This is a genomic window from Pseudomonas sp. CFBP 8758 (genome assembly GCF_014841725.1).
GTDB classification, from domain to species: Bacteria; Pseudomonadota; Gammaproteobacteria; order Pseudomonadales; family Pseudomonadaceae; genus Aquipseudomonas; species Aquipseudomonas baltica.
Genome location: NZ_JACYUK010000005.1, coordinates 172,310 through 228,594 on the forward strand (window position 1 = coordinate 172,310; position 56,285 = coordinate 228,594).

The 56,285-nt window shown below is 62.7% G+C and carries 54 protein-coding genes and 1 other RNA gene (2 of these 55 running past the window's edge); 20 read left to right on the forward strand and 35 right to left on the reverse strand.

The window, feature by feature from the left end:
• The 7 genes from IFT75_RS12545 to IFT75_RS12575 all read right to left on the reverse strand — a co-directional run.
• Window positions 1–421 carry the start of an ABC transporter permease subunit gene (locus tag IFT75_RS12545; protein ID WP_122479867.1) on the reverse strand. Its footprint begins 464 nt before the window's first position, so 421 of the gene's 885 nt are visible here — the first part of the coding sequence; the start codon lies at window positions 419–421; its stop codon lies beyond the left edge, outside the window.
• Window positions 418–1,299 carry an ABC transporter permease subunit gene (locus tag IFT75_RS12550; RefSeq protein ID WP_185794802.1) on the reverse strand — a complete coding sequence of 294 codons (882 nt, stop codon included), beginning with the start codon at window positions 1,297–1,299 and terminating at the stop codon, window positions 418–420. Before IFT75_RS12550 ends, IFT75_RS12545 begins: the two co-directional genes overlap by 4 nt.
• Window positions 1,300–1,334: 35 nt before the next feature.
• Complete coding sequence (gene potA, locus IFT75_RS12555; RefSeq protein WP_122479869.1) at window positions 1,335–2,477, reverse strand: polyamine ABC transporter ATP-binding protein; 1,143 nt, start codon at window positions 2,475–2,477, stop codon at window positions 1,335–1,337.
• 56 nt (window positions 2,478–2,533) lie between these two features.
• The gene (locus tag IFT75_RS12560; protein WP_122479870.1) at window positions 2,534–3,628 is read right to left on the reverse strand and encodes a polyamine ABC transporter substrate-binding protein; all 1,095 of its coding nucleotides are present in this window, start codon (window positions 3,626–3,628) and stop codon (window positions 2,534–2,536) included.
• Window positions 3,629–3,821: 193 nt separating this feature from the next.
• Window positions 3,822–4,919 carry a polyamine ABC transporter substrate-binding protein gene (locus IFT75_RS12565; protein ID WP_192055041.1) on the reverse strand — a complete coding sequence of 366 codons (1,098 nt, stop codon included), beginning with the start codon at window positions 4,917–4,919 and terminating at the stop codon, window positions 3,822–3,824.
• A 212-nt stretch (window positions 4,920–5,131) separates the two neighbouring features.
• Window positions 5,132–6,496, reverse strand: coding sequence for an aspartate aminotransferase family protein (locus IFT75_RS12570; RefSeq protein WP_192055043.1), 1,365 nt, complete (start codon window positions 6,494–6,496; stop codon window positions 5,132–5,134).
• A 16-nt stretch (window positions 6,497–6,512) separates the two neighbouring features.
• Window positions 6,513–7,871: a glutamine synthetase family protein gene (locus tag IFT75_RS12575; RefSeq protein ID WP_122479873.1), complete on the reverse strand. Its 1,359-nt coding sequence runs from the start codon at window positions 7,869–7,871 to the stop codon at window positions 6,513–6,515.
• Window positions 7,872–8,426: 555 nt separating this feature from the next.
• Between IFT75_RS12575 and IFT75_RS12580 the strand changes: the two genes are divergently transcribed.
• Complete coding sequence (locus IFT75_RS12580; RefSeq protein ID WP_122479874.1) at window positions 8,427–9,803, forward strand: glutamine synthetase family protein; 1,377 nt, start codon at window positions 8,427–8,429, stop codon at window positions 9,801–9,803.
• A 289-nt stretch (window positions 9,804–10,092) separates the two neighbouring features.
• On the opposite strand, the gene ssuB is transcribed toward IFT75_RS12580, so the two are convergent.
• The 7 genes from ssuB to IFT75_RS12615 form a co-directional block, all read right to left on the reverse strand.
• Complete coding sequence (gene ssuB / locus IFT75_RS12585; RefSeq protein WP_192055044.1) at window positions 10,093–10,905, reverse strand: aliphatic sulfonates ABC transporter ATP-binding protein; 813 nt, start codon at window positions 10,903–10,905, stop codon at window positions 10,093–10,095.
• Entirely contained in the window at window positions 10,902–11,690 is a 789-nt protein-coding gene (ssuC, locus tag IFT75_RS12590) for an aliphatic sulfonate ABC transporter permease SsuC (protein ID WP_192055046.1), read from the reverse strand. The genes ssuB and ssuC overlap by 4 nt, the downstream gene beginning before the upstream one ends.
• A gap of 9 nt (window positions 11,691–11,699) precedes the next feature.
• Window positions 11,700–12,845: an FMNH2-dependent alkanesulfonate monooxygenase gene (ssuD, locus tag IFT75_RS12595; RefSeq protein ID WP_185794713.1), complete on the reverse strand. Its 1,146-nt coding sequence runs from the start codon at window positions 12,843–12,845 to the stop codon at window positions 11,700–11,702.
• 76 nt (window positions 12,846–12,921) lie between these two features.
• A complete protein-coding gene (locus tag IFT75_RS12600; protein WP_192055048.1) occupies window positions 12,922–13,887 on the reverse strand; it encodes a sulfonate ABC transporter substrate-binding protein in 966 nt (321 codons plus the stop codon).
• 105 nt (window positions 13,888–13,992) lie between these two features.
• Entirely contained in the window at window positions 13,993–14,586 is a 594-nt protein-coding gene (gene ssuE / locus IFT75_RS12605) for an NADPH-dependent FMN reductase (RefSeq protein ID WP_192055050.1), read from the reverse strand.
• A 295-nt stretch (window positions 14,587–14,881) separates the two neighbouring features.
• Window positions 14,882–15,520 (reverse strand): peroxiredoxin, encoded by a 639-nt coding sequence (locus tag IFT75_RS12610; RefSeq protein ID WP_192055052.1) that lies wholly within the window; start codon window positions 15,518–15,520, stop codon window positions 14,882–14,884.
• A 153-nt stretch (window positions 15,521–15,673) separates the two neighbouring features.
• Window positions 15,674–17,014 (reverse strand): OprD family porin, encoded by a 1,341-nt coding sequence (locus tag IFT75_RS12615; protein ID WP_122479881.1) that lies wholly within the window; start codon window positions 17,012–17,014, stop codon window positions 15,674–15,676.
• A gap of 416 nt (window positions 17,015–17,430) precedes the next feature.
• On the opposite strand from IFT75_RS12615, the gene tauA reads away from it, so the two are divergent.
• From tauA to tauD, 4 genes are read left to right on the forward strand one after another with little or no spacing between them, the layout of a single operon-like run.
• On the forward strand, window positions 17,431–18,411 hold the full coding sequence (gene tauA / locus IFT75_RS12620; protein WP_122796192.1) for a taurine ABC transporter substrate-binding protein: 981 nt from the start codon (window positions 17,431–17,433) through the stop codon (window positions 18,409–18,411).
• Window positions 18,412–18,439: 28 nt separating this feature from the next.
• Window positions 18,440–19,246, forward strand: coding sequence for a taurine ABC transporter ATP-binding subunit (tauB, locus tag IFT75_RS12625; RefSeq protein ID WP_192055054.1), 807 nt, complete (start codon window positions 18,440–18,442; stop codon window positions 19,244–19,246).
• Window positions 19,243–20,073, forward strand: a complete 831-nt coding sequence (tauC, locus tag IFT75_RS12630) for a taurine ABC transporter permease TauC (RefSeq protein WP_192055056.1) — start codon at window positions 19,243–19,245, stop codon at window positions 20,071–20,073. The genes tauB and tauC overlap by 4 nt, the downstream gene beginning before the upstream one ends.
• Before the next feature lie 31 nt (window positions 20,074–20,104).
• Window positions 20,105–20,938, forward strand: coding sequence for a taurine dioxygenase (tauD, locus tag IFT75_RS12635; RefSeq protein ID WP_192055058.1), 834 nt, complete (start codon window positions 20,105–20,107; stop codon window positions 20,936–20,938).
• Window positions 20,939–20,975: 37 nt separating this feature from the next.
• Here tauD and gcvH read toward each other — a convergent pair whose 3' ends face one another.
• From gcvH to IFT75_RS12675, 8 genes are all read right to left on the reverse strand, one after another.
• The gene (gene gcvH / locus IFT75_RS12640) at window positions 20,976–21,359 is read right to left on the reverse strand and encodes a glycine cleavage system protein GcvH (protein ID WP_122479886.1); all 384 of its coding nucleotides are present in this window, start codon (window positions 21,357–21,359) and stop codon (window positions 20,976–20,978) included.
• A gap of 44 nt (window positions 21,360–21,403) precedes the next feature.
• On the reverse strand, window positions 21,404–22,486 hold the full coding sequence (gcvT, locus tag IFT75_RS12645; protein ID WP_122479887.1) for a glycine cleavage system aminomethyltransferase GcvT: 1,083 nt from the start codon (window positions 22,484–22,486) through the stop codon (window positions 21,404–21,406).
• 154 nt (window positions 22,487–22,640) lie between these two features.
• Window positions 22,641–24,266: an ABC transporter permease gene (locus IFT75_RS12650; protein WP_192050078.1), complete on the reverse strand. Its 1,626-nt coding sequence runs from the start codon at window positions 24,264–24,266 to the stop codon at window positions 22,641–22,643.
• Window positions 24,267–24,472: 206 nt separating this feature from the next.
• The gene (locus tag IFT75_RS12655) at window positions 24,473–25,474 is read right to left on the reverse strand and encodes an extracellular solute-binding protein (protein ID WP_185794704.1); all 1,002 of its coding nucleotides are present in this window, start codon (window positions 25,472–25,474) and stop codon (window positions 24,473–24,475) included.
• Window positions 25,475–25,592: 118 nt separating this feature from the next.
• Window positions 25,593–26,810: a 2-octaprenyl-3-methyl-6-methoxy-1,4-benzoquinol hydroxylase gene (locus tag IFT75_RS12660; protein ID WP_192055243.1), complete on the reverse strand. Its 1,218-nt coding sequence runs from the start codon at window positions 26,808–26,810 to the stop codon at window positions 25,593–25,595.
• A 23-nt stretch (window positions 26,811–26,833) separates the two neighbouring features.
• Window positions 26,834–28,030, reverse strand: coding sequence for a 2-octaprenyl-6-methoxyphenyl hydroxylase (ubiH, locus tag IFT75_RS12665; protein WP_192055060.1), 1,197 nt, complete (start codon window positions 28,028–28,030; stop codon window positions 26,834–26,836).
• Window positions 28,027–29,358 carry a Xaa-Pro aminopeptidase gene (gene pepP, locus IFT75_RS12670; protein WP_185794702.1) on the reverse strand — a complete coding sequence of 444 codons (1,332 nt, stop codon included), beginning with the start codon at window positions 29,356–29,358 and terminating at the stop codon, window positions 28,027–28,029. Before pepP ends, ubiH begins: the two co-directional genes overlap by 4 nt.
• Window positions 29,359–29,377: 19 nt before the next feature.
• A complete protein-coding gene (locus tag IFT75_RS12675; RefSeq protein WP_122479893.1) occupies window positions 29,378–29,935 on the reverse strand; it encodes a YecA/YgfB family protein in 558 nt (185 codons plus the stop codon).
• Window positions 29,936–30,098: 163 nt separating this feature from the next.
• Here IFT75_RS12675 and IFT75_RS12680 point away from each other — a divergent pair, with 163 nt between their 5' ends.
• From IFT75_RS12680 to IFT75_RS12695, 4 genes are all read left to right on the forward strand, one after another.
• Window positions 30,099–30,308, forward strand: coding sequence for a TIGR02449 family protein (locus IFT75_RS12680; protein WP_122479894.1), 210 nt, complete (start codon window positions 30,099–30,101; stop codon window positions 30,306–30,308).
• Window positions 30,305–30,622, forward strand: a complete 318-nt coding sequence (locus tag IFT75_RS12685; protein ID WP_185794700.1) for a cell division protein ZapA — start codon at window positions 30,305–30,307, stop codon at window positions 30,620–30,622. Before IFT75_RS12680 ends, IFT75_RS12685 begins: the two co-directional genes overlap by 4 nt.
• A 30-nt stretch (window positions 30,623–30,652) precedes the next feature.
• Window positions 30,653–30,830: non-coding RNA, 6S RNA (gene ssrS, locus IFT75_RS12690), on the forward strand.
• Window positions 30,831–30,931: 101 nt separating this feature from the next.
• Entirely contained in the window at window positions 30,932–31,534 is a 603-nt protein-coding gene (locus IFT75_RS12695) for a 5-formyltetrahydrofolate cyclo-ligase (RefSeq protein WP_192055062.1), read from the forward strand.
• Window positions 31,535–31,593: 59 nt separating this feature from the next.
• On the opposite strand, the gene IFT75_RS12700 is transcribed toward IFT75_RS12695, so the two are convergent.
• Window positions 31,594–31,932 (reverse strand): hypothetical protein, encoded by a 339-nt coding sequence (locus IFT75_RS12700; protein ID WP_192055258.1) that lies wholly within the window; start codon window positions 31,930–31,932, stop codon window positions 31,594–31,596.
• A 25-nt stretch (window positions 31,933–31,957) separates the two neighbouring features.
• Between IFT75_RS12700 and IFT75_RS12705 the strand changes: the two genes are divergently transcribed.
• Window positions 31,958–32,407, forward strand: coding sequence for an EVE domain-containing protein (locus tag IFT75_RS12705; protein WP_185794698.1), 450 nt, complete (start codon window positions 31,958–31,960; stop codon window positions 32,405–32,407).
• Between the two features lie 117 nt (window positions 32,408–32,524).
• On the opposite strand, the gene IFT75_RS12710 is transcribed toward IFT75_RS12705, so the two are convergent.
• A complete protein-coding gene (locus tag IFT75_RS12710) occupies window positions 32,525–33,865 on the reverse strand; it encodes a Fic family protein (protein ID WP_185794697.1) in 1,341 nt (446 codons plus the stop codon).
• An 80-nt stretch (window positions 33,866–33,945) separates the two neighbouring features.
• On the reverse strand, window positions 33,946–34,362 hold the full coding sequence (locus tag IFT75_RS12715; protein ID WP_192055064.1) for a flagellar basal body-associated protein FliL: 417 nt from the start codon (window positions 34,360–34,362) through the stop codon (window positions 33,946–33,948).
• Window positions 34,363–34,610: 248 nt separating this feature from the next.
• Here IFT75_RS12715 and glpT point away from each other — a divergent pair, with 248 nt between their 5' ends.
• Complete coding sequence (gene glpT / locus IFT75_RS12720; RefSeq protein WP_122479901.1) at window positions 34,611–35,957, forward strand: glycerol-3-phosphate transporter; 1,347 nt, start codon at window positions 34,611–34,613, stop codon at window positions 35,955–35,957.
• Between the two features lie 19 nt (window positions 35,958–35,976).
• On the opposite strand, the gene IFT75_RS12725 is transcribed toward glpT, so the two are convergent.
• The 6 genes from IFT75_RS12725 to trxA all read right to left on the reverse strand — a co-directional run bounded on the left by IFT75_RS12725 (window position 35,977) and on the right by trxA (window position 43,307).
• Window positions 35,977–36,651, reverse strand: a complete 675-nt coding sequence (locus IFT75_RS12725; protein ID WP_122479902.1) for a gamma-glutamylcyclotransferase — start codon at window positions 36,649–36,651, stop codon at window positions 35,977–35,979.
• 260 nt (window positions 36,652–36,911) lie between these two features.
• Window positions 36,912–37,883 carry a CDP-6-deoxy-delta-3,4-glucoseen reductase gene (locus IFT75_RS12730; protein ID WP_192055066.1) on the reverse strand — a complete coding sequence of 324 codons (972 nt, stop codon included), beginning with the start codon at window positions 37,881–37,883 and terminating at the stop codon, window positions 36,912–36,914.
• Complete coding sequence (gene ubiD, locus IFT75_RS12735) at window positions 37,883–39,349, reverse strand: 4-hydroxy-3-polyprenylbenzoate decarboxylase (RefSeq protein WP_122479904.1); 1,467 nt, start codon at window positions 39,347–39,349, stop codon at window positions 37,883–37,885. The genes IFT75_RS12730 and ubiD overlap by 1 nt, the downstream gene beginning before the upstream one ends.
• Before the next feature lie 72 nt (window positions 39,350–39,421).
• Complete coding sequence (locus IFT75_RS12740) at window positions 39,422–41,386, reverse strand: acyltransferase family protein (RefSeq protein ID WP_192055068.1); 1,965 nt, start codon at window positions 41,384–41,386, stop codon at window positions 39,422–39,424.
• 99 nt (window positions 41,387–41,485) lie between these two features.
• The gene (gene rho, locus IFT75_RS12745; RefSeq protein ID WP_043192255.1) at window positions 41,486–42,745 is read right to left on the reverse strand and encodes a transcription termination factor Rho; all 1,260 of its coding nucleotides are present in this window, start codon (window positions 42,743–42,745) and stop codon (window positions 41,486–41,488) included.
• A 232-nt stretch (window positions 42,746–42,977) separates the two neighbouring features.
• Window positions 42,978–43,307, reverse strand: a complete 330-nt coding sequence (trxA, locus tag IFT75_RS12750; protein ID WP_043192254.1) for a thioredoxin TrxA — start codon at window positions 43,305–43,307, stop codon at window positions 42,978–42,980.
• Window positions 43,308–43,625: 318 nt separating this feature from the next.
• On the opposite strand from trxA, the gene IFT75_RS12755 reads away from it, so the two are divergent.
• From IFT75_RS12755 to ppx, 5 genes are all read left to right on the forward strand, one after another.
• Window positions 43,626–44,408, forward strand: coding sequence for a transporter substrate-binding domain-containing protein (locus tag IFT75_RS12755; RefSeq protein WP_192055070.1), 783 nt, complete (start codon window positions 43,626–43,628; stop codon window positions 44,406–44,408).
• Window positions 44,409–44,424: 16 nt separating this feature from the next.
• Window positions 44,425–45,090, forward strand: coding sequence for an amino acid ABC transporter permease (locus IFT75_RS12760; protein ID WP_192055072.1), 666 nt, complete (start codon window positions 44,425–44,427; stop codon window positions 45,088–45,090).
• Window positions 45,087–45,737, forward strand: coding sequence for an amino acid ABC transporter permease (locus tag IFT75_RS12765; RefSeq protein ID WP_185794800.1), 651 nt, complete (start codon window positions 45,087–45,089; stop codon window positions 45,735–45,737). The genes IFT75_RS12760 and IFT75_RS12765 overlap by 4 nt, the downstream gene beginning before the upstream one ends.
• A complete protein-coding gene (locus IFT75_RS12770; RefSeq protein ID WP_043192250.1) occupies window positions 45,724–46,455 on the forward strand; it encodes an amino acid ABC transporter ATP-binding protein in 732 nt (243 codons plus the stop codon). The genes IFT75_RS12765 and IFT75_RS12770 overlap by 14 nt, the downstream gene beginning before the upstream one ends.
• Window positions 46,456–46,569: 114 nt before the next feature.
• Window positions 46,570–48,072 carry an exopolyphosphatase gene (gene ppx / locus IFT75_RS12775; protein ID WP_122480128.1) on the forward strand — a complete coding sequence of 501 codons (1,503 nt, stop codon included), beginning with the start codon at window positions 46,570–46,572 and terminating at the stop codon, window positions 48,070–48,072.
• A gap of 235 nt (window positions 48,073–48,307) precedes the next feature.
• Here the strand turns inward: ppx and ppk1 are convergent, their stop codons facing one another.
• On the reverse strand, window positions 48,308–50,533 hold the full coding sequence (ppk1, locus tag IFT75_RS12780; protein WP_192055074.1) for a polyphosphate kinase 1: 2,226 nt from the start codon (window positions 50,531–50,533) through the stop codon (window positions 48,308–48,310).
• A 270-nt stretch (window positions 50,534–50,803) separates the two neighbouring features.
• Between ppk1 and IFT75_RS12785 the strand changes: the two genes are divergently transcribed.
• Window positions 50,804–51,418, forward strand: coding sequence for a DedA family protein (locus IFT75_RS12785; RefSeq protein ID WP_122479910.1), 615 nt, complete (start codon window positions 50,804–50,806; stop codon window positions 51,416–51,418).
• Between the two features lie 90 nt (window positions 51,419–51,508).
• Window positions 51,509–52,168 (forward strand): isoprenoid biosynthesis glyoxalase ElbB, encoded by a 660-nt coding sequence (gene elbB, locus IFT75_RS12790; RefSeq protein WP_122799748.1) that lies wholly within the window; start codon window positions 51,509–51,511, stop codon window positions 52,166–52,168.
• Window positions 52,169–52,177: 9 nt separating this feature from the next.
• Here the strand turns inward: elbB and IFT75_RS12795 are convergent, their stop codons facing one another.
• Together IFT75_RS12795 and IFT75_RS12800 are read right to left on the reverse strand one after the other, a co-directional pair.
• The gene (locus tag IFT75_RS12795) at window positions 52,178–52,810 is read right to left on the reverse strand and encodes a LysE family transporter (protein WP_185794693.1); all 633 of its coding nucleotides are present in this window, start codon (window positions 52,808–52,810) and stop codon (window positions 52,178–52,180) included.
• 97 nt (window positions 52,811–52,907) lie between these two features.
• Window positions 52,908–54,818, reverse strand: coding sequence for an ATP-binding cassette domain-containing protein (locus IFT75_RS12800; protein WP_192055075.1), 1,911 nt, complete (start codon window positions 54,816–54,818; stop codon window positions 52,908–52,910).
• A gap of 50 nt (window positions 54,819–54,868) precedes the next feature.
• Here IFT75_RS12800 and IFT75_RS12805 point away from each other — a divergent pair, with 50 nt between their 5' ends.
• Window positions 54,869–55,369, forward strand: coding sequence for a TIGR02444 family protein (locus IFT75_RS12805; RefSeq protein WP_192055077.1), 501 nt, complete (start codon window positions 54,869–54,871; stop codon window positions 55,367–55,369).
• On the opposite strand, the gene IFT75_RS12810 is transcribed toward IFT75_RS12805, so the two are convergent.
• On the reverse strand, window positions 55,330–56,124 hold the full coding sequence (locus IFT75_RS12810; RefSeq protein WP_192055079.1) for an AlgP family protein: 795 nt from the start codon (window positions 56,122–56,124) through the stop codon (window positions 55,330–55,332). The genes IFT75_RS12805 and IFT75_RS12810 overlap by 40 nt on opposite strands.
• Window positions 56,125–56,272: 148 nt before the next feature.
• On the opposite strand from IFT75_RS12810, the gene IFT75_RS12815 reads away from it, so the two are divergent.
• Window positions 56,273–56,285, forward strand: partial view of an FKBP-type peptidyl-prolyl cis-trans isomerase gene (locus tag IFT75_RS12815; protein ID WP_192055081.1) — the 5' portion only. 671 nt of this gene lie beyond the right edge of the window; only the first 13 of its 684 coding nucleotides appear in the window; its start codon is at window positions 56,273–56,275; its stop codon lies beyond the right edge, outside the window.

Consider the following 56,285-nt stretch of genomic DNA (forward strand, 5'->3'; position numbering starts at 1 on the left):
CGATCCAGATCGTGGCGATGCCACGCTCCTGCGGCCAGCCGATCACCTGGGCCATGGCCACGAACAGCAGCAGCAAGGACAGACCGGTAATCACCTCGGGCATCACCAGCGGCGCCGTCACCAGGCCGCCGAACATGGTGCGCCCCTTGAAGCGACTGATGCGTGTCAGCACGAACGCCGCCATGGTCCCCAGGGCCACGGCCGTCACTGCCGTGTAGCAGGCGATTTCCAGCGAGCGCATCACCGCGCCCATCAGCTGGGAGTTGTCCAGCAGGCCGACGTACCACTGCACCGACCAGCCGCCCCAGACCGTCACCAGGCGCGAGGCGTTGAAGGAATAGATGACCAGGATCAGCATCGGCGCATAGATGAACACCAGACCCAGCACCAGGATCAGTTTGGAGAACCCGAAACGCTTCATGCCTTGCCCTCCAGTTCTTTGGCCTGGCTGCGATTGAACAGCACGATAGGCACGATCAGAATCGCCAGCATCAACACAGCCAATGCCGAGGCAACGGGCCAGTCACGGTTGTTGAAGAATTCCTGCCACAACACGCGGCCGATCATCAGGGTTTCCGGGCCACCCAGCAGCTCGGGAATCACGAACTCGCCGACCACCGGAATGAATACCAGCATGCAGCCGGCGATGATGCCGTTCTTCGACAGCGGCACGGTGATCTTCCAGAAACTGTTGAAGGTGCTCGAGCCCAGGTCGGAAGCAGCCTCCAGCAAGCTGTTGTCATGCTTCACCAGATTGGCGAACAGCGGCAGGATCATGAATGGCAGGTACGCATAGACCACGCCGATGTACACCGCCAGGTTGGTGTTGAGAATCTGCAGCGGCTGGTCGATCAGCCCCAGCCACATCAGGAAGGCATTGAGCAGGCCGTTGTTGCTCAGGATGCCCATCCAGGCATACACGCGGATCAGGATCGCCGTCCAGGTCGGCATCATGATCAGCAGCAGGAGCACGGTCTGCAGGTCCTTGCGTGCCTTGCTGATGGCATAGGCCATGGGATAGCCGAGCAGCAGGCAGATCAGGGTGCTGAAGAAGGCCATCTTCAACGAGCCCAGATAGGCCGAGATGTACAGATCGTCTTCGGTGAGCAGCGCGTAGTTGGCGAAATTGAGGATCAACTCGAACTTCTGTTCGGCGTAGCTCCAGATTTCGGTGTACGGCGGAATGGCCACGTCGGCTTCGGCGAAGCTGATCTTGAGAACGATGAAAAACGGCAGCATGAAGAACAGGAACAGCCACAGGAACGGTACGCCGATGACCATCTGGCGACCGTTGGGGATGATCCTCTTGAGCTTGCGTTTGATCTTGCGCAGCTTCATGAGCGCAGTACCACGCCGCTGTCGTCTTCCCACCAGACGAACACTTCGTCGTCCCAGGTCGGCCGGGCGCCACGGCGCTCGGCGTTGGCCACGAACGACTGCACCAGCTTGCCGCACGGCAACTGCACGTGGAACACCGAATGGCCGCCCAGGTAGGCGATGTCATGGACCTTGCCGCGCGACCAGTTGTGTTCGCTGTCGGGCTGCTGGGTGGTCACCAACATCTTTTCCGGGCGAATGGCATAGGTCACGTTCTTGTCTTCGGCAGCGGTACTTACACCGTGACCGACATAGATGCTGCGCTCCAACTCCGGGCTGCTTATCAGTGCGTAGCCTTCCATGTCCTCGACCACCTGGCCTTCGAACAGGTTGACGTTGCCGATGAACTCGCACACCAGGCGGCTGGTGGGGGTTTCGTAGATGTCGATCGGGCTGCCGATCTGCGCGATCCAGCCCAGGTGCATGATGGCGATGCGCTGGGCCATGGTCATGGCCTCTTCCTGGTCGTGGGTCACCATCACGCAGGTCACGCCGACCCGCTCGATGATCTCCACCAGTTCCAGTTGCATCTGCGAGCGCAGCTTCTTGTCCAGCGCGCCCATCGGCTCGTCGAGCAGCAACAGCTTGGGCTTTTTCGCCAGCGAGCGTGCCAGCGCAACGCGCTGACGCTGGCCACCGGACAACTGGTGCGGCTTGCGCTTGCCGTACTGGGTCATCTGCACCAGCTTGAGCATTTCCGCCACGCGTGCGTCGATTTCGGCCGCCGGCAGTTTGTCCTGCTTGAGCCCGAAGGCGATGTTCTGCGCCACGGTCATGTGCGGAAACAATGCATAGGACTGGAACATCATATTGATCGGCCGCTCGTAGGGCGGCATATCGGTGATGTCCACACCGTCGAGGAAAATACGCCCCTCGGTCGGCCGTTCGAAGCCAGCCAGCATGCGCAGCAGGGTGGACTTGCCGGAACCGGACCCGCCCAGCAAGGCGAAGATCTCACCCTGGTTGATTTCCAGCGACACGTCGTCCACGGCCACCGTTTCGTCGAATTTCTTCGTTACCTTTTCGATCCGGACCAGCACCTTTTTCGGTTGCTGGCTGCCTTCGAGGGCTTTTTTGTAGGCGCTGGAGGCAACAGCCATTCACGAAACTCCCAAACTTGAGTGGGGGCGGCTCTGGATCGGGCCGCCCCGAGTAGTTATTTGCCCGACTTGACCTTGGTCCAGCTGCGGGTCATCAAACGCTGCACCTTGGGCGGCAGCTCGACGTTGACGTAGAGCTTGTCCTGGATGGCCTGTGGCGGGTAGACCGCCTCGTCGTTGCGCACGTCCTGATCCATCAGCTCGCCGGACTTGAGATTGGGGTTGGCATAGCCGACATAGTCGCTTACCTTGGCAATCACTTCAGGCTTCAACAGGTAGTCGATGAACGCCAGGCCCTGCTTCGCATCCGGCGCATCGGCGGGGATGGCCAGCATGTCGAACCACAGGTTGCCGCCTTCCTTGGGAATCGAGTAGGCCAGCTTGATGCCCTTGCCGGCTTCCTCGGCCCGTGCCTTGGCCTGGAATATGTCGCCGGAATAACCCACGGCCACACAGATGTTGCCATTGGCCAGGTCGCTGATGTATTTGGAAGAATGGAAGTAGGTCACGTACGGACGGACCTTGAGCAGCTTGGCCTCGGCTTGCTTGTAGAGCTTCTCGTCGGTGGTGTTGGGGTCCAGGCCCATGTAGTTGAGCACGGCCGGAAACATCTCGTCGGGCGAGTCAAGGAAGGCGACGCCGCACTTGGACAGTTTCTTGATGTTTTCGGGCTCGAACACCATGGCCCAGGAGTCGATCTTGTCGACGCCCAGCACAGCCTTGATCTTTTCCACGTTGTAACCGATGCCGTTGGTACCCCACAGATAGGGGACGGCGTACTGGTTACCCGGATCGTTCTTTTCCAGGCGCTTGAGCAGCACCGGATCAAGGTTGGAATAGTTGGTCAGCTGGGCCTTGTCCAGTTTCTGGAAAGCCCCGGCCTTGATCTGTTTGCCCAGGAAGTGGTTGGACGGCACCACCACGTCGTAGCCGGTATGGCCGGCCAGCAACTTGCCTTCCAGGGTTTCATTGGAGTCGAAGACGTCGTAGATCGGCTTGATCCCGGTGGCGGCTTCGAAATCCGCCAGGGTGCTCTCGCCGATGTAGTCGGACCAGTTGTAGATGTGTACGGTGCCTGCCGCTTGAGCATTGAGCGCCAGGGTCAGACCCGCACCGATCAGCATGGCCTTGCGAAACAAAGAGTGTGACAAGTGGAGGTCCTCTCAAGCGTTTGTTCTATAAGACAAACCGGCGCGCAACTTACAGCCCATGCGCGCGCGCCGCAATTGCTGATTCACCTGGCCCGAGCTCGCGGTGCGCCATTCGCGGCCACGGGCCGCTCCTACGGGGTATGTGTGGGAGCGGTCATCGGCCGCGAAAGGCGCATCGCAATACCAGCCCGGCTTACTTGCCCGACTTAATCTTGGTCCAGCTGCGCGTCATGATGCGCTGCGTCGCCGCCGGCAGGTCGGCAATGGCATACAGCTTGGCCTGCACATCGGCCGGCGGGTAGATGCCCGGATCGCCGCTGATGGCTTTATCCACCAATGCTGTTGCAGCCTGGTTACCGTTGGGGAACTGCACGCTGTTGGTGATCTCGGCCATGACTTCCGGTTTCATCAGGAAGGTCATGAACTTGTAGGCGCCATCGACGTTCTCGGCATCCTTGGGGATGGCGACCATGTCGAAGAAGCTGCCAGCGCCTTCCTTGGGAATGTTGTAGCTGACCTTGACCTTGCCACCCGCTTCTTCGGCGCGCGACTTGGCCTGGTAGATGTCACCCGAATACCCCACGGCCACGCAGATGTTGCCGTTGGCCAGGTCGGAGATGTACTTGGAGGAATGGAAGTAACCGATCGATGGACGCACCTTGAGGAACAGCGCCTCGGCTTCGGCAAGCTGCTTCTTGTCCTGCGAGTCCGTCGGGTAGCCCAGGTAATGCAGGGCGATCGGCAGCATCTCGGTGGGCGAATCGAGGAAGCTGATGCCGCACGACTTCAGCTTGGCCGCGTTTTCCGGCTTGAACAGCAGGTCCCAGCTGTTGGTCGGTGCATCGGCGCCCAGCGCAGCCTTGACCTTGTCGGCGTTGAAGCCGATGCCGATCGAGCCCCACATGTACGGGAAGGCATGCTTGTTGTCCGGGTCGCTCACCGACACCGCCTTGAGCAGCGATTCGTTGAGGTTTTTCCAGTTCGGCAGTTTCGAGCGGTCCAGTTCCTGGTAAACACCGGCCTTGATCTGCTTGGCCAGGAAGTTGTTGGAAGGCACGACAATATCGTAGCCGGACTTGCCGGCCAGCAGTTTGGCTTCCAGGGTTTCGTTGCTGTCGAATACGTCGTAGACGACCTTGATCCCCGACTCCGCCTCGAATTGCTTGATCGTGTCCGGCGCGATGTAGTCCGACCAGTTGTACACGTGCAGAACCTTGTCGTCTGCCTGCGCAGCACTGGCCATCGCCCCCATCAGGGCCACGGCGAGGAGGGTCTTGCCAAATATCTTCATGCGTTGTGCTCCTAAATGTTCTTGGTCTTAACCTGATGCCAATATTGATCGAGTGCCGTGTTTTGATGATCCGTAGGAGCGGTCATTGGCCGCGAAGAAACCACTGCGGTATCAGTCGAGACCGCGTCGCAGCTTTCGCGGCCGGTGACCGCTCCTACGGAACGCCGTCGCATTTTGCGTACCGATGCTCCCGACGGGAGCAAGCCTAGCATCTAGCCCCCGAGTGCTTCGAGTGTCAGGTCCAGGCAAAGCCGTGCCTTGCTCACCAGCTCGTCGATCTCGGCGTGGCTGATGACCAGCGGCGGTGCAATGATCATGGTGTCACCGACGGCCCGCATGATCAGCCCGTTGTCGAAGCAGAACTGCCGACAGATCATACCGGCGCCCCGCCCTTCGTGACGGCTGCGAGTCGCCTTGTCCTTGACCAGCTCGATGGCGCCGAGCATGCCCAGGCCACGGACTTCACCCACCAGCGGATGGTCCTGCAGTTCGCGCAGACGCTTTTGCAAATACGGTGCCGCATCGGTCCGGACCGTGTCAACGATGTGCTCGTCGCGCAGGATGCGCAGGTTTTCCAGCGCCACCGCCGCCGCGACCGGATGCCCGGAATAGGTGAAGCCGTGGTTGAAGTCGCCACCCTGGTTGATCACCTGCACCACCTCATCGCGCACGATCACGCCGCCCATGGGGATGTAGCCGCTCGTGAGGCCCTTGGCGATGGTCATCAGGTCGGGCGCCAGATCATAGTAGTCGCTGCCGAACCAGTGGCCGGTACGGCCGAAGCCGCAGATGACTTCATCGGCCACGAACAGGATGTCGTAGCGCGCCAGCACTTCCTTGACCTTCGGCCAGTAGGTCTCGGGCGGAATGATCACACCGCCGGCGCCCTGGATCGGCTCGGCGATGAACGCCGCGACGTTGTCTTCGCCCACTTCCAGGATCTTCTTTTCCAACTGCTCGGCGGCCCAGATGCCGAACTCGTCCGGGGTCATGTCACCACCCTCGCCGAACCAGTAAGGCTGGGCAATGTGCACGATGCCCGGGATCGGCAGATCGCCCTGCTCGTGCATGCCCGCCATGCCGCCCAGGCTGGCGCCGGCCACGGTGGAGCCGTGGTAGCCATTGATGCGGCTGATGATCACCTTTTTCTCGGGCTTGCCCTTGAGCGCCCAGTAATGGCGCACCAGGCGCAGCACGGTGTCGTTGCCCTCGGAACCGGAGCCGGTGAAGAACACATGGTTCATGCCCTCGGGCGCCAGGTCGGCGATGGCCTTGGCCAGCTCGAGAGCGGGCGGGTGGGCGGTCTGGAAGAACAGGTTGTAGTACGGCAGTTCGCGCATCTGCTTGCTGGCTGCCTGCACCAGCTCCTCGCGACCGTAGCCGATCGCCACGCACCACAGGCCGGCCATGCCGTCGAGGATCTTGTGCCCTTCGCTGTCCCACAGGTACACGCCGTCGGCCTTGGTGATGATCCGCGGACCCTTCTGCGCCAGCTGCGTGTAGTCGCTGAACGGCGCCAGGTGGTGGGCGCTGCTCAAGTCTTGCCAATGCTGGGTCTGGGGGTTGTTGTTGCTCATCTGTCGCTCCTTTTTCTCACACCGCGAACAGCAGGAACTCACGTTCCCACGAGCTGATCACGCGTTTGAAGTTTTCGTGTTCGGCGCGCTTGACCGCAACATAGCCAACGACGAATTTCTTGCCCAGGTACTTCTCCACCGTCTTGCAGTTTTCCATGCGCTCCAGCGCATCCTCGATGGTCAACGGCAGCCGCAGGTTGCGTCGCTCGTAGCCGCGTCCCTGCACCGGCGCACTCGGGTTCAGGCCCTCGACCATGCCGATATAGCCGCACAACAGGCTGGCGGCGATGGCCAGGTACGGGTTGGCATCGGCGCCCGGCAAGCGGTTCTCGACCCGCCGGTTCTGCGGCGTGGCGTCGGGCACGCGCAGGCCAACGGTGCGGTTTTCCTCGCCCCACTCGACGTTGACCGGCGCCGAAGTGTCGGGCAGGAAACGACGGAACGAATTGACGTTGGGCGCGAACAGCGGCAGCAGTTCGGGAATGAATTTCTGCAGGCCGCCGACGTGGTGCAGGAACAGCTGGCTCATCGAGCCGTCTTCGTTGGCGAAGATGTTCTTGCCGGTGGCCGAATCGACGATGCTCTGGTGCAAGTGCATGGCACTGCCCGGCTCGCCCGTCATCGGCTTGGCCATGAAGGTGGCGGCGACGTTGTGCTTGAGCGCGGCCTCGCGCATGGTGCGTTTGAACACCAGGATCTGGTCGGCCAGGTGCAGGGCATTGCCGTGCCGGAAGTTGATTTCCATCTGCGCCGTGCCGTCTTCGTGGATCAGGGTGTCGAGGTCAAGGTTCTGCGCCTCGCACCAGTCGTAGACGTCTTCGAACAACGGATCGAACTCGTTCGCCGCTTCGATGGAAAACGATTGCCGACCGGTTTCCGGGCGTCCCGAGCGGCCGATCGGCGGCTGCAGCGGGAAGTCCGGGTCTTCGCAGCGCTTGGTCAGGTAGAACTCCATCTCCGGCGCCACGATCGGCTGCCAGCCTCGGTCCGCATACAGCTTCAAGACCTTCTTGAGCACGTTGCGCGGCGACAGCTCGATGGGGTTGCCCTGCTTGTCGTACGTGTCGTGGATGACCTGCGCCGTGGGCTCTATGGCCCAGGGAACGAGAAACACCGCGTTCTCGTCGGGGCGGCAGATCATGTCGATGTCGGCAGGGTCGAGCAACTCGTAGTAGATGTCGTCTTCTACATAGTCGCCAGTCACGGTTTGCAATAGAACACTTTCCGGCAAGCGCATGCCTTTTTCGGCGATGAACTTGTTGGTCGGGGAAATCTTGCCGCGGGTGATCCCGGTGAGGTCGGCGATCAGGCATTCGACTTCGGTGATCTTGTGATCTTTCAACCAATCGGTGAGCTGGTCGAGGTTGGGACTCATAAATACCTCAGGAGGCCATTGACCTGGCTCGCGGCGAGCCGGGCACGAGTTGACGCGTGGGCGTCGTTGGGAAAGCGGTCAAGCGAGGGCTGCACACTGCCCACCCGGCCTCTCGATACCCGGCCGGAACGTGAAGCTCAGGGTAGCGGTTTCGGGGCTCAGGCAGTACAGAAGGGACAAAAAAACAGAGACGCAACGCCGTGGCCTGTCAATTATTCTGGTCGCCGGCAACCGGTGGCTGCAGCGAGCTCCATCAGATAATGGCAGGCGTGCCATGACTCACCCTCGGTATTATTGAAATGGCGGGTTGAAAACGAGCTTAGCCTTGTTCATTTTTTTCCACAACTATCAGGCGGCAAACTTCCGCAGACACTTTTCAGCCAGTTGCAAGGCACCGTAATTGCCAGGCGCATGCGCCCCGATATGCAGCAAAAGAGGCTCACCAGCGCTCTTTCAGGGCAAAACCCGGCTCGCTTGACTTAGTGTTGGCTTTCGGATTGACTGAAACCTGTTCGACCCAATGATTGATATTTTTAACAACAAAGGTGTTGCATCATGTCGGTACCCCCGCGTGCCGTTCAGCTTAACGAAGCGAACGCATTCCTTAAGGAACATCCTGAGGTTCTGTACGTCGACCTTCTGATTGCAGATATGAATGGTGTGGTGCGTGGCAAGCGCATCGAGCGCACCAGCCTCCACAAGGTTTACGAGAAAGGCATCAACCTGCCCGCCTCGCTGTTTGCCCTGGACATCAACGGCTCTACCGTGGAAAGCACCGGTCTTGGCCTGGACATCGGCGATGCCGATCGTATCTGCTACCCCATTCCCGACACCCTGTGCAACGAGCCTTGGCAGAAGCGCCCTACCGCGCAGTTGCTGATGACCATGCACGAACTCGAAGGCGAGCCGTTCTTCGCCGACCCGCGTGAAGTGCTGCGCCAGGTCGTCGAGAAGTTCGACGCCATGGGCCTGACCATCTGCGCCGCCTTCGAGCTGGAGTTCTACCTGATCGACCAGGAAAACGTGAACGGTCGACCGCAGCCGCCGCGCTCGCCGATCTCCGGCAAGCGTCCGCATTCGACCCAGGTGTATCTGATCGACGACCTGGACGAGTACGTGGACTGCCTGCAGGATATCCTCGAAGGGGCGAAGGAACAGGGCATCCCGGCCGACGCCATCGTCAAGGAAAGTGCGCCGGCGCAGTTCGAGGTCAACCTGCACCACGTCCCGGATGCCATGAAGGCCTGCGACTATGCAGTGCTGCTCAAGCGCCTGATCAAGAACATCGCCTACGACCACGAGATGGACACCACGTTCATGGCCAAGCCCTATCCGGGCCAGGCGGGCAACGGGCTGCACGTGCACATTTCGATCCTGGACAAGGACGGCAAGAACATCTTCACCAGTGAGGATCCCGAGCAGAACGCCGCATTGCGTCACGCGATCGGCGGTGTGCTCGAGACCCTGCCCGCGTCGATGGCGTTCCTGTGCCCGAACGTCAATTCGTACCGCCGCTTCGGTGCTCAGTTCTATGTGCCCAACTCCCCGTGCTGGGGCCTGGACAATCGGACCGTGGCGCTGCGCGTGCCCACCGGGACGCCGGATGCCGTGCGCCTGGAACACCGCGTCGCCGGTGCCGATGCCAACCCGTACCTGCTGATGGCTGCGGTTCTGGCCGGCGTGCACCATGGCCTGACCAACCAGGTCGAGCCCAACGAGCCGGTGACAGGCAACTCCTACGAGCAGAACGAGCAGAGCCTGCCGACCAACCTGCGCGATGCCCTGCGCCTGCTGGACGACAGCGAGGTGTTGGCCAAATACATCGATCCGAAATACATCGATATCTTCGTGGCCTGCAAGGAAAGCGAGTTGGAAGAATTCGAGCACTCCATCTCGGACCTCGAGTACAACTGGTACCTGCACACCGTGTAACGGCCGGGCGCCGCGGTATGCCTGCCATGCCGCGGTGTTCACGAACGCATTTGCTGGGCTGCGGTGCAGCAGGTATGCCGCGTCGTCCCCGGACGCGGCTCGCGCCGCTGCTACAGGGGTTCCTCGTGTCTTCTGGACTGCGTGCGGCAGGTACACTGCATCGCACCCGCACGCGGCTTGCGCCGCTGCTACGGGGGATCACCGTTTCGTCTAGGTATGCAGTCCCTGTAGCAGCGGCGCGAGCCGCGTCGGCGGTACGTGCGGATTAACCTGACGTACCGCGTCCGGATCAGCGTGCCCAGCGCAACTGGGTCGGCAATGGCGACGGCGGCTCGGGCTCCGGTGGATTGCCCGGCAGCGCCAATACTCGATTGAGCACTTCGCTTTCCAGCGCCGCCAGGCGATGGGAACCGCGAGCGCGCGGACGTGGCAACTCGATAGCCAGGTCCAGACCAATGCGCCCCTCCTCGATCAGAATCACCCGGTCGGCAATCGCCACCGCCTCGGCCACATCGTGGGTTACCAGCAACACGGTGAAACCGTGCTTGCGCCACAGGCTCTCGATCAACTGCTGCATCTCGATGCGCGTGAGCGCATCCAGCGCCCCCAAGGGCTCGTCCAGCAGCAACAGCCGCGGCTTGTGAATCAGGGCCCGCGCCAGCGCCACGCGCTGCTTCTGCCCGCCGGACAACCCCGCCGGCCACTCATCGGCGCGCTCGGCCAGGCCCACCGCTTCGAGCGCCTGCAAGGCCTGCTCGCGCCAATTGCCGGACAGCCCCAGGCCGACGTTGTCGATCACTCGCTTCCATGGCAGCAGGCGGGCTTCCTGGAACATCAGCCGGGTGTCGTTGCGCGCATCGCTGAGCGGACCGGAACCTGCCAGCAGTTGTCCGCTGGTGGGTTGGTCGAGTGCTGCCAGCAGCCGCAGCAAGGTGCTCTTGCCGCACCCGCTGCGGCCGACGATGGCCACGAACTGCCCGGCCGGAATGTTCAGGTCGATCTCGCGCAATACCTCGCGCTCGCCAAAGGTCTTGCGCAGCTGGCGAACCGCCAGTGGAATCCCGCGCCGCAGGTTCTGCGGCTGTTCCTTGAAAACGGTCATGCTGCACCTCCCTTGGTTTGATAGGCCGGATGCCAGCGCAGCCACACTCGCTCCAGCCCACGCGCCGCCAAATCGGCCAGCTTGCCGAGAATCGCATAGAGCACGATGGCCAGCACCACCACGTCGGTCTGCAGGAATTCGCGCGCGTTCATGGCCAGGTAACCGATGCCGGAGCTGGCGGAAATGGTTTCCGCGACGATCAGCGTCAGCCACATCAGGCCGAGGGCGAAACGCACACCGACCAGAATGGAAGGCAACGCCCCGGGCAGAATCACCTGCCAGAACAAACGAAATCCGGACAGGCCATAGCTGCGTGCCATTTCCACCAACGCAGGGTCGGCGTTCTTGATGCCGTGGTAGGTGTTCAGGTAGATCGGGAACAATGTGCCCAGTGCGACCAGAAAGATCTTCGCCGACTCATCGATGCCGAACCACAGAATCACCAGCGGAATCAGCGCCAGGTGCGGGACGTTGCGGATCATCTGCACCGAGGTGTCGAGCAGGCGCTCGCCCCAGCGCGACAGGCCGCTGATCAGCCCCAGTACCAGACCGATGCCGCCACCGATGGCGAAGCCGATGCCCGCGCGCCAGCCGCTGATGGCCAGGTGCGTCCAGATCTCCCCGGACTTGAACAGCGCGACGCCTGCCGCGAGCACCGCGCTTGGCGCTGGCAGGATCCGCGTCGACAGCCAGCCGACGCTGACCGCCAGCTGCCAGATCAACAGCAGGCCCACCGGCAGCGCCCAGGGCGCCAGCCGGTGGATGATTTTGCTCGTTGTACTCATGGCAGTTTCTCAGCGCTGGGCGGCCTTGGGCAAAATGTCGTTGGCCACCATCTCACCGAACGGGCTGACGTAGTTGGCGCCGGTCGGCGCTTCCGGGCGCTGCACGTCCAGGTGCGGGAACAACAGCTCGGCCACGCGGTACGACTCTTCCAGGTGCGGGTAGCCGGAGAAGATGAACGTGTCGATGCCCAGTGCGGCGTACTCCTTGACCCGCTCGGCCACCGTCGGGCCGTCACCGACCAGCGCGGTTCCGGCGCCGCCGCGGACCAGGCCGACGCCGGCCCACAGGTTGGGGCTCACCTCCAGCTTGTCCTTGCTGCCGCCATGCAATGCGGCCATGCGCTGCTGACCCACCGAATCGAAGCGCGCCAGCGAAGCCTGGGCGCGGGCAATGGTATCGTCGTCGACATGGGCGATCAGCCGCTCGGCGGCCTGCCAGGCTTCTGCATTGGTTTCACGCACGATCACGTGCAGGCGGATTCCGAAGCGCACGGTCCGGCCGAGCTTGGCGGCCTTCTCGCGCACCTGGGCGATCTTCTCGGCCACCGCTGCCGGTGGCTCGCCCCAGGTCAGGTACATTTCCACCTGTTCGGCGGCAAGGTCTTGAGCCGCATCGGAAGACCCGCCGAAGTACAGCGGCGGACGCGGCTGCTGCACCGGCGGATAGAGCAGCTTGGCGCCTTTGACGGTGAGGTGCTTGCCATCGTAGTCGACCGTCTCGCCTTCCAGTACGCGGCGCCAGATACGGGTGAATTCCACCGACGCCTCGTAGCGCTCCTCGTGGGTGAGGAACAGACCGTCGCCGGACAGCTCGTCAGGGTCGCCGCCAGTGACCAGGTTGAACAGCGCGCGGCCGTTGGACAAGCGGTCCAGGGTCGCTGCCTGACGCGCGGCCACGGTGGGCGAGATGATTCCAGGGCGCAGGGCAACCAGGAATTTCAGGCGCTGGGTGACCGGAATCAACGAGGCCGCCACCAGCCAGGAGTCTTCGCAGGAGCGCCCGGTAGGGATCAATACGCCGCCGTAGCCGAGGCGATCGGCCGCTTGCGCGATCTGTTGCAGGTAACCGTGGTCGACCGCCCGTGCACCTTCGGAGGTGCCCAGGTAATGACCGTCGCCGTGGGTGGGAAGAAACCAGAAAATATTGAGGCTCATGGAGTTGTCTCCTGACGTGGCTCGGAACCGATGCGCGGGCACCGGTGCGGTTGTGCGGTGGCGGGGGCGCAGCGGATCACGGTGCCTTGGCAACGTTGGCCGGCGGTGTCCAGATCACATCCTGAATGCGCAGCGGCTTGGGGATCAGCTTGAGCTGGTGAAAGCTGTCGGCGATCTTCTGCTGCGCGGCAACGGTCTGCGGGTTGAGAAATTGCGCGCCGTAGCCTTGGCGTTTCACCGAGGTCAGGGTGATGTCCGCTGGCAGGCCCAGCAACGGTGCGACCTGGGCGGTCACTTCTTCGGGATGCGCCTTGGACCACTCGCCCACGGCGCGTACCTCCTCGACCAGCGCGGTGATCACCTCGGGGTGCTGCTCGGCATAGGGTTTGGTGGCCAGGTAGAACTGCAGGTTGTCGACGATGCCCTCGCCGTTGCGCAGGGTGCGCGCCTGCAACTGCTGCTCGGCCGCTGCCTGGTAGGGATCCCAGATCACCCACGCATCGACGCTGCCGCGCTCGAACGCCGCGCGGGCATCGGAAGGCGGCAGGTAGACGGTCTGGATGTCGGAGTACTTGAGCCCGGCTTCTTCCAGCGCGCGCACCAGCAGGTAATGCACGTTGGAACCCTTGTTCAGCGCAACCTTCTTGCCCTTGAGTTCAGCGACCGAGCGGATCGTCGAATCCTTGGGTACCAGGATCGCTTCGCTGGTCGGGGCCGGCGGCTCGTAGGCCACATACAGCAGATCGGCCCCGGCGGCCTGGGCGAATACCGGCGGGGTTTCACCGGTCACGCCGAAATCGATCGAACCGACGTTCAGCCCTTCGAGCAACTGCGGGCCGCCGGGAAACTCGGTCCATTTGACGTCGACGCCCTGCGCCGCCAGGCGTTTCTCCAGCGTGCCCTTGGCCTTGAGCAGCACCAGCGTGCCGTATTTCTGGTAACCGATGCGCAGGGTTTCAGCCTGGGCCTGGGTGATGGCGCCGAACGACACAGCCGCAGCAAACAGTGCGACCACGCCACGACGCAAGAACAGGGTGCGCATGGCACTCTCCTTCTGCAGGGGGAATTGGGTTGCACCTGCTTGCCCGTTGGCGGGCCAGTAAGGTGGGTACAGCGAAAAGTGTCGCGGCCGCGAGCGGCGGTGAAATCAGATGCTCCAGCGGGCACTGCGCAGGCTTTGCGTGAGCAAGGCCGGGTCATGGGCCTGCGGTTTGCGCAGCAGGAAGGCATGAAACTCCTGCAGCGCATTTTCCAGGCGCTGCTCGAGCGCCGGCGCCAACTGGGCTGCATGACTGCCTTCGCCATAGGCGATCTGACTGTCGTCGGCGAAGATACCCTGGAGCATTTCCTGGGCCTTGAGCGAAGCCAGCACCGGTTTGAGCGCGTAGTCCACCGCCAGCATGTGGGCGATGCTGCCACCGGTGGCAATGGGCAGCACCACCTTGTTGCTCAGAGCACGCTCGGGAAGCAGGTCCAGTAGCGTCTTCAGCGCACCGGAGAACGACGCCTTGTATACCGGGGTGGCAACCACCAGGCCATCGGCCTTGCCGACCAGTTCGTTGAAATGCAGTATGTGCGGGCTGTCGAAGCGGGCATGCAGCAGGTCTTCGGCCGGGAAGTCCCGTACCTGAAACGTCACCACTTCAACGCCTTGTCGTTGCAGCCACTGCTTGCTGCGCTCCAGCAGTACGCCGGAGCGCGAGCGCAGGCTGGGGCTGCCGCCCAAGGATACGACCAGCATGGGGTAAATCCTTGAATAGCGAAATCGGAGCGCTTCTGGAGAAGTCGCCGGAATGGAAGGAACAGTAGCAGGCAGGATTTATATCTTTAAATCATATTTATTCATTTGGTTATTCGATAAAAACATATACCTGCATTTTCCTATCCCCGCTGCGCACACCGCATGGATATCACCGCGATCCCTGTAGCAGAGGCGCAAGCCGCGTCAGCGGGCCATGCGGCGCATTTGATACACCGCGACGTCCCGGACGCGGCTTGCGCCGCTGCTACAGAAGGCAAGTTGTATCAGGTTCAGATCAGCGGTTGGGCTGGGGGGTCAGGCGCAGGTAGGGTTTCACTGCCGTGTAGCCCTTGGGGAAGCGCTGCCTGATTTCCTCTTCGTCCTTGAGCGAAGGCACGATCACCACGTCATCGCCATCCTGCCAGTTGGCCGGGGTGGCGACCTTGTGGCTGTCGGTCAATTGCAGCGAATCGATCACCCGCAGGATCTCGTGGAAATTGCGCCCGGTACTGGCCGGGTACGTGATGGTCAGCCGCACCTTCTTGTTCGGGTCGATGACGAACAGCGAACGCACCGTAAGGGTGTCACTGGCGTTCGGGTGAATCAGATCGTAGAGCTGGGACACCTTGCGGTCGGCATCGGCCAGGATCGGAAAATTCACTGTCGTGCCCTGGGTCTCGTCGATGTCGCCGATCCAGCGCTGATGGGATTCCACCGGGTCCACCGACAGCGCGATGGCCTTGACGTTGCGCCTGGCGAACTCATCGGCGAGCTTGGCGGTAAAACCCAGCTCGGTGGTGCACACCGGCGTGAAGTCGGCCGGGTGCGAGAACAGCACCCCCCATTGGTCGCCCAGCCATTGATGGAAGCTGATGGTGCCCTGGCTCGAGTCCTGCTGGAAATCGGGGGCGATGTCGCCGAGTCGAATGGTCATAGTGTTGCTCCTGGGCTGTTGTGCGCATGACTGTGCACTGACCGGCCAGGAAACAAAAAGAATGGATCGTGCTGGGGCTAGGCGAATAGGGAATAACGCCAGCGCAGAAAAGCAAAAAGCCCGCACAAAGCGGGCTTTTTCCAACGGCACGTATTACTTGAAGGCGTACGTGTAGTTGAAGATCAGACGGGTCTGATCGGTGTTGGTGCCGACGTCGCTGCGGTAGGTACCGTTACGCAGGGTGGCGCCGAAGTTCTTCAGCAGACCGCTCTGGATCACGTAGTCGACGCGCATGTCGCGTTCCCACTCGGAGTTGTTCGAGTCGCCGGTACCGGCCGCGCGAATGTCGTCGCCATGCAGATAGGCAACCGAGGCTTTCAGGCCAGGAACGCCGATGCGGCTGAAGTCATAGGAGTACTGGGCGAACGTGGTGTTTTCGCCAGCGCGGGTGAACGAGTTGACCATGCTGTCGGTGAACAGATAGACGCTGGAACCGCCGTTGCCTTCGTTGCGGTTGTTGCCATCGACAACGCTGCCGTTGTTGATGAACGGCATGCCGCCGTCGTCGCCCACTTGCTGGTAACCGGCCAGGAATGCGTGGCCAGCGATGCTGTAGGTGAAGATGGCACTCCAGGTCTTGTTGTCGACTTCGCCAGGGTTCTTGGCGTAGCCGCTGTTGTTGTTGAAGCGGTAGCCAGCATCACCGTTCTTGCCGTCGGAGCTGCTGTCGAAGTAGCGCAGGTCGGTCTTGAACGACTGGTCTTCACCCAATGGCAGTACGTGCACGGCGCCGAGGAAAGTCTGCTTGTAATAGTCTTCCAGCTGCGCGTGGTAGACCTGCAGGGTCAGATCCTTGGTGGCCTTCCAGTCGACACCGGCGAACTGGAAGTTGTTCGAGTCCTGCGTACCGCCGTTCAGGCCCAGGCCCGAGTAGTTGCTGGTGGCACGGCCCGCAGACTTGTTCAGGCGGCCGGCGGTGAAGGTGAAGTTGTCCAGGTCCTTGGAGGTCAGGATACCGCCCTGGTAAACCGCAGGCAGCAAGCGACCATCGTTGGATACCAGGATCGGCAGGTTGGGCTGCAGTGCGCTACCCACCTTGAGTTCGGTCTTGGCGAACTTGACCTTGCCGTTGGCGCCTACACGCGACCACGACTTCTCGGCCGAACCGTCGGTGTCGCTGGGGAAGAAGCTGTTGTTGTTCGGGTGGTGACCGCGGCCGCCGTCCAGGTGGATGCCGGTCATGCCCTGCACGTCCAGACCGAAGCCGACGGTGCCGGGGGTGTAGCCAGAAATGAAGTTGAAGAGGAAGCCTTGAGCCGATTCTTCCTGGTCGTTCGCCGTGCCTTCACGGGTATCGTTGCGGAAATACATGGTCCGCGAGCTCAGCGTTGCTTTGCTGGCTTCGAGGAAACCCGAGGGTGCCGGATCGGCGGCGTAGACACTGGTGGAGATGCTGGCGAGCGCGATGGCTGCGGCGAGCGACTGCTTGTACATGTGATGCTCCTCTGGTTTCTAATTTTTGTGGTGTCTTTGGTCGGGGGTCTGGCGCCCCTTGTCCGCCGATGCGCGATTAGCGCCAAAGCGTGACCGGTTAGTCAATGTTTACAAGCCGATTCGAGACCTTGGTCTAAGCCAAACTCTGGTTGCCGAGGTTAACGAAATTTTCACAAAACCAAAAAGAATTGTTTCAAGTTTTTTTAGAATTTAAATGCATAACAACCTTGTGCGTCCAAACAAAAAAGTTCAATCCAGTTGCAAAACATAAGCTAATTCCTAAACGGTATTTCAAAGCCGTTTCTTATATCGTTTAGATTCGTCCTCATTCGCCCTTCCGACACTTGCCGTTTCGCGCTTTGGCAGCGCGGGTTCGAAGGTCCTCAGCCACCCGACTCTCGCAAAAGGCAGCCACCATGGCCAAGCAGCATTTCGCACGAAAACTGGTCAGCACCCTGGCCCTGGCCAGCCTGGCCATGGGCATCCAGGCCGCTACGTTGACCGTCGGCTACCAGACCGGCATCGACCCCAGCAAGGTCGCCCAGGCCGATGGCACCTATGAAAAGGCCATTGGCGAGAAGATCGACTGGCGGCGCTTCAACAGTGGCCCGGAAGTGGTCACGGCGATTGCCTCGGGCGATGTACAGATCGGCAACCTGGGATCGAGTCCGCTGGCAGCCGCCACGTCACGCAAGCTGCCCATCGTCGCCTTCATCGTTTCGGCGCAGATCAATTCCGCAGAAGCACTGGTGGTGCGCAACGGCAGCGGTATCGACAATCCGCAGCAGTTGGTCGGCAAGACCATTGCAACGCCTTTCGTGTCCACTTCCCACTACAGCCTGCTCGGCGCGTTGAAGCATTGGGGTCTGGAAGGCAAGGTCAAGGTGGTCAACCTGCAGCCGGCCGAAATTGCCGCTGCGTGGAAACGTGGCGACATCGATGGCGCCTTCGTCTGGTCGCCGGCCCTGGGCGAGATCCGCAAGAGCGGCAAGACCCTCACCGATGCCGCACAGGTCGGCCAGTGGGGCGCACCGACTTTCGAGGTCTGGGTGGCGCGCAAGGATTACGCCGAGAAGCACCCCGAGGTGATCGCCCGGTTCGCCAAGGTCACGCTGGATTCGTTCGCCGACTATGCGAAGAACCAGGCGCAGTGGACCGCCGATTCCGAGCCGGTACGCAAGATCGCCAAATTGACGGGAGCCAACGCCGCAGACGTCCCCGACCTGCTCGCCGGCTCCACCTACCCCGATGCCCAGGCCCAGGCCTCCGCCGCGCTGCTGGGTGGCGGCACCGCGCAGGCGGTGGCCAAGACGGCCGAGTTCCTCAAGGAGCAGGGCAAGCTGGAAGCGCTCCTGCCTGACTACACGCCGTACGTCAGCGCCCAGTTCGTTCAGTGATCGCGCGCACGCCAACCGGAGTTCGACCGTGGCCCAATTGATTCTCGACCGTATCGGCGCCCACTACCCGGGCGCCGCGCAGCCGGTGCTGCAGGACATCTCGCTGAGCCTGGGGCCACAGCAGCTGTGCGTCGCGCTGGGCCCATCGGGCAGCGGCAAGACTTCGCTGCTCAACCTGATCGCCGGTTTCGTGGCTCCCAGCAGTGGCCGCATCACCCTGGACGGCGTTGCGGTGAAGGGGCCGGGGGCCGACCGTGGCGTGGTCTTTCAGGATGACGCCTTGTTGCCCTGGCAGGACGTCCTGACCAATGTCGCCTTCGGTTTGCAACTGGCAGGCACCGGCCGGGCGCAGCGTGAGGCGCGGGCGCGGGACATGCTTGCGCTGGTCGACCTGGCAGGTTTCGCCGAGCGGCAGGTATGGCAACTCTCCGGTGGCCAGCGTCAACGCGTGGGCCTGGCTCGAGCGCTGGCGGCCGACCCGCAGGTGCTGTTGATGGACGAGCCGTTCGGCGCACTGGATGCGTTCACCCGGGAGCAGATGCAGGAGTTGCTGCTGCAGGTCTGGCAACGTACCGCCAAGCCGGTGTTCCTGATTACCCACGACATCGAAGAAGCGGTATTCCTGGCCACCGACCTGATTCTGCTGGCGCCCAACCCCGGCCATGTCGAGGAGCGCCTGAGCCTGGACTTCGGCCAGCGCTATGCCGCTGGCGAGAGCGCCCGGGCGATCAAGTCCGACCGCCGATTCATCGAGACCCGCGAGCACGTCCTTGCCCAGGTTTTCGCCCAGCGCGTTGTCACCCAAGGCGCCACTGCGCGCAAGGAGCCGGCATGAGCCTCTACCCGACGCACGCTCTCGACAGCGCCCGCGCACCTGCCGCGCGCCGGCCCTGGCGCTTGAGTACGCGCGCCATCAGCACGCTGACCCTGGCAGGCGTGCTGGCACTGTGGTGGGCGGTGACCGCCTCCGAGCTGATAGAGCCCCTGTTCCTGCCCTCGCCCGGCGCGGTGCTGGACAAAGCCTGGCTGCTGGCAACCCAGGGCTATATGGACGCCACGTTGTGGCAACATTTGGGTGCCAGCCTGGGGCGCATCGGCCTGGCCTTGGCATTCGCCGTGCTGTTCGCCATTCCGGTGGGCATCGCCATCGGCCACAACCGCATAGCGCAAGGCATTCTCGACCCGCTGATCGAATTCTACCGGCCCATCCCGCCGCTGGCCTACCTGCCGCTCATCGTGATCTGGTGCGGCATCGGCGAGACCTCCAAGGTGTTGCTGATCTACCTGGCCATCTTCGCGCCGATTGCCATCGCCACGGCCACCGGGGTGCGCAATGTCGATCCCGCCCGTTTGCGCGCCGCGCAATCGCTGGGCGCCACCCGGGCGCAACTGATCCGCCACGTGATCATACCCAGTGCGCTGCCGGACATCCTCACCGGTATCCGCATCGGCCTGGGCGTCGGCTGGTCGACCCTGGTCGCTGCCGAGTTGATCGCAGCCACCAGCGGCCTGGGCTTCATGGTGCAGTCGGCCGCGCAATTTCTGGTCACCGATGTGGTGGTGCTGGGCATCCTGGTCATCGCGCTGATCGCCTTCGCTCTGGAAATGGGCCTGCGCGCCCTGCAGCGGCGCCTGGTGCCCTGGCACGGCCAGAGCCACTGAACCAGCCACTTTGCCAACAGAGCTGACCAACATGACTCTGCACATCACACCCTTGAACCCGACCATCGGCGCGGTCATCGAAGGCGTCGACCCCAGTCGGGAACTGACCCCGGCCCAGCAGCGCGAGATCGACGCCGCGCTGCTCGCCCATCAGGTGCTGTTCTGGCGCGACCAGCCGCTGACGCCTTTTCAGCAGGCACGGCTGGCGCAGCAGTTCGGTGACCTGCACGTTCATCCGATCTATCCCAGTGTGCCGGGGCAGCCCGACGTGCTGGTGCTCGACACCGCCGTGACCGACGTACGCGACAACGCCATCTGGCACACCGACGTGACCTTTCTGGCGGAACCGGCGATGGGCGCCATACTGACCGCCCAGCAGGTACCGCCCTTTGGCGGGGACACTTGCTGGGCCAGCGGAATCGCGGCATTCGAGGCGCTGTCCAGGCCCATGCAGGCCCTGCTCGACGGTCTGACCGCCACCCATGATTTCGCCAAATCGTTCCCGCTCGAACGCTTTGGCAACGATGCCCAGGCATTGGCGCGCTGGGAGCAGACCCGCCGGCAACATCCCCCGCTGTCACACCCGGTGGTACGGACCCATCCGGTCAGCGGGCGCAAGGCATTGTTCGTCAACGATGGTTTCACCACCCACATCAACGAACTCTCGACAGCTGAAAGTCAGGCGCTGCTCGACCTGCTGTTCGCCCACAGCACGCGTCCGGAGTTCTGCGTACGCTGGCAATGGCGCCAAGGGGACGTGGCCTTCTGGGACAACCGCGTGACCCAGCATTACGCGATAGACGACTACCGCCCGCAGCGACGCGTGATGCATCGAGCGACGATAATGGGGGATCGACCGTATTGAACGCACGGGGGGCGGCGATGGCCGCCCCCGCTGGCCGTCATTCGCCGATCGCGGCCTTGTAGCCGGCAGCGTCGAGCAGCGTGTCCAGCTCACTGGCAGCGCTTGGCTTGAGCTTGAAGAACCAGGCGCCATAGGGTTCGCCGTTGACGCTTTCCGGGCCATCGGCCAACGCTTCGTTGATCGCGATCACCTCGCCCCCCACTGGGGAGTAGATGTCCGAAGCGGCCTTGACCGACTCGACCACGCCCGCCTGATCGCCGGCGGCGAAGACCTTGCCGACTTCCGGCAGCTCGATGAACACCACGTCACCCAAGGCTTCCTGGGCGTGATCGCTGATGCCCACGGTCACCGTGCCATCTGCTTCCAGGCGTGCCCACTCGTGGCTTTCGGCAAAACGGAGTTCAGCAGGGATATCGCTCATAACATTGTCCTCAACAAGGGTCAGCGGCCAGCCCGCCATACGATTCAGATCAGGGTTCTACCATGCCGGACGAAGGTCGGCTTGACCACCCGTACCGGGTACCATTTGCCACGTATCTCGACTTCCGCACGGTCCGCGGTCGCCATCGGTACACGCGCCAATGCAATCGACTTGCTCAGCGTAGGGGAGAAACTACCACTGGTGATCTCTCCTTCGCCAACTCCGGCGATGCGGACCACCTGATGCGCGCGCAGCACCCCGCGTTCTTCGAGCACCAGGCCGACCAGTTTCATGGCCGGCCCGGCGGCCCGTTCACGCTCCAGCGCCTCGCGCCCGATGAAGGCGCGCGCGCTCGGTTGCCACGCCACACTGCCGGCCATGTTGGACGCCAGCGGCGAATGCGCCTCGTCCATGTCCTGGCCATACAGGTTCATCCCGGCTTCCAGACGCAGCGTATCGCGCGCGCCCAGGCCGATGGGCGAAATGCCCGCACCGATCAATTCGTTGAAGAAATCGACCGCCTGCGCGGCGGGCAAGACGATCTCGATACCATCCTCGCCGGTATAGCCGGTGCGGGCAATGAACCAGTCGCGATGGTGACGGCCTTCGAAAGGGTTCAGCTGCAGAAGCAGCTCGCGGCGTTGGCTGCCCAGCAGGTCGGCGACCTTGCGCCGTGCCTGCGGCCCTTGCACGGCCAGCAACGCCAGCTCGGGGCGTTCGCGCCATTGCACATCGAACGTGCCTGCCTGGGCGCTGAGCCAGGCCAGGTCCTTGTCACGGGTGGCGGCATTGACCACCAGGCGATAGCCTTCCTCGGTGCAGTAGGCGATCAGATCGTCCACGACCCCGCCCTCGGCATTGAGCATGGCGCTGTACAAGGCCTGGCCAGGGCCGGTCAGGGTGGCGACATCGTTGGCCAACAGGTATTGCAGGAACGCCCGGGCGTCCGGCCCTTGGACATCGATCACGGTCACATGCGACACGTCGAAGACGCCGCAATCGCGACGTACCTGATGATGCTCTTCGACTTGCGAGCCGTAATGCAGGGGCATGTCCCAACCGCCAAAATCGACCAGCTTTGCGCCGAGGGCAAGATGCAGGTCATACAGAGGCGTGCGCTGTCCCATGGGTTTCTCCTTCCGGGCGTGGCGAAAGCGCAGGCGAATTGTCCTTGGTGCCTGCGCCGGATGCGGCGCATTGTAGCGACAAGGTCGCGGGCGTGATATCTGTAGCGACAAGGTCGCGGGGGTGATATCTGCAGCGACAAGGTCGCGTAGCCGGTCAGTGGTTTCGACCGACCTGGCGCGCCGAACGTCGAATCAACCCGATGACCGGCAGCAGGCCGACCAGCACCAGGGTCAGGGCCGGCAGCGACGCCCGCGCCCATTCGCCTTCACTGGTCATTTCGAATACCCGCACCGCCAGCGTGTCCCAGCCGAACGGGCGCATCAGCAAGGTCGCCGGCATCTCCTTGAGCGTGTCGACGAACACCAGCAGCGCGGCGCTGAGCGTGCCGGGCAGCAACAGGGGCAGATAGACCTTGAAGAACAGCCGCGGACCACCCACGCCCAGGCTTCGTGACGCCTCCGGCAGCGAGGGGCGAATCCGCGCCAGGCTGCTTTCCAGCGGCCCATAGGCCACTGCGATGAACCGTACCAGATAGGCCACCAGCAGCGCCGCCACGCTGCCCAGCAGCAATGGCCGCCCGGCACCGCCCAGCCAGCCGGACAACGGCACGACCAGCTCGCGGTCGAGAAAACTGAAAGCCAGCATCAGCGACACCGCCAGCACCGACCCCGGCAAGGCATAGCCCAGGTTCGCCACCGCCACACCGGCGCGAATGCCTCGCGTGGGCGCCTGCCGCCGCGCAAACGCCAGCAGCAGCGCTACCGTGACCGTGATCAGCGCGGCCATGGCGCCCAGGTACAGGGTATGCACGATCAGCTCACGGTAACGTTCGTCGAGGTCGAAGCGCCCGCGCTGCCAGCACCACACCACTAACTGCAGCATGGGCACGACGAAGGCGCAGGCGAACACCAGCGCACACCAGCCGCTGGCCACCCATGCCTTGAGCCCGCGCAGCCGATACAGCGCCTGCCCACGCGGGCGTTCGCTGGCCGCATGATCCTGACCGCGCGCACGCCGCTCGCCGTAAAGCACCAGCATCACGGCCAGCAACAGCAGGCTGGCCAGCTGCGCCGCGCTGGAGAGGCTGAAGAAGCCGTACCAGGTCTTGTAGATGGCCGTGGTGAAGGTGTCGAAATTGAACACCGCCACGGCGCCGAAATCCGCCAGGGTTTCCATCAATGCCAGTGCCACGCCCGCACCGATGGCCGGCCGGGCCACCGGCAAGGCTACTCGCCAGAAGGCTTGCCAGGGGGATTGGCCGAGCATGCGCGCCGCCTCCATCAAGCCCTTGCCCTGGGCCAGGAACGCGGTCCGCGCCAGCAGGTAGACGTACGGGTAGAACACCAGCACCAGAACGATGATGACCCCTCCCGTGGAGCGCACCCGCGGCAGGCGCAGGCCGCTGCCGAACCACTCGCGCAGCAGGCTCTGCACCGGCCCGGCAAAATCCAGCAGGCCGACGAAGACGAACGCCAGTACGTAGGCCGGAATGGCAAACGGCAACATCAAGGCCCAGTCGAGCCAGCGCCGGCCGGGGAATTCACACAGGCTGGTAAGCCAGGCGAGGCTGACGCCAAGCACCGTCACGCCCGTACCTACGCCCAGCACCAGGGTAAGCGTATTGCCCAGCAGGCGCGGCATCTGCGTATCCCACAGGTGGGACCATATCTGCATGTCGATGCTTTGCCAGGAAAGCACAAGCACGCTCAACGGCAGCAGCACCAGCCCGACCACGGCCAGGACCAGCGGGTACCAACGGCGTTGGACGGAAGAAGACAATGGATTCACTCGTGGTTTTCAAGTTGCGGGCTTCTCGACGCCGTCCACTGCCGTGTGGAGCTTACTGCGCAGTGTCAGCATGTACGGTGGCGCGCCGTTCGCGGGCAGAGACCCGCTCCCACAGCGGAAGCAAAAAGGCACCAATAGCACCTGTTCTTCTGTGGGAGCGGGTCTCTGCCCGCGAAGGCCGCCCCACCGATATCAGCTCAGTTCCAGCCGGCACGGTCCATCAACCGGATCGCCTCGGCCTGACGCTTGCCGGCCACTTCCACGGGCAGGGTGTCGGCCTTGAACTCACCCCAACTGGCGACTTCTGCAGATGGAGCCACCGTCGGGTTGGCCGGAAACTCCTGGTTCACCCCGGCAAAGATCGCCTGCGCCTGCGGCCCGGTCATCCACTCGACCAGCGCGATGGCCGCCTGCGGATGCGGTGCATACTTGTTCAGGCCAATGCCCGACAGGTTCACATGAACGCCGCGATCGCCCTGGTTCGGCCAGAACAGCTTCACGCCCAGATTCGGCTGCTGCTTGTGCAGGCGCCCATAGTAGTAGCTGTTGACGATACCCACGTCGCACTGCCCGGCGTCGATGGCCTGCAGCACCGCAATGTCATCGGAGAACACGTCGGTGGACAGGTTGTTCACCCAGCCCTTGAGAATCTGCTCGGTCTTCTCTGCGCCATGGGTCTCGATCAACGTGGCGGTCAGCGACTGGTTGTAGACCTTCTTCGCCGTACGCAGGCACAACCGCCCTTCCCATTGCTTGTCGGCCAAGGCCTCGTAGGTGCTCAGCTCCTGCGGCTTGACCCGTTCGCTGGCGTAGGCGATGGTCCGCGCGCGCAGGCTCAGGCCGGTCCATTGATGGGACGCGGCACGGTATTGCGCGGGAATGTTGCCGTCAATGACGGCTGACGTGATGGGTTGCAGGATACCCATCTGCTCGGCCTGCCACAGGTTGCCGGCGTCGACGGTGAGCAGCAGGTCGGCCGTGGCGTTCTGCCCTTCGGCCTTGATGCGCTGCATCAACGGCGCTTCCTTGTCGGTGATGAACTTGACCTTGACCCCGGTTTTCGCGGTGTAGGCGTCGAACACCGGCTTGATCAGCTCGTCGATGCGCGAAGAATAGACAACCACTTCATCGGCAGCGTGGGCGTTGCCACCCAACAGACAGAGCGCCAGTGCAGCGAGAAGACGTTTGCGCGCCATCATGAGGGAACCCTTGCCATTCGAGTGAGGGCGAAATGGTAGTGAATCACATTTAGCTTCTCAACCGAACTTGGGGCCCAGCCGTTACCAAATGTTACCGGCCATCGATCACACCTCATGCCTACAGGCGTGCCAGCGCAGGCAGATCCCCCGTGAGGCCAAGCGCCTGGCGGACGAACAGCGCCTTGGCTTCGGGTAGCCGTTCCACCCATTTCAAGCCCGTGTTGCGCAGCCAGCGCAGCGGCAGCTGATCGGCCTGGAACAGGCGCTCGAAGCCTTCCATGGCCCCCATAAAGGCCAGGTTGTGCGGCATGCGCCGACGCTCATAGCGGCTCAGCACGGGCAGGCCGGCGAGCCGTTCGCCTCGCTGTCGGGCATGTATCAGCTCTTCGGCCAGCACGGCGGCGTCGAGCAAACCCAGGTTGACCCCCTGCCCGGCCAACGGATGGATGGTGTGCGCGGCATCGCCGATCAGCGCCAGGCCGGTCTCCACGTAGCGCTTGGCATGCCGCTGGCGCAATGGTACGCACAGGCGGGCATCGGCAGCGACCACTTCGCCCAGACGGCCCTCGAAGGCCTGCCCCAGGGCTTTGCAGAACGCGGCGTCATCCAGCGCCATCAAGCGCTCGGCCTGCTCCGGCGTGGCCGACCAGACGATCGAGCACCAATGCTTGCCATCTCCGCGCTGCAGAGGCAGAAACGCCAGCGGGCCGTCATCGGTAAAACGTTGCCAGGCCGTATCGCGATGCCCCTCGCTGCACTGCACGCTGGTCACGATGGCGTGGTGCAGGTAATCCCACTCGCGCGTCTCGCAACCCGCCAGACCACGGACCGCCGAATGCGCGCCGTCTGCGGCGATCACCAGCGGGGTACGCACGGTCTGGCCACCGGCCAGGGTCAACAGCCGGTCATCGCCCGAATAGCGCAACTGCTCCAGCCGGGCATTGGCCAGCAAACGGATTCCACTGTCCTGCAACTGCTCGAGCAGCGCGTCCTGAACCACGCGATTCTCGACGATGTGCCCCAGGGTGTCGGCATGCACGCTGGCCGCGGAAAAATTGATCTGCCCGGTACCGCTGCCGTCCCATACGCACATGTGGCCGTAGGGGTTGGCACGCCGCGCCTGGATACCGTCCCAGGCGCCCAGGCGCTGAAGAATGCGCTGGCTGGCCACGGACAGCGCACTGACCCTAGCCTCGAACGGCGCCAGGGCATCGAAAGGCTTGCCGGTCAACGGCCCGCCGTCGATGAGCAGGATGTCCAGGCCACTGTCGCGCAGGGCGAGTGCCAGCGCACTGCCGACCATGCCCGCGCCGACGATGACCAGGTCGGCGCGCAGTTCGTTCGTATGGGTCACGGTATTCATTGCCCTTTGATGTCCGACCGAGTACCCAGGCCCATGGCCTGGCGTGCGAACCAGCGTTTGGCCGGCGGCAGCAGATCGAGCCCCAGCAGGCCCAGGTTACGGCTTACTGCGACCCAGGGATCGGGCGTTGCGAACAGCCGCGTCAATTGGTCCGAAAAGCCCACGGTCAGCCGCTGGTCCAGGCGCTGGCGTTGCGCATAGCCACGCAGCAGGGATAGCTGCCCCAAATGACCGGTGCTGGCGAGCAAGGCCTCGGCCAGCGCCTGCACGTCGCGCATCGACAGGTTGAAGCCCTGCCCGGCGATGGGGTGCAAGGCATGCGCCGCGTTGCCGAGCACGACCAGATTGGAGCGCACCTGCTCTTCGGCCTGCACCAGCGACAGCGGGTAGACGTGCCGAGCACCGACGCGCTGCAGCGTGCCCAGGCGATAGCCGAACACCGCCTGCAGCTCTTGCAGAAATGCCTGGTCGGGCAAGCCCTGCAAGCGTCGAATGTCGGCGGGCGTACGGGTCCAGATGAGTGCGCAGCGGTTGTCGGGCAACGGCAACAGGGCCATCGGCCCGTCATCGGTGAAGCGCTCGAACGCCTGGCCCTGGTGCGGATTGCCTGGGGTGACGTTGGCAATCAGGGCGTCCTGATCGTAGCGCGTCTGTTGCACGGCGATGCCCAGCTGCTCGCGCAACTCGGAACGACCGCCGTCGGCCAGCACGGCCAGGTCGCACTGCAGCTGGGTGCCGTCGTCCAGGGTCAATTCATGGCCGTCAGCCAGCGCCTGCATCCGAGTCACTTCCGCTGGGCACCGCCAGCTCACGACCTCTTGGTCCAGCGCCTGCCACAGGCACTGCCCCAGCCAGGCGTTCTCCACCACATAGCCCAAGGCCGGCACGCCTTCGTCATCGGCACGAAGCCGCGCGGTGCCGAAGCGACCGCGGTCGGACACGTGGATCTGGCGGATCGCTTCGGCGCGCTGGCTGATCGCCGGCCACAAGCTCAGGCGTTCGTAGATCTGCCGGGTGCCGAAGGACAGCGCCGAGGAGCGCGCATCATAGCTGGGCTGGTAGGCATCGCCCGGCGCGAAACGCTCGATCAGCACGATCTTCCAGCCGCGCGCCCTGGCCCCGGCCTGCAACGCCAGGGCCAGGCTCGCGCCGACCAGCCCGCCACCAATGATGGCCAGGTTGAAGCGGCTCATGCGTCCGCCCGTGCGGCGGCCATCAGCGCCTCGATCTCGGCGACCGACTTGGGCACTGCCTCGGTAAGAATCTCGCAGCCTTTCTTGGTCACCACAACATCGTCCTCGATTCGTACGCCAATGCCGCGCCACTTCTTCGCAACGCTGAGGTTGTCGGGCGCTATGTAGATGCCAGGTTCGACGGTCAAGGTCATGCCGGGTTCGAGCACCCGCCACTCGCCGCCGACCTTGTACTCGCCGACATCGTGCACATCCAGCCCCAGCCAGTGCCCGGCGCGGTGCATGTAGAACGCGCGGTGCGCATCGCGGGCGATCAGCTCGTCGACCTCACCCTTGAGCAGGCCCAGCCGCACCAGCCCCCGGGTAATGACCTGGACCGTCGCTTCATGGGCCTGGTTCCAGTGCTTGTCGGGCCCGATGGCGGCGAAGGCCGCCTGCTGCGCCTCGAGCACCAGCTCATAGATGGCTTTCTGTTCGGGTGAGAAGCGGCCGCTCACGGGGAAGGTCCGGGTGATGTCGCTGGCATAGCAGTCGATTTCGCAGCCGGCGTCGATCAACACCAGATCGCCGTCGCGCAGCACCGCATCGTTCTGCTGGTAATGCAGGATGCAGGCATTGCGACCGGCCGCGACGATCGAGCCATAGGCCGGCATCTTCGCCCCGCCCTTGCGAAACTCGTAGTCCAGCTCGGCCTCCAGGCTGTACTCGTGCAGCCCGGCGCGGCACGCCTGCATGGCGCGCACATGGGCGCGCGCAGAGATATCGGCAGCGCGGCGCATGACCTTGACCTCGGCGGCCGACTTGTACAGGCGCATGTCGTGCAGCAGGTGGTCGAGCGCCTCGAATTCATTGGGTGGCTGGGCGCCCAGGCGCGCCTTGGAACGGATGCTGTTGATCCAGTCCATCAGGTGCCGGTCGAACTCGGGGTGGCTGCCGATCGACGAATAGACGCGGTCGCGCCCCTCGATCAGGCCGGGCAGGATGTCGTCGATATCGCTGATGGGAAAAGCGTCATCGGCACCGAAATCGCGGATTGCCCCCTCCTGCCCGGCCCGCAGGCCGTCCCACAGCTCGCGCTCGGGATTGCGCTCGCGGCAGAACAGCACATACTCGCCATGCTCGCGCCCCGGAATCAGGGCAATCACCGCCTCGGGCTCGGCAAAGCCGCTCAGGTATTGGAAGTCGCTGTCCTGGCGGTAGACGTGCTCCACGTCGCGATTGCGGATGGCCACGGCGGCGGCGGGCAGGATGGCGATGCTGTTGGGCACCATCTGCGCCATCAGTGCCTTGCGGCGGCGGGCATATTCCGATTTCGGGATGTGGCTCATGGGCAGGCAAAGGCTCCGGTCAATGCAGCGACGGCTTGGCGCTGGCTGCGGTCGGTTGCTTGGCCGATTCGGTGTAGAGCAGCAGCGGTGCTACCCGCAGGTATTCCATGACTTCCATGTAGTCGGCCTCGCCGTCTTCGGACTCCTCCAGCGCATCCTGCACCTGGGCGATGGCGGCCAGGTCCTGCAGCACTTCCATGGCTTCGGTGCTCAGCGCCGTGTCGCGCGCGGTCAGGCCGAAACCGGCGAGGAAGCCCTGGCACCACTCGCCCAGCGCGGCGGCGCGCTCGGGCAACGGCGATTCGTCGCTGGGGACCAGCAGCACCACGGTCATGTCGTCGCTGGTGAGTTCGCCCTTGACCATTTCCTGCAGGCCGATGAGCGCCTGGCGAACGTTGTCTGCGGCCGGTGTACCCAGCAGATCGGCGGCATCCAGCAGCCATGGCTCGATCTCGAAGCCGGCACCGGCGCAACTGCGACCCAGCAACAGCCCGTGCAGTTCGGCGGGCGAAACGGTGTGGCCGCTGCTGGTGAGCAGGGCGGCGAAGGCGTGATAGGGAGAATTCTGAATAGGCATGGGCAACTAGGCGCCAGACGGCGCAATGACTAGAATGAAGGCCTTGTATCCTAGCACCGGCAACCGCGCCAGACTATCGACGCGGACAACTACGTGTTCATCTTCACCGGGCCCGCCAGTTCATCGGCGGGCAACATTTCCCAACCGTACCCACCGGGACTCCATGGAACACAACGACCTGCAAGCGCTGATGAGCCGACTCGAATCATTGATCGGACGAGTCGAGCAACTAAAACGACAAAACGGACTCCTATTAGCGCAGGAAAAAACCTGGCGCGAGGAACGCGCAAATCTCATCGAAAAGAATGAAATCGCCCGGCGTAAGGTCGAGTCCATGATTTCGCGCCTCAAGGCCCTGGAGCAAGACTCATGAGTTCAAGCAATAGCGTCACCGTTCAGATCCTGGACAAGGAATACTCGATCATCTGCCCGCCGCAGGAGCGCAGCAATCTGGTAAACGCCGCACGCTACCTGGACGGCAAGATGCGCGAGATCCGCAGCAGCGGCAAAGTGATCGGTGCCGACCGCATTGCCGTCATGGCCGCACTGAACATCACTCACGATCTGCTGCATCGCCAGGACACACCGGATCTGTCGGTCAACGGCACCACTCGCGAGCAGGTTCGCGACCTGCTCGAACGCGTGGACCTGGTGCTTGCCACCGATCCGGAAACGCCCAAGGGCTGAAATCCGCAAAGCTTTTCTGTATACTGGCATCACTCCCTGGAGTGCTTGCCAGTCGGTCATGTCCCTGAGCCGATACGCACAACCACGGGGTTTGCACGTGGGGTTGGTGTGCATGTCCGCTCGACGGAAAGCCTTAAAACCTCCTGTGATCTCCACCTTGAACTTTCGGGTTCAAGGGCTACACCGACAGCGGTTCGTCGGGGAGTACCTGAATTTCCAGCCCATGCCGGCAACACTTGGCGTGGGCTTTTTCATTCGTCGCCGGGCAGCACTGTCCCACGGCGCCCTTGATCAGGATCGACCGCGCCCATGACCGTATCCGCGCCGCTGCCTCGTCAATCCCTGCGCCGCCAGCTACGTGCGGCGCGTCGCGCCCTTACCCCTGCACAGCAGCGCCTGGCCGCTCGCGATCTCTACCGACAACTGGCCCAGCATCCGCTGTTTCGCCGTGCCCGACACATTGCCCTGTACCTGCCCAACGACGGCGAGATAGACCCGCGACCTCTGTTGCGCGAAGCTCAACGGCGCGGCAAGCGCACCTACCTGCCGGTGCTCAGCGATTGGCCGCGCACCAGGATGGTGTTTCAGCAGGTACGCCTAGGCGAAAAGCTTCGTCCCAACCGCTTTGGCATTCCAGAACCCCGTATCCAGCGCGCACGCCAGCGCACCATCTGGGCACTGGACCTGATCCTGCTGCCGCTGGTGGGGTTCGACGACGAAGGTGGGCGCCTGGGCATGGGCGGCGGCTTCTACGACCGCAGCCTGGCCTACCGCAATCGCCGCACGGCCTGGCAAGCTCCGGTGCTGCTGGGGCTGGCCCATGAGTGTCAGAAGGTGGAGCGCCTGGCGCAGGCCAGTTGGGATATACCGCTGCAGGGAACGGTGACGGACAAGGGTTGGTATCTGAGGTGAGCCTTGCGCCGCGGGGCCAACCTGCGGGAGCGGTCAGTGGCCGCGAACAGGCGCCATCGTTACCGCGGACTTGCCATCGAACCTTGCACCATCGAAGCCTGCACCACGATCAGCTCTGCAGCGGTATCCGCCTTGCTCGCCCACAGACTCTGCGCGTATCCAGTGGTGACGATACCCAAGCCCAACAAAATCACCAATGTCCACAACAAGTCCGGCTTACGGCGCATCGACGTTGCCCCCCTACAGGCAATTAAAGAATCGACAGAACGATATTCTGGCGTGCCGAGCAGCAGCGTCGGGCTTAAATTTGCGCGCATTCTGGGGCAAGCTTGGTAGACAAGCAAACGTTGTTCACGACCAATTGTCGAGTGCGCTTGAATCCCACAAAAGCTGGCCATTTCACATTATTGAGGAACACTCGCCATGGCCTATTGGCTGATGAAATCCGAGCCTGACGAATTGTCCATCCAGGGCCTAGCCACGCTTGACCAGACGCGCTGGGACGGCGTACGCAACTATCAGGCACGCAACTTCATGCGCACCATGGCCGTTGGCGACCATTTCTTCTTCTATCATTCCAGCTGCCCCGAGCCAGGCATCGCCGGCATTGGTCGCATCGTCGCGAGCGACTATCCCGACCCCACTGCCCTGGATCCGGACAGTCATTACTTCGATCCCAAGGCCAGCACCGAGAAGAACCCCTGGACTTCGGTGGATGTAGCCCACGTCGAAACCTTCGACCCCGTGCTCGGGTTGGCCTTGTTGAAGCAGCAGAGCGGGCTTGCCGAACTTGCGCTGGTACAAAAAGGCAGCCGGCTTTCGGTGATGCCGGTAACGACACAGCAGTGGGAAATTGTGCTGGGATTGCGATAGAAGGCTATGTCGAACTGGCCATGACGTTACGCTTCTGGCCCTCGCTCCACATAGCCGCAGTGCGCCATGCGTACCTGCATCGCGCGTTGTGTGCACAAGACTTAACCTTTTCAGCGTCTAACGATGCAGCCCCGTCTGCGCCAAAGAAAACACCCACTCACGTCCATCCTTGCGTTTCTGAAACAAACCTAAATCCACAAGACCGTTGAGTACCGAAGCTGCCGTGTTGTACGAGCAGCCCAAGCTCTCTTTCAGGTTCACAGCCGTGAACTTCATCCCCTTCTCGTTGCTAGCCACCTGCAGTACGGTTTTCTGCTTGTCGCTCAGCTGTGCATACAAACCACTGTCGAACAGGAAGCGATTGAATGAGTTCATATCGGCCAGCGTTTTTTCGTAGGCTTCTTTGAAATCCGCGATGCCGCGAATGATCGTGCGACTTTGGTAGTCGACGAAATACGTCAGGTCCATATCGTCGGTTTCGGTATAGAGATAACTCTTGCCGTACTGCACAGGGGCGGCCTTGAGCAATTTGCTGATAGCTATGTAACGAAAGGCAGCGAAGTCATGCTTGAACATGAACCAGTAGAACAATGACCGGGCCACCCGGCCATTGCCGTCGTGAAAAGGGTGCTCATAGCCAATGGCAAAGTGCAGGACGATCGCCTTGATCAGCGGATGCAGGTAACGATTGGTCCTGAACTCACCATGGTTGCTGTTGGCCCATTCGGCCAAGGCTTCCAGCCGCGACTCCAGACCGCGTGCTGGCGGTGGTGTATGCACCACATTGCCATCGCCGTCCTGGACCACTACCTCATCGTTAACGCGGAACACACCTGGGTGATAATGCTCGTCGTCGATGTTCTCCACACCCACTTGGTGGATCTCCGCGATCAAGTCAGCACTCAGCGGTCGTGTGCGATGCTCCCACACGAACTGCATCATCCGATAATTGCCCAGAATCATCTTTTCATCTGGAGTGCGCGGACCTCGCTGACGCTTGAGCAAGTCCTTGGCCACTTGGGTCGTGGTCGATGCACCCTCCAACTGGCTACTGCTGATGGCCTCGTCTTCTATGAGGTCGTTGAGCAGGTATGTCACGTGTTTCTGCTCACCGATCTTGTTGCTCATCCACTCCAATGCAGCACCCGTAGTGTGCCGGTCAGTCTCGGAGGTCGCGGCATGGATCGCTGGCGTCAGTAGCAGTTGGCATTGATGTGCAGGCTGCCCCAGTACAACGACGTCGCTCAGTTGCCGTTCACGCGCCAACTTCACCAGCGACCACACCAGTTCATGGTTCAGTCCTTCAGGAATGCGGAAACGAAGCTTGTCGAAATGCTGATACCGGCCCTTGCCATCCAAGGGCGCGTTGAGAGCCAGGTACTCAGCTATGCGCTCCGGACAATCCCGAGCAATGCGTTGAAGCGGATCGCGGATAACGGCGGGAGGGATCTTGAACATCGCTGTCTCAAAACTCGGTAATTTTGAGACAGCCTACGCCAATGGCAATCTTCTGTCCGCCTTGCTGCAAAACAATCAGTTCACTGCACGATCAGGTTATTGAACAGCAGGTCTTCGACGATAGGCTTGCCCTCTTCGTCGTTCATCACCTGCTGCAATTGCTTGAGGGCTTCCTGACGCAGTTTCTCCTTGGCTTCGACGTTGCCCATCGATTCGGCGGTCTGCTGTGCGAACAGTGCTACCAATTGATTGCGCAGCAGCGGGTCCTGGCGCTTCACGGCAGCTTCCGCATCCGCGCCGGTGACCTTCAAGGCGATGTCCGCCTTGTACACGTGCAGCTTGGGGCCGCCGTCCAAGGCGTAGTTGCCCACGAACGGTGGGGTCATGCCGATATAGGCAACCTTGGGCGCTGCGTTCTCGCCCTCTTTGGCTGCCTCGTTGGCCATCACGGCGGTCGGCAGGGCCAACGCCAGCCCTATGAATACCCAGGCTTTCATCACATATGTCTCCGCAAGATCGTGTGCTGACTGTATCGGCCAGCACGGGCGATTCAATAGCTCGTTCGAATGCACTGGGCTGAAACGATTATGCGGAAGCGTCAAGCGAGTGGGTGAACAGAACTGAACCGCTTAAGTTCGCATTGCAACATTTTCGCAAACTCCGCTGGGCGGTAAGTCGTTTTATTTTCGGTAACGAAACTGTAACATTCGAATCCGCAGCAAATAACAATAAATGGAGCTTGTGAATGTTCGCCTTCTTCCGCCCCGCCCCGCATCGCGCAGCCCTGCCCGATGAAAAGATAGACAGCACCTACCGTCGCCTTCGCTGGCAGATCTTCGCCGGGATATTCATCGGTTACGCCGGTTACTACCTGCTGCGCAAGAACTTCTCGCTGGCCATGCCTTACCTGATCGAAGAACAGGGCTATACCCGAGGCCAATTGGGCTTGGCGATGTCGGCCATCGCTATCTCCTATGGCCTGTCCAAATTCCTCATGGGGATCGTGTCCGACCGCTCCAACCCGCGCTACTTCCTGCCGTTCGGGTTGCTGGTTTCCGCCGGCGTGATGTTCGTCTTCGGCTTTGCGCCGTGGGCAACGTCAAGCGTCACCATGATGTTCATCCTGCTGTTCATCAACGGCTGGGCGCAAGGCATGGGTTGGCCGCCGAGCGGCCGGACCATGGTGCACTGGTGGTCGCAGAAGGAACGCGGCGGCGTGGTGTCGGTGTGGAACGTAGCGCACAACGTCGGCGGTGGCTTGATCGGCCCGCTGTTCCTGCTCGGCATGGGCTTGTTCAACGACTGGCACGCAGCGTTCTACGTACCGGCCGCAGTTGCCCTGCTGGTGGCCCTGTTTGCCTTTGCGACCATGCGCGACACACCGCAATCGGTCGGCCTGCCGCCCATCGAGCAATACAAGAACGACTACCCGGAAGGCTACGATTCAAGCCACGAAGAAGAATTCAGCGCCAAGGAAATCTTCGTCAAGTACGTGCTGCGCAACAAGATGCTCTGGTACATCGCCTTGGCCAACGTGTTCGTCTATCTGCTGCGCTATGGCGTACTGGACTGGGCGCCGACCTACCTCAAGGAAGCCAAGCACTTCACCGTCGACACCACCTCGTGGGCCTATTTCTTCTATGAGTGGGCCGGTATTCCCGGCACGTTGCTGTGCGGCTGGATGTCGGACAAGATCTTCCGTGGCAACCGTGGGCTGACCGGCGTGGTGTTCATGGCGCTGGTGACCGTGGCAACCCTGGTGTACTGGCTCAACCCGCCCGGCAACCCGACCGTGGACATGATCGCACTGGTCTCGATCGGCTTCCTGATCTACGGCCCGGTCATGCTGATCGGCCTGCAGGCCCTGGAACTGGCGCCCAAGAAAGCGGCCGGCACCGCCGCGGGCTTCACTGGTCTGTTCGGCTACCTGGGCGGCTCGGTCGCCGCCAGCGCGGCGATGGGTTACACCGTGGATCACTTCGGCTGGGACGGTGGTTTCGTCCTGCTGATCGGCGCCTGCCTGTTGGCGATCGTCTTCCTGATCCCCACGCTCTGGCACAAACAGGTGGCCAGCACCCAGCGTAACGCCTGACGCAAGGCATGACGCGCCGTCAGGGCAGGAATTGCTGCGAGGCTTGAGTGCAGCTGCCCTGGTGGCAACGCTTGAGCCTGGCTTCCAGGTTCTTGTCCGGCATTGCGTGATTGCGCAGAGCACTGATGGTTTGCTCGACGTAGTCGCGGGTGCTGCCAAATCGCCCGCTGGCACTGTCGAGAATCTGCGTCAGCAGGTTATCCGGCAGGTTGCCGGCGTAGCTGGGCAAATGCCGCTCCAATACGAACCCCAACGCCTGCACCTTGGTGCCGTCTTCGAGACGGCAGTTAAGCCAATGCGGGCGGTACGAGGGATAGGGCATCTCGCGCTTCCACAGCGCCAGCAGCGAATTCTCCAGATCCTCCTGAGGCAAGCGATAGGCGAACCCGGCGCATGAGCCGCCTCGGTCCAGACCGAACACCAGGCCGGGTCGCTCGGGTGTGCCACGGTGTTCGTGGGACCACAGGTACAGGCCCCGGTGATAGCCATGCACACGCGCTCGGCGCCGCTCCGCAGCGCTGCATTCGGGCCGCCAGATGAGCGAGCCGTAGGCGAACAGCCAGACCGGCCCGCCACGATGGCGTCGCATCGTGGTGTCCAACGAATGAAGAAGTTGCTCGTGGGTCAATTGCGGCCCGAGATCGAGCGACGGCGGATAGACCACATTCAAGTGCGCAGTTTCGAGTACCGACATAAGCAGTCGCCTGTTATCCCCGTAAGATTGCAATGAAGCCCAACTCTAACGCATTGCAACTGCCGCGTTCCTACCGTATGGCAGATAGATCAATAAATACAAGCGCTTATAATCAACTTCAAATAAATAAGTTATAAGCACCAAACAGGCTCACGGACACATCGACGTGCACGATTTCACAGCAATGCCACTGCGTCAGGTTCGACGCAGGCATCACGACAGCAGAAGCAGGCAACGAAATGACGCAGGGCCAGTGGCAATCAGGCGGGCCGCGGCGCGTAGGCAAAGACGTCGGCACGCATCTGGTGCGCATCCATCCCGGCGTTTACCAGGGCATCGAGCGTGGCGTAGATCATCGCCGGTGAACCGCTGCCATAGACATGCACGGCGGTCAGATCGGCTATGTCCTCGCAGACCGCTTCATGCAGCATGCCGCAGCGCCCTTCCCAGCCGCACAGGTCGCTCACCACCTTGTTCAGGAACAGGTTGGGCAACTGCTTCCATTGCTCCCAATGTTCCAGCGCATAGAAATCCTCGGGCCGACGTACACCCCAGTACAGATGCACCGGATGCTTGAACCCCGCGCGACGGCAGTGCTCGATCAGGCTGTTCATCTGCGCCATGCCCGTACCTGCAGCAATCAGCACCAGCGGCCCGTCCGGCAACTCGGCCAGGTGGGTATCGCCATAGGGCATGTGCACACGGGCCATGCCATTGCGCTGCAACTGCTCGATCAAGCTCTGCGCACTGGCTTCGCGGACCAGTACGTGCAGCTCCAGGTCGCGCCCGCTGTGGGGTGCAGAGGCCAGGGAGAAGGCCGACTTTTCGCCGTTGTCGCGCTCGATCATCAGGTATTGCCCGGCATGGTAGCGCGGCGGCTTGCCGGCCGGCGCACGCAGGCGCACGCGCCAGACATCGCCGCCGATATCGACGCAGTCGATCAGCTGGCAGGCCAGGCTGCGCACCGGCAGCTCGCCCTTGGCCAGTACGCCGTCCCAGAGGATCACGCAGTCTTCCAGCGGCTCGGCGATGCAGGTATGAAACTCGCCACGGTCGATCACCGCGCCCTCCTCGCGAACACTGCCTTCCACCAGCACCGCGCTGCACACATGGCAGTTGCCATTGCGGCAGCTCTGCGGGCAGTCATAGCCCAGACGCTGCGCGGCCGCCAGGATCCGCTCACGGGGCAGGGTTTGCAGCACCACGCCCGAAGGTTGCAAGGTCACACGCATCAATCTATTCCCAACTGATTCCAGAGTTCATCGATGCGGCGGGTCACGGCCTCGTCCTTGACGATGACCCGACCCCATTCGCGCGTAGTCTCGCCCGGCCACTTGTGCGTGGCGTCCAGGCCCATCTTGGAACCCAGGCCGGACACCGGCGAGGCGAAATCCAGGTAGTCGATCGGCGTGTTGTCGATCAGCACGGTATCGCGCTTGGGGTCCATGCGCGTGGTGATGGCCCAGATCACGTCGTTCCAGTCGCGGGCATTGATGTCGTCGTCGGTGACGATGACGAACTTGGTGTACATGAACTGGCGCAGGAACGACCAGACCCCGAGCATCACCCGCTTGGCGTGCCCCGGGTACTGCTTCTTCATGGTTACCACCGCCATGCGGTACGAGCAGCCTTCGGGCGGCAGGTAGAAGTCGGTGATTTCCGGGAATTGCTTCTGCAGGATGGGCACGAACACTTCGTTCAGCGCCACGCCCAGGATCGCCGGCTCATCGGGTGGCCGGCCGGTGTAGGTGCTGTGGTAGATCGGCTTGATCCGGTGAGTGATGCGCTGCACCGTGAACACTGGAAACTTGTCGACTTCGTTGTAGTAGCCGGTATGGTCGCCATAGGGCCCTTCGTCGGCCATCTCGCCCGGATGAATCACCCCTTCCAGGATGATCTCGGCAGTGGCCGGCACCTGCAGGTCGTTGCCGCGGCATTTCACCAGCTCGGTGCGGTTGCCGCGCAGCAGCCCGGCGAACGCGTACTCGGAGAGGCTGTCGGGTACCGGCGTCACCGCGCCGAGAATGGTCGCAGGGTCGGCACCCAGGGCCACGGCCACGGGAAACGGCTGGCCAGGGTGCTTGTCGCACCACTCGCGGTAATCCAGGGCGCCACCGCGATGGCTCAGCCAGCGCATGATGACCTTGTTGCGGCCGATCACCTGCTGGCGGTAGATACCCAGGTTCTGGCGTTCCTTGTTCGGCCCCTTGGTGACGGTCAGGCCCCAGGTGATCAGGGGTGCCACGTCGCCCGGCCAGCAGTGCTGCACTGGCAGCATGCCGAGGTCGACGTCATCGCCTTCCAGGACGATCTCCTGGCAGGGCGCGTCCTTGACCACCTTCGGGGCCATGGCGATGATCTTCTTGAAGATCGGCAGCTTCGACCAGGCATCGCGCAGGCCCTTGGGCGGCTCGGGCTCCTTGAGGAACGCCAGCAGCTTGCCGATCTCGCGCAGCTCGCTCACCGATTCGGCGCCCATCCCCATGGCCACCCGCTCCGGCGTGCCGAACAGGTTGCCCAGCACCGGGATATCGAAGCCGGTGGGCTTCTCGAAGAGCAGCGCCGGACCCTTGGCACGCAGGGTGCGGTCGCACACCTCGGTCATTTCGAGCACCGGCGAGATGGGCACCTGAATGCGTTTCAACTCTCCGCGCTGCTCAAGCTGCTGCACGAAATCCCGAAGATCCTTGAATTTCATCGACCATGCCAGTTAGAAAATAAGCGTACATCCTACCTGCTCTGGCGGCCGCTGGCAGCCGCCGGCTGGGCTTTAATGGGAATTGCCAGGCGCTGGCGCGTCTACGGGCGCAAGCAGCGGGGCGAACAAGGGCGCCACGAACCCGGCCGCGTCGTCACCCAGGTGGTTGTCGTCCATGTACAGCGAACGCCCGGCAGACTCGGCCACGCAGGTCATGCCATCGGCACAGAACAGCTGGGTCGTATCGAGGATGCGCACCTTGGGATCACTGGCCGCCAGCTCGGCGAACAGCCCCTGCATGAACGCCTGACGCTGTCGGTGTTCGCGCAGCGGGCGCCCGATGCCGTCGGTCGATCGCTGGAGCATGGCCAGGCGGCTCAGCCGGTAAGGTGCGTTGGCGTTCTGCAAAGGGACTTCATCGAGCAGCCAGACCCGGCTGCCCGCCTGGCGCAAGGCTCGGACTTCGCGCTTGAGCGCCTCGGCCATCTGCACCGGCGCATCGGTACCGGGCAAGCGATAGGTCAGGTCGCCATGCTCGTCGCCATACAGGTACAACGTCCAGCGCGCGACCAGCACCACGTCGCGCTGCGGCGCCTGTGCGATCACGCTACGGACCTGCGCATTGAACTGCCGGCACAGGTCGTTGCGCTCCAGCCCCGCGACCGGTACGCAGCCGGCCGAGCTGGCCAGATCGAGTGCCTGCCCGGTGCGCTCGCTATGCACGCGCAGTGCCGGCATCAGCGCGGCTGCATGGCTGTCGCCCCAGATCAGCGGTGGCAGCACGTCTTTGCTTCGGCGTCCGAGGTGACAGATGAGGCGTTCGGGCGCGGTGGTTTTCTCGAACATGCAGTCACGCTGCCCGGCATGCCATTCGCCGGCCTCGGCGTAGGCCAATGCCTGCGCCGACAGCCGCGACGGTACGCCATCGCTCCAGCGCAGGGATTGCCCCGCCAGGCCCACCACCACCATGGCCAGCAATGCGGCCAACAGCGCCTGACGCGGCTGGGCCAGCCAGCGCCGACCGCGCAGGGGCGTTTCGACCCAGCGCCAGGACAGGTAGCCGAGCAGCAGACTGCCCAGGATCAGCGCAAGGTTTTCGTGCCCAGCGATACCGTCCACGGCGGCATAGTCGGCGAATACGTGCACCGGCCAGTGCCACAGGTACCAGGAATAGGAGATCAAGCCCACCGCCACCATCGGCCGCGTGCCCAGCAGCCGTGACAGCCAGGTCGGCTGGCCGGCGCCGGACCAGATGATCGCCAGCGTGCCCAACACCGGCAGCAGTGCCGCCATGCCGGGGAACGCGGTACGCCAGTCATAGCAGGCAATGGCCACGCCCACGGCAGCAATCCCGGCGGTGGCCACGCCCTGACGCACGGCCACTGTCAGTGGGCGCTGGAACACCGGCGCCACCGCCAGCAGGCTGCCGGCCAACAGTTCCCACGCGCGCGCCGGCAATAGAAAGAATGCCTGCGCCGGGGCTTGCTGAACCTGCCAGACGCTCACCGCAAACGATGCCAGGGCAATGCCGAACAAGCCTGTGCGCCATGCCTTCACATACCGGCCGAGCACGGCCAGCAACAGCGGCAAGAGAATATAGAACTGCTCTTCCACCGCCAGCGACCAGGTGTGCAGCAGTGGCTTGAGCTCCGAATCGGTATCGAAATAGCCGTCCTGCCGGGCGAACAGCACGTTGGATATGAACATGGCCTGGTAGCGCGCCGAGCGCCCCAGCTCTTCATAATCACGCGGCACCAGCAGGAACCAGCCAACGACCAGACAGGCCACCACCATCACCACCAGGGCGGGCAGGATCCGCCGCGCACGGCGCACCCAGAACTCCACAAAACTGAAGTGGCCGGAGGCACGCTCGCGGCAGATGATCGAGGTGATCAGATAACCCGAGATGACGAAGAACACGTCAACGCCGACGAACCCGCCGGCAAAACCCGGAATACCAAAGTGGAACAACACCACGGCAATGACCGCCACGGCGCGCAAGCCGTCGATGTCACGTCGATAGGCTGGGTGAGTCATAACAATCCTTGTCGGCCGAACGGGTCTGGCATGGCTATGCAACGTTGAAAATGCGAATGGCGCCGCAAGGGCGCCATTCGGATCAAGCAGCGGGTGGGCTTACTTGCGTTTCATCGACAGGAAGAACTCGTCGTTGGTCTTGGTCTGCTTGAGCTTGTCGATCAGGAACTCGATGGCCGCCACTTCGTCCATCGGGTGCAACAGCTTGCGCAGGATCCACATGCGCTGCAGTTCGTCGTCGGCGGTCAGCAGCTCTTCGCGACGGGTACCGGAACGGTTGATGTTGATGGCCGGGAAGACGCGCTTCTCGGCGATCTTGCGGTCCAGGGGCAGTTCCATGTTGCCGGTACCCTTGAACTCTTCGTAGATCACTTCGTCCATCTTCGAGCCGGTTTCAACCAGCGCGGTGGCGATGATGGTCAGCGAACCGCCTTCCTCGATGTTACGCGCGGCACCGAAGAAACGCTTGGGCTTCTCCAGGGCATGGGCGTCCACACCACCGGTCAGGACCTTGCCGGAGCTCGGGATCACGGTGTTGTAGGCACGCGCCAGGCGAGTGATGGAGTCGAGCAGGATGACCACATCCTTCTTGTGCTCGACCAGGCGCTTGGCCTTCTCGATCACCATCTCGGCCACTTGCACGTGGCGGGTTGGCGGCTCGTCGAAGGTCGAGGCGACCACTTCGCCGCGCACGGTGCGCTGCATCTCGGTGACTTCTTCCGGACGCTCGTCGATCAGCAGGACGATCAGGTGGCATTCAGGGTTGTTGCGCGTGATGTTCGACGCGATGTTCTGCAGCATGATGGTCTTGCCCGCTTTCGGCGGAGCGACGATCAGGCCACGCTGGCCCTTGCCGATCGGTGCGCACAGGTCGATGACACGACCGGTGAGGTCTTCGGTGGAACCGTTGCCGGCTTCCATCTTCATGCGCACCGTAGGGAACAGCGGCGTGAGGTTTTCGAAGAGAATCTTGTTTTTTGCGTTTTCCGGACGGTCGAAGTTGATGGTATCGACTTTCAACAGGGCGAAATAACGCTCGCCTTCCTTGGGCGGACGGATCTTGCCGACGATAGTGTCGCCGGTACGCAGGTTGAAGCGGCGGATCTGGCTGGGCGAGACGTAGATGTCGTCTGGGCCGGCCAGGTACGAGGCGTCAGCCGAACGCAGGAAGCCGAAGCCGTCCTGGAGAATCTCCAGCACGCCATCACCGGAGATTTCCTCACCGCTTTTGGCGTGCTTCTTCAACAGGGAGAAAATCACATCCTGCTTGCGCGAACGGGCCATATTTTCTATGCCCATCTGTTCGGCCATTTCGAGCAGATCGGTGATCGGCTTTTGCTTGAGTTCAGTCAGGTTCATAAGGGAATGACGTAATCATGTATGGAGGGGAGAAATTAAGCTTTGGGCTTAATGAGGCCGCGCCGCAGAGAAGGCGACAGGATCGCGTACTGATTCGAGTAGGAGTGCGTCGGCGACGGCTTGCAGGGGGCAGAGGAGAAACCAATGCGAGGCCGAATGTAACACCTCGATTTGTAGGCGTCCAGTATCGCGCCCAGAAAAAAGCCCCGACGAATGCGGGGCCTTTCAGGTATCAGATGTTGGCGTCCAGGAAGGCTGCCAACTGCGACTTGGACAGCGCGCCGACCTTGGTCGCCTCGACGTTGCCGTTCTTGAACAGCATCAGCGTCGGGATGCCGCGCACGCCATGCTTGGCCGGGGTTTCCTGATTCTCGTCGATGTTGAGCTTGGCGACGGTCAGCTTGCCCTTGTAGGTTTCGGCGATTTCGTCGAGCACCGGGGCGATCATCTTGCACGGGCCACACCATTCGGCCCAGTAGTCGACGAGTACAGCACCGTCAGCCTTGAGTACATCTGCTTCGAAGCTGGCGTCGCTGACGTGCTTGATAAGGTCGCTGCTCATGGAGTGTCTCCGTGGTCATATTCGGAAAGAAAAACGTGGCCCATCATAGCGGCACAGCGCTGCTACAGGAAGCCGATGATCATTGATCATCACTATGAACATCGGTGATACAGGCAATGGAACCCCGCTCGGCGCACCAGTAATGACCGCAGGCACTGGCCAGTGCGCTCCGCAACGGTGCGCGGCCAGTCCGGCACAGAGCACTCGTTGTAGCTCGAACCCCGATCCCACGCCGCGGCGCCCGCCCCCTGCCCCATTCTGGCACGCGCTGTGCTACCTCCCTGGCAACCTCGACTCGATCGCAATCGGAGTATCGCCATGATTTCGCGCTGCAGACTGCTGTTCACCGCCCTGGTCGCCAGTTTCATGCTGGGCCAGGCGGCCCATGCCGATGGCTTGAGCGACATCACCGAGCGCGGCACCTTGCGCGTTGCCGTGCCGCAGGATTTCCCGCCGTTCGGCTCGGTCGGCCCCGACATGCAACCGCGCGGACTGGACATCGACACGGCCAAGCTGATCGCCGACCAACTCAAAGTGAAGCTGCAGCTCACCCCGGTGAACTCCACCAACCGCATTCCCTACCTCACCACCGGCAAGGTCGACCTGGTGATCTCCAGCCTGGGCAAGAATGCCGAGCGTGAACAGGTCATCGATTTCTCCAGCGCCTACGCGCCGTTCTACCTGGCCGTGTTCGGCCCGCCGGAAGCGCCGATCGCCACGCTGGACGACCTCAAGGGCAAGACCATCAGCGTGACCCGTGGCGCCATCGAAGACATCGAGCTGAGCAAGGTCGCGCCCGAAGGCCTCACCATCAAGCGCTTCGAAGACAACAACTCGACCATCGCCGCCTACCTCGCCGGCCAGACCGACCTGATCGCCAGCGGCAACGTGGTGATGGTGGCCATCTCGGAAAAGAACCCTAAACGCATTCCAGCCTTGAAGATCAAGCTCAAGGACTCGCCGGTGTACGTGGGCATCAACAAGCAACAGCCCGAGCTGCTGGCCAAGGTCAATCAGATCATCGCCGCGGGCAAGAGTGACGGCAGCCTGGAAAAGAATGCGCAGACCTGGCTGAAGCAGCCGCTGCCCGCCGACCTCTGATTGTCGAGCGCACCCAATGGCCTATCAGTTCGCTTTCGCCCCGGTACTCGCACAGGCCGACCTGCTGCTCAAGGGTGCGCTGTTCACCCTTGAGCTCACCGCCATCGGCGCGCTGCTCGGGGTAGCCGTGGGCATCGTCGGCGGCGCCGTGCGGGCCTGGCAGATCAAGCCGTTCGCCGGCCTCTTCGGGGTCTACGTGGAGCTCATCCGCAACACGCCCTTCCTGGTCCAGCTGTTCTTCATTTTCTTCGGCCTGCCCAGCCTGGGCGTACAGATCAGCGAGTGGCAGGCCGCGGTGCTGGCCATGGTGGTCAACCTGGGGGCGTATTCCACCGAGATCATTCGCGCCGGCATCCAGGCCGTGCCAAAGGGGCAGCTCGAAGCCTCTGCGGCCCTGGCCATGAGCCGCTTCGAGGCGTTTCGCTATGTGGTCCTCCAGCCAGCCCTGGCCAAGGTCTGGCCGGCGCTAAGCAGCCAGATCATCATCGTCATGCTGGGTTCGGCGGTCTGCTCGCAGATCGCCACGCAGGAGCTGAGTTTCTACGCCAACTTCATCCAGTCGCGCAATTTCCGCGCCTTCGAGACGTATCTGCTGACCACGCTGGTGTACCTGATCATGTCGATCCTGATCCGCATGCTGCTGAACTGGCTGGGTCGGCGTTTCATCATGAGGAACAGCTGATGGATTTCACCCTGTGGGACATCGTGCGCAACCTGCTCATCGGCCTGCAATGGACGCTGGCCTTGAGCCTGGTGGCGTTCATCGGCGGCGGCTTGATCGGTTTGCTGGTGATGACCCTGCGCATCTCGCCCACGCATCCGCTGCGCACGCTGGCACGCTGCTATATCGAAGTGTTCCAGGGTACGCCGTTGCTGATGCAGCTGTTTCTGGTGTTCTTCGGCGTGGCGCTGATGGGCGTGGACATCTCGCCCTGGGTGGCCGCCGCCCTGGCCCTGACGCTGTTCACCAGCGCTTATCTGGCCGAGATCTGGCGCGGCTGCGTGGAGTCCATCGGCAACGGCCAGTGGGAAGCCTCCGCCAGCCTGGCGCTCACCCGCAACGAGCAACTGCGCCACGTGATCCTGCCCCAGGCCTTGCGCATTGCCGTGGCGCCGACCGTGGGCTTCTCGGTGCAAGTGGTCAAGGGTACCGCGGTAACCTCGATCATCGGCTTCACCGAGCTGACCAAGACCGGCAGCATGCTGGCCAACGCCACCTTCGAACCCTTCATGGTCTACGGCTTCGTCGCCTTGGGCTACTTCGCCCTGTGCTACCCGCTGTCGCTCAGTGCCCGCTATCTGGAAAGGAGGCTGCATGCCGCTGCTTAGGATTTCCGCCCTGCACAAGTACTACGGCGATCATCATGTGCTCAAGGGCATCGACCTGAGTGTGGACGAAGGTCAGGTGGTTGCGATCATCGGTCGCAGCGGCTCGGGCAAGAGCACCTTGCTGCGTACCCTGAACGGCCTGGAATCGATCAACGACGGCGTCATCGAAGTCGACGGTGAATACCTGGATGCGGCGCGCGCCGACTTGCGCAGCCTGCGCCAGAAGGTCGGCATGGTGTTCCAGCAGTTCAACCTGTTCCCGCACCTGAGCGTGGGCGAAAACGTGATGCTGGCCCCTCAGGTGGTGCAGAAAGTGCCCAAGGCTCGCGCCCGCGAACTGGCCCGCGAGATGCTCGAACGCGTCGGTTTGGGCGAGAAGTTCGATGCGTTCCCTGATCGGCTGTCGGGTGGCCAGCAACAGCGCGTGGCGATCGCCCGCGCACTGGCCATGTCGCCCAAGGTGCTGCTGTGCGACGAGATCACTTCGGCGCTGGACCCGGAGCTGGTCAACGAGGTGCTCAGCGTGGTGCGCAAGCTGGCCGAAGACGGCATGACCCTGATCATGGTCACCCACGAAATGCGCTTCGCCCGCGAGGTCGGCGACAAGCTGGTGTTCATGCACCATGGCAAGGTGCACGAGGTGGGCGATCCCAAGGAATTGTTCGTCAATCCGCGCACGCCCGAGCTGGCGCAGTTCATCGGCATGCAGCCGGCATGAATGCCGTTCGGGCTCGCCAGAGCTCGGACCTTGGGGCAAAGATCAGGATGGCGCGTTGGCGCCGTCGCCTGATCGTGGCACGATGCGGGGGTTAACGACCGAGATCCTTTGACCATGCCGCAGACAAAAGCCAAGAACCTGTCCCTGATCGCCGCCATCGACCTGGGCTCGAACAGCTTTCATATGGTGGTGGCCAAGGCCCACGTCAATGAAATCCGCATCCTCGAACGCCTGGGCGAAAAGGTCCAGCTGGCCGCCGGCATCGACGAAGAGCGCAAGCTCAGCGAAGAGTCGATGCAGCGCGGTCTGGACTGCCTCAAGCGCTTCGCCCAACTGATCAACGGCCTGCCCTTGGGCGCGGTGCGCATCGTGGGCACCAACGCCCTGCGCGAAGCCCGCAACCGCAACGAATTCATCGTCCGCGCCGAGCAGATCCTCGGCCATCCGGTAGAGGTCATCTCGGGCCGCGAAGAGGCCCGCCTCATCTATCTGGGCGTCTCCCACACCCTGGCCGACACGCCGGGCAAGCGCCTGGTCGCCGACATCGGCGGCGGCAGCACCGAGTTCATCATCGGCCAGCGTTTCGAACCCCTGCTGCGCGAGAGCCTGCAGATGGGCTGCGTGAGCTACACCCAGCGCTACTTCCGCGACGGCAAGATCACCCCGGCCCGCTACGCCCAGGCGTACACGGCAGCGCGCCTGGAGATCATGAGCATCGAGAATGCCCTGCATCGGCTCAGCTGGGACGAAGCCATCGGCTCCTCCGGCACCATCCGCGCCATCGGCCTGGCCCTCAAGGCCGGCGGCCAGGGCAGCGGCGAGGTCAATGCCGAGGGGCTGGCCTGGCTCAAGCGCAAGCTGTTCAAGCTGGGCGATGTCGACAAGATCGATTTCGACGGCATCAAGCCGGACCGCCGGACCATCTTTCCCGCCGGGCTGGCGATTCTCGAAGCGATCTTCGATGCCCTCGCCCTGCAGCGCATGGACCATTGCGATGGCGCCCTGCGCGAAGGCGTGCTGTACGACCTGCTGGGCCGTCATCACCACGAAGATGTGCGCGAACGTACTTTGGGTTCGTTGATGACCCGCTACCACGTCGATGTCGAGCAGGCCGAGCGCGTCGAGCGCAAGGCGCTGCATGCCTTCGACCAGGTGGCGGCGGACTGGGAGCTGGAAGACGGGGTCTGGCGCGAGCTGCTGGGCTGGGCGGCGAAGGTTCACGAGATAGGCCTGGACATTGCCCATTACCATTACCACAAGCACGGCGCCTACCTGATCGAACACTCCGACCTGGCCGGGTTCTCGCGCGAAGACCAGCAGATGCTGGCGCTGCTGGTGCGCGGCCACCGCCGCAACATTCCCAAGGACAAGTTCGCCGAGTTCGGCGACGACGGTGTGCAGTTGATCCGGCTGTGCGTGCTGCTGCGCTTCGCCATCCTGTTCCACCACATCCGTGGTACCCAGGAGATGCCGGCGGTGTCCCTGCATGCCAAGGCCAAGAGCCTGGATGTAGTGTTCCCCGATGGCTGGCTGGAGAACAACCAGCTGACCCAGGCCGACTTCGCCCAGGAAGCCGAATGGCTGACCCGCGTAGGCTTTACCCTCACCGTGCGCTGAAGGCCGCACCGCCACCTGCCCGATAAACCGCAGCGCCTGTTCCGCGGCCGATGACCGCTCCTACAGTGCAACGCGATTCCCGTAGGAGCGGCCAGTGGCCGCGAAAGCCGCACCGCCACCTGCCCGATAAACCGCAGCGTCTGTTTCGCGGCCGATGACCGCTCCTACAGTGCAACGCGATCCCTGTAGGAGCGGCCAGTGGCCGCGAAAGCCGCACCTCCGATCTTGCTGGCTGCTAGCGCACCGGCAGGATCGGGTTGCTCAGCCGTTCGAGCAGCGTGTCCTGCGCGCTGCGGGCGTTCTGGTTGCCGGTCGGGGTGTTGCGCACGTAGCGCCCGTCGGCCTGCAGGATCCAGGAATGGGTGTTGTCGGTCAGGTAGCTCTCCAGCTCCTTCTTGACCCGCATGATCAGCTTCTTGCCTTCGACCGGGAAACAGGTCTCCACACGCTTGTCGAGGTTGCGCTCCATCCAGTCGGCGCTGGACAGGAACATCTGCTCCTCGCCACCGTTGAGGAAGTAGAACACCCGCGTGTGCTCTAGGAAGCGCCCGATGATCGAGCGCACATGGATATTGTGCGACACCCCGGGAATGCCCGGCCGCAGGCAGCACATGCCGCGCACCACCAGATCGATGCGCACGCCTGACTGGCTGGCCTTGTACAGCGCGCGAATGACCTTCGGGTCGGTCAGCGAGTTGAACTTGGCAATGATGTGCGCCGGCTTGCCTTCGATGGCGTACTGGGTCTCGCGAGCGATCATGTCGAGCATGCCCTTCTTCAACGTGAAGGGTGCATGCAACAGCTTCTTCATGCGCAAGGTCTTGCCCATGCCGATCAACTGGCTGAACAACTTGCCGACGTCTTCGCACAGTGCATCGTCCGAGGTCAGCAGACTGTAGTCGGTGTACAGCTTGGCATTGCCGGCGTGGTAGTTACCGGTGCCAAGGTGTGCATAGCGTACGATCTCGCCCGCCTCGCGGCGCAGAATGAGCATCATCTTGGCGTGGGTCTTGAAGCCCACCACGCCGTAGATCACCACCGCGCCCGCGGCTTGCAGACGGCTGGCCAGCTGCAGGTTGGATTCCTCGTCGAAGCGCGCGCGCAGCTCGATGACGACGGTGACTTCCTTGCCATTGCGGGCGGCATCCACCAACGCATCGACGATCTCGGAATTGGCACCGCTGCGGTACAGCGTCTGCCGCACGGCCAGCACATGAGGGTCCTTGGCCGCCTGGCGCAACAGATCGACCACGGGCGTGAACGATTCGAAGGGGTGCAGCAGCAGGATGTCCTGCTTGCTGACCACGCTGAAAATGTTCTCGCTGTTCTGCAACAGCTTCGGAATCTGTGGCGTGAACGGCAGGTACTGCAGCTCGGGATGGCTGTCCAGACCGGTGATGCTGAACAAACGCGTCAGGTTGACCGGGCCGTTGACCTGATACAGCTCGGTGTCCGACAGGTTGAACTGCTTGAGCAGATAGTCGGACAGAAGCTTGGGACAGGTGTCGGCCACTTCCAGACGTACCGCATCGCCGTAGCGACGCGAGAACAGCTCGCCGCGCAGCGCACGCGCCAGGTCTTCGACGTCCTCGGTATCGACCGACAGGTCGGCGTTGCGGGTCAGGCGAAATTGATAGCAGCCCTTCACTTTCATGCCTTGGAACAGGTCATCGGCATGGGCATGGATCATCGAGGACAGGAACACGAAATTGTCGCCCGGCCCGCCTACGTCCTCGGGCACCTTGATCACCCGCGGCAGCAACCGCGGTGCCGGAATGATCGCCAGGCCAGAGTCGCGACCGAAGGCATCGACGCCTTCGAGCTCGACGATGAAGTTCAGGCTCTTGTTCACCAGCAGCGGGAACGGGTGCGTAGGGTCCAGGCCGATGGGCGTGATGATCGGCGCGATTTCGTCGCGGAAATAGCGACGCACCCAGGTCTTGAGCTTGGTTGTCCAATGCCGACGACGAATGAAGCGAACCTGGTGTTTCTCCAGCTCCGGCAACAGGATGTCGTTGAGGATGGCGTACTGGCGATCGACATGGCCATGCACCAGCTCGCTGATCCGCGCCAGCGCCTGATGCGGCTGCAGACCGTCGGCGCCGGCCTGTTCGCGGGCAAAGGTGATCTGCTTCTTGAGCCCTGCGACGCGGATCTCGAAGAATTCGTCGAGGTTGCTGGAAAAGATCAGCAGGAACTTGAGCCGCTCGAGCAGCGGATAGGATTCATCCAACGCCTGCTCCAGCACGCGGATGTTGAACTGCAACTGCGACAGCTCGCGATGGATGTACAGGCTGCTGTCGTCCAGCCCCGGCACGACGATGTGCGGCGCCGGCGCGAGGGCCTCGCTCGGGTGCGCGGGTTCGACGATGGCTTCTATGACCAACGGCGCTTCTACCGGGGTTTCGACCACCGGCTGATCTTGGGTGAGAGCGACTTGAGTCTGGGCTTCGTTGTTCATCTGGCGTTCCCGAGGGCGTAACTGCCCTTTGCAATTGAGCGGCACGGATCGCGTAATGCGTCAGGATGCCATTGACGCCTGCACGCTTGGAAGGGGGGCGCGACAGTTATAAGCATGGATTATGACGGTTGCATGACATGACCGGCCGCATCCACAAGGTGTCTGCGTTCTCAGGTTGACAAGCATTGTTCACGACAAGACACATTTGGACACTTTCATGTATGCCCATGACGGGTTAGGCTGCGCATTCACTTCGCCAGCATCGATAAAATGCTCCAACAATTCCTGAACGATTTTGGCTATTTCGCCCTGTTCCTCGGCACGTTCTTCGAAGGCGAGACCATTCTGGTCCTGGCCGGGTTTCTGGCGTTCCGTGGCTACATGGATATCAACATGGTTGTGGTGGTGGCCTTCTTCGGCAGCTACGCAGGCGACCAGCTATGGTATTTCATGGGCCGCAAGCATGGACGCAAGCTACTGGCGCGCAAACCTCGTTGGCAGCTGTTGGGCGACCGTGCGTTGGAGCACATCCGCCGGCATCCGGACATCTGGGTCCTGAGCTTTCGTTTCGTCTATGGCCTGCGCACCGTCATGCCGGTGGCAATTGGCCTGTCCGGCTATCCACCACGGCGTTACCTGCTGCTCAACGGCATCGGGGCTGCAGTATGGGCCACGGCACTGGGCCTGGCGGCCTACCACTTCGGTTCGTTCCTCGAACACATGCTGGGCAACGTCAAGAAATACGAGCTGTGGGTCCTCGGCGCGCTGGTGCTGATCGGCGTCCTGCTGTGGGTAAGGCGCCGCATCAAGGCCGCACGCATCGCCCGCCAGGCGCGCCTGGAAGCCCCTGCGGCGACGCCTGCGCCCGGTGACGAGCAGCCCTGAGGGCCCGCTCGAACTGAACACACGCCGCCGAGCGTGATCCATGCTACTGAACACATGCCAATGAAGCAGTGGCCACAATCGGAGTTCGACATGACCAAGAAAATCGCGGTGATCCTTTCCGGCTGTGGCGTCTATGACGGCAGCGAAATTCAGGAAAGCGTGATCACCTTGCTGCGCCTGGACCAGCGCGGCTGCGAAGTGCAGTGCTTCGCGCCCGACGTTGCCCAGAAGCATGTGATCAACCACTTGAACGGCGAGGAAATGCCCGAGTCGCGCAACGTGCTGGTGGAATCGGCGCGGATCGCCCGTGGCGAGGTCAAGGACATCGCCCTGGCCAACGCCGATGATTTCGATGCCTTGATCGTTCCAGGTGGGTTCGGCGCGGCAAAGAATCTGTCTTCCTTCGCCAGCGACGGCGCTGCCTGCTCGGTCAACCTGCAAGTGCAGGCACTGGCCGAGGCCTTCGCCGAAGCGCGCAAGCCGGTTGGCTTGATCTGCATCTCACCGGCGCTGGCGGCAAAAATCTACGGTCCCGGCGTGACCTGCACCATCGGCACCGATGCCGAAACCGCGCAGGCCATCGAGAAGATGGGTGGCACCCACCAGGAATGCGAAGTGACCGAGATCGTCGAGGACACCGCCCGCAAGCTGGTCAGCACCCCCGCCTACATGAGCGCCAAGACCATCAGCGAAGCCGCCGCCGGCATCAACAAGCTGGTGGATCGGGTGATCGAACTCACCCAGGCCTGAGCGTCGATTTCAGGCAGGCACCCGCCGCAGCGTAGCGAGCAGGGTCGCCGCCGCCACGAACAAGCCGGCGAAGGTGCGGTTCATGCGTCGCTGCTGACGCGGCGTGCGCAGCAGCCGCAGCACCTTCGCCGCCAACCCGGTATAGCCGGCCATGACAATCAGGTCCACAGTCACCATGGTGGCTGCAATGGTCAGGTATTGAACCAGCAATGGCGCGTGCGGATTGATGAATTGCGGCAATACCGCCAGCATGAATACCAGCGCCTTGGGGTTGCCGACGTTCACCAGAAAACCACGCAGCACCAGGCTCGAGGCCTTGCCAGCCGGCTTTTGCCCCGCTTCCTCACCGAGGTCGGCAGGCAGTGCACGCCATTGCTTGAACGCAAGATAGAGCAGATAGAGCACGCCAAACCACTTGATCGCCTGGAACGCCGTGGCCGACGCCGCGAGCACGGCCCCGACGCCAGCCGCAATGATCGCAATTTGCAGAAGCAGCCCCAACTGCAGGCCGATCGCATTCCAATAGCCGCGCAGGAAACCGTGCTGCAGGCCACTGGACATGGACGCGATAGCTCCGGCCCCAGGCGAAAGACTGATGATCCAGCACGCCACCAAAAAGGCCAACCAGGTTTCCAGCAGCATACGAACCTCGACGCTCGAATAGGGACAGTCTAAGGTAAAACGGCGCAGCGAATTTGGCTATGGGCCCGTGCAGGCAGCTCGGCATCAAGCCCCAGTATCAGGCCAATGCCTCGAGCTGCGCCTGCATGTCTTCGAGCAGTTCCAACGCTTCCATCCACTGCTCTTCCAGCTCACCCTCGCGCACCTTGAGCCTGGCCTGTTGGGCAAGTTGATCGCGCAGTTCATCCTTGCGCGCGGCCTCGTAGAGGGCGCTGTCGGACAAGGCGGCTTCTATCTTCGCCAGTTTCTCGTGCACTTCACCCAGATCGCGCTCCAGCTTGTCGGCCTGGCGCTTGTGCGGTGCCAGTTGCTGACGCAGTGCGGCGGCGGCCTGCCGTTGGGCTTTCTTGTCGGTCTTGTCGAGGTTGACCGGGGTATTGCTGACCGGGGCATGGCGCTGGCGATAATCCACCAGCCAGCGCGCGTAGTCGTCCAGATCGCCATCGAACGGCTCGACCTTGCCATCGGCCACCAACAGGAAATCGTCGGTGGTGCTCTTGAGCAGATGCCGGTCGTGGGACACCACCAGCACCGCGCCACTGAACTCCTGCAGGGCCATGGTCAGGGCCAGGCGCATCTCCAGGTCGAGGTGGTTGGTCGGTTCGTCGAGCAGCAACAGGTTGGGCCGTTCCCAGGCAATCAACGCCAGCGCCAGGCGGGCCTTTTCGCCACCGGAGAAATTCAGCACCGGTTCATCGATGCGCGCGCCACGGAAATCGAAGCCACCGAGGAAGTCGCGCAGTACCTGCTCACGCTCGCCCGGCGCCAGCCGCTGCAGATGCAGCAACGGGCTGGCCTTGCTGTCCAGGGAGTCCAGCTGGTGCTGGGCGAAATAGCCTACCACCAGGTTCTCGCCACGTACCAGGCGTCCGCCGATGGGCGTGAGCTCGCCGGCGAGGTTCTTGATCAGGGTCGACTTGCCCGCGCCATTGGGGCCCAACAGGCCAATGCGCGCACCGGGCGCGAGCTGCAGCTTGACCTTCTCCAGCACGGCCGTTTCGCCGTAGCCCAGCCGACCTTCGGACAGGTCGAGCAAGGGGCTGGAGATCTTCACCGATTCGCGGAACACGAAGTCGAAGGGCGAGTCGACGTGTGCCGCCGACAGCTCTTCCATGCGCTCCAGGGCCTTGATCCGGCTCTGCGCCTGACGCGCCTTGGTGGCCTGGGCCTTGAAGCGCGCAATGTACTTCTCCATGTGCGCGCGCTGCACCTGCTGCTTCTCGTACGCTTGCTGCTGCTGCGCCAGGCGTTCGGCACGGGCGCGTTCGAAGGCGCTGTAGCCACCACGGTACAGGGTCAGCTTCTGCTGTTCGACGTGGGCCACGTGATCGACGACTTCGTCGAGGAAGTCGCGGTCGTGGGAGATCAACAGCAGGGTGCCGGGATAGCCCTTGAGCCAGTCCTCGAGCCACAGAATGGCGTCGAGATCCAGGTGGTTGGTCGGCTCGTCGAGCAGCAGCAGGTCGGAAGGGCACATCAAGGCCTGAGCCAGGCTCAGGCGCATCCGCCAGCCCCCGGAAAAATCACCGACCTGACGGTCCATCTGCTCGTTGCTGAAACCAAGCCCTGCGAGCAGCTTGCGTGCACGTGCGTCCGCGGTATAGCCGTCGGCACTGTCGAGCTCGGCATGCAGGCGCGCCTGGGCCGCACCGTCCTGCGTGGCCTCGGCGTCCGCCAGTGCCTGCTGGACTTCGCGCAGACGTACATCGCCATCGAGTACGTAGTCGACCGCAATGCGTTCGAGGGTATCGACTTCCTGGCGCATGTGAGCGATACGCCAATCGGCGGGCAGGTAGCAATTGCCGGAGTCGGGCACAAGCTCGCCGCGCAGCAAGGCGAACAGGCTGGATTTGCCGGCGCCGTTGGCGCCGATGAGGCCGGCTTTCTGACCGGCGTGCAGGGTCAGCTCGGCGTCTTCTAGCAGACGCTGCGGGCCACGCTGTAAAGTGAGGTTCTGAAGTCGGATCATAATGGCGGCGAAGTCTACCAGCTTCCTTGCCCACTGGCGCGAGTAGCACGATGCATGATGAGTTGTGGAAGTTTGCCCTGGACCTCTATGCCCGACCAGGCATCGAAACCACCTGCCTGCAGCTGCAAGCAGATGGCGCCAACGTGTGCCTGCTGCTGTGCGGTGCCTGGCTGGATGCAAGGGGCGTGGCCTGCACATGCGAACGGGTGACGCTGCTGGAGGCGATCGCCACGCCTTGGCATGAGGACGTGGTGCGACCCTTGCGCGAATTGCGCCAGCAGTGGCGAGCCCAGGCCGTGCAAGACCCTGAGCTGATGCACCTGCGCGAATCGGTCAAGGCACTGGAACTGAACGCCGAACGCCAGTTGCTGCAGCGCCTGCACGATATGGCCGCACCCTGGCCCCTCGCTACGCAGGGCTTGAGCATGACCTGGCTGCCTGCTTTGCTACCCGCAACGGCCGCGCACTCGAGCGCGGCGTTACACGTGCTGGGCGTGGCAGCCAGGGAGACTCAGGCTTGGCTCGAAGATGCGTCGCCCTTGTCGTCCTGAGCGCCAGTGGCAGGAGCACCGGACTCGGTCGCACTCGAATGCACGGCTGCGGCGAGCGACTTGGCGGCTGCAGGCTTTCTGGCCGGCCGCGCAGCCGGCTTGGCGGGTGCCTTGGCGTCAGGCTTGACCGCCGCGCCCGGGGCCGCCAGGGCCTTGCGGGTAGTACTGCGGGAAACCGCCGGCTTGCTCGCAGTGGCTGCGGCAGCTGCACGGGTGGTTTTGCTGGCTGCAGGCTTCGCGGCCGCACGTGCAGTCGACCCGGCTGGGGTGCTCTTGGCAGGCGTGCGAGCGGCAGGCTTGGCTGCCGGGCTGGCCGACTTGGCCGCGGCCGCAGGGGTTGCCTTGGGCTTGGCTGAACGGGTTTCGATTGCCTTGCTCGCCGCTTCCTGGACGCGCCCTACCCCGGCTGCCAGTTTCAGGCTTTCCTGGGCGTCGCGCTTGAGCTCGACGATGTAGGCGCGGGTTTCGGCCTGGCGGTCCTTGAGCTCGTCGAGCAGTTGTTCGAGTTCGCTCACCGAGTCGTGCGCCTTGGCTTGCTTCTTTTTCTTGCCGGCAGTAGCAGCGTCCTGCACTTTGGTGCGCGACTTGTGCAGTTTTTCCTGAGCCTTGCCGCGCTGCTTCTCGAGCTTGGCGAGCAGTTTTTCAGCATCGGCCAAGGCCTGGGAACATGCACTTTCGAGGTGCTCGAGCAAACTGCCGGAAAGCTGTTGAAGCAAATGCAACGGGGTGTTTACGGGCTTCTTGTTAGCCGACATGGGTTACCTCCTGGCCGATGGGTAGAGGCTCATACTAGACCTGTGGCTGTAGAGCCGCCAGAACATGTTGACTGTGTCCGCGAGGCCCCGTTTCCCGGTCGGTGGCATAATCGGACCATGCTCGCCGTGTCTTGTCCTGGAGAATGTGATGTTGCCTCGCC

Excerpts from the sequence above, each read along its gene's own strand:
- IFT75_RS12755 (WP_192055070.1), top strand. The coding sequence starts at position 43,626 with ATGATTTCGCGCTGCAGACTGCTGTTCACCGCCCTGGTCGCCAGTTTC.
- ubiD (WP_122479904.1), bottom strand. The coding sequence starts at position 39,349 with ATGAAATTCAAGGATCTTCGGGATTTCGTGCAGCAGCTTGAGCAGCGC.
- IFT75_RS12710 (WP_185794697.1), bottom strand. The coding sequence starts at position 33,865 with ATGTTCAAGATCCCTCCCGCCGTTATCCGCGATCCGCTTCAACGCATT.
- IFT75_RS12785 (WP_122479910.1), top strand. The coding sequence starts at position 50,804 with ATGCTCCAACAATTCCTGAACGATTTTGGCTATTTCGCCCTGTTCCTC.
- ssuB (WP_192055044.1), bottom strand. The coding sequence starts at position 10,905 with ATGACCGTTTTCAAGGAACAGCCGCAGAACCTGCGGCGCGGGATTCCA.
- IFT75_RS12655 (WP_185794704.1), bottom strand. The coding sequence starts at position 25,474 with ATGATGGCGCGCAAACGTCTTCTCGCTGCACTGGCGCTCTGTCTGTTG.
- IFT75_RS12610 (WP_192055052.1), bottom strand. The coding sequence starts at position 15,520 with ATGACCATTCGACTCGGCGACATCGCCCCCGATTTCCAGCAGGACTCG.
- ubiH (WP_192055060.1), bottom strand. The coding sequence starts at position 28,030 with ATGAGCCGCTTCAACCTGGCCATCATTGGTGGCGGGCTGGTCGGCGCG.
- IFT75_RS12700 (WP_192055258.1), bottom strand. The coding sequence starts at position 31,932 with ATGGCCAGCTTTTGTGGGATTCAAGCGCACTCGACAATTGGTCGTGAA.
- IFT75_RS12810 (WP_192055079.1), bottom strand. The coding sequence starts at position 56,124 with ATGTCGGCTAACAAGAAGCCCGTAAACACCCCGTTGCATTTGCTTCAA.
- tauA (WP_122796192.1), top strand. The coding sequence starts at position 17,431 with ATGGCCAAGCAGCATTTCGCACGAAAACTGGTCAGCACCCTGGCCCTG.
- glpT (WP_122479901.1), top strand. The coding sequence starts at position 34,611 with ATGTTCGCCTTCTTCCGCCCCGCCCCGCATCGCGCAGCCCTGCCCGAT.
- elbB (WP_122799748.1), top strand. The coding sequence starts at position 51,509 with ATGACCAAGAAAATCGCGGTGATCCTTTCCGGCTGTGGCGTCTATGAC.
- IFT75_RS12695 (WP_192055062.1), top strand. The coding sequence starts at position 30,932 with ATGACCGTATCCGCGCCGCTGCCTCGTCAATCCCTGCGCCGCCAGCTA.
- ssuE (WP_192055050.1), bottom strand. The coding sequence starts at position 14,586 with ATGCTGGTCGTATCCTTGGGCGGCAGCCCCAGCCTGCGCTCGCGCTCC.
- IFT75_RS12570 (WP_192055043.1), bottom strand. The coding sequence starts at position 6,496 with ATGAGCAACAACAACCCCCAGACCCAGCATTGGCAAGACTTGAGCAGC.
- rho (WP_043192255.1), bottom strand. The coding sequence starts at position 42,745 with ATGAACCTGACTGAACTCAAGCAAAAGCCGATCACCGATCTGCTCGAA.
- tauC (WP_192055056.1), top strand. The coding sequence starts at position 19,243 with ATGAGCCTCTACCCGACGCACGCTCTCGACAGCGCCCGCGCACCTGCC.
- IFT75_RS12580 (WP_122479874.1), top strand. The coding sequence starts at position 8,427 with ATGTCGGTACCCCCGCGTGCCGTTCAGCTTAACGAAGCGAACGCATTC.
- gcvH (WP_122479886.1), bottom strand. The coding sequence starts at position 21,359 with ATGAGCGATATCCCTGCTGAACTCCGTTTTGCCGAAAGCCACGAGTGG.
- gcvT (WP_122479887.1), bottom strand. The coding sequence starts at position 22,486 with ATGGGACAGCGCACGCCTCTGTATGACCTGCATCTTGCCCTCGGCGCA.
- ppx (WP_122480128.1), top strand. The coding sequence starts at position 46,570 with ATGCCGCAGACAAAAGCCAAGAACCTGTCCCTGATCGCCGCCATCGAC.
- IFT75_RS12565 (WP_192055041.1), bottom strand. The coding sequence starts at position 4,919 with ATGAAGATATTTGGCAAGACCCTCCTCGCCGTGGCCCTGATGGGGGCG.
- IFT75_RS12615 (WP_122479881.1), bottom strand. The coding sequence starts at position 17,014 with ATGTACAAGCAGTCGCTCGCCGCAGCCATCGCGCTCGCCAGCATCTCC.
- IFT75_RS12680 (WP_122479894.1), top strand. The coding sequence starts at position 30,099 with ATGGAACACAACGACCTGCAAGCGCTGATGAGCCGACTCGAATCATTG.
- IFT75_RS12795 (WP_185794693.1), bottom strand. The coding sequence starts at position 52,810 with ATGCTGCTGGAAACCTGGTTGGCCTTTTTGGTGGCGTGCTGGATCATC.
- IFT75_RS12770 (WP_043192250.1), top strand. The coding sequence starts at position 45,724 with ATGCCGCTGCTTAGGATTTCCGCCCTGCACAAGTACTACGGCGATCAT.
- IFT75_RS12715 (WP_192055064.1), bottom strand. The coding sequence starts at position 34,362 with ATGAAAGCCTGGGTATTCATAGGGCTGGCGTTGGCCCTGCCGACCGCC.
- ssuD (WP_185794713.1), bottom strand. The coding sequence starts at position 12,845 with ATGAGCCTCAATATTTTCTGGTTTCTTCCCACCCACGGCGACGGTCAT.
- IFT75_RS12600 (WP_192055048.1), bottom strand. The coding sequence starts at position 13,887 with ATGCGCACCCTGTTCTTGCGTCGTGGCGTGGTCGCACTGTTTGCTGCG.
- IFT75_RS12685 (WP_185794700.1), top strand. The coding sequence starts at position 30,305 with ATGAGTTCAAGCAATAGCGTCACCGTTCAGATCCTGGACAAGGAATAC.
- pepP (WP_185794702.1), bottom strand. The coding sequence starts at position 29,358 with ATGAGCCACATCCCGAAATCGGAATATGCCCGCCGCCGCAAGGCACTG.
- IFT75_RS12805 (WP_192055077.1), top strand. The coding sequence starts at position 54,869 with ATGCATGATGAGTTGTGGAAGTTTGCCCTGGACCTCTATGCCCGACCA.
- IFT75_RS12800 (WP_192055075.1), bottom strand. The coding sequence starts at position 54,818 with ATGATCCGACTTCAGAACCTCACTTTACAGCGTGGCCCGCAGCGTCTG.
- IFT75_RS12705 (WP_185794698.1), top strand. The coding sequence starts at position 31,958 with ATGGCCTATTGGCTGATGAAATCCGAGCCTGACGAATTGTCCATCCAG.
- IFT75_RS12575 (WP_122479873.1), bottom strand. The coding sequence starts at position 7,871 with ATGAGTCCCAACCTCGACCAGCTCACCGATTGGTTGAAAGATCACAAG.
- potA (WP_122479869.1), bottom strand. The coding sequence starts at position 2,477 with ATGGCTGTTGCCTCCAGCGCCTACAAAAAAGCCCTCGAAGGCAGCCAG.
- IFT75_RS12725 (WP_122479902.1), bottom strand. The coding sequence starts at position 36,651 with ATGTCGGTACTCGAAACTGCGCACTTGAATGTGGTCTATCCGCCGTCG.
- IFT75_RS12675 (WP_122479893.1), bottom strand. The coding sequence starts at position 29,935 with ATGCCTATTCAGAATTCTCCCTATCACGCCTTCGCCGCCCTGCTCACC.
- trxA (WP_043192254.1), bottom strand. The coding sequence starts at position 43,307 with ATGAGCAGCGACCTTATCAAGCACGTCAGCGACGCCAGCTTCGAAGCA.
- IFT75_RS12740 (WP_192055068.1), bottom strand. The coding sequence starts at position 41,386 with ATGACTCACCCAGCCTATCGACGTGACATCGACGGCTTGCGCGCCGTG.
- ppk1 (WP_192055074.1), bottom strand. The coding sequence starts at position 50,533 with ATGAACAACGAAGCCCAGACTCAAGTCGCTCTCACCCAAGATCAGCCG.
- IFT75_RS12760 (WP_192055072.1), top strand. The coding sequence starts at position 44,425 with ATGGCCTATCAGTTCGCTTTCGCCCCGGTACTCGCACAGGCCGACCTG.
- ssuC (WP_192055046.1), bottom strand. The coding sequence starts at position 11,690 with ATGAGTACAACGAGCAAAATCATCCACCGGCTGGCGCCCTGGGCGCTG.
- tauD (WP_192055058.1), top strand. The coding sequence starts at position 20,105 with ATGACTCTGCACATCACACCCTTGAACCCGACCATCGGCGCGGTCATC.
- IFT75_RS12730 (WP_192055066.1), bottom strand. The coding sequence starts at position 37,883 with ATGCGTGTGACCTTGCAACCTTCGGGCGTGGTGCTGCAAACCCTGCCC.